54 protein-coding genes and 1 tRNA gene (1 of these 55 only partly in view) are annotated in these 55,287 nt (G+C 61.5%); 34 read left to right on the top strand and 21 right to left on the bottom strand.

Annotated features, from left to right (window positions below; all coding sequences use genetic code 11):
- A protein-coding gene (locus BBJ66_RS13480) for a pyridoxine 5'-phosphate synthase (protein WP_071087641.1) crosses the window boundary here: on the top strand, window positions 1-428 show its 3' portion. It extends 325 nt beyond the left edge of the window; 428 of the gene's 753 nt are visible here — the last part of the coding sequence; its start codon lies beyond the left edge, outside the window; it ends in the stop codon at window positions 426-428.
- A gap of 175 nt (window positions 429-603) precedes the next feature.
- Window positions 604-2,436 (top strand): WG repeat-containing protein, encoded by a 1,833-nt coding sequence (locus BBJ66_RS13475; protein WP_244511671.1) that lies wholly within the window; start codon window positions 604-606, stop codon window positions 2,434-2,436.
- A gap of 94 nt (window positions 2,437-2,530) precedes the next feature.
- On the opposite strand, the gene BBJ66_RS13470 is transcribed toward BBJ66_RS13475, so the two are convergent.
- Window positions 2,531-3,439, bottom strand: a complete 909-nt coding sequence (locus tag BBJ66_RS13470) for an SDR family oxidoreductase (RefSeq protein ID WP_071087639.1) — start codon at window positions 3,437-3,439, stop codon at window positions 2,531-2,533.
- A gap of 134 nt (window positions 3,440-3,573) precedes the next feature.
- Here BBJ66_RS13470 and BBJ66_RS13465 point away from each other — a divergent pair, with 134 nt between their 5' ends.
- Window positions 3,574-3,990 carry a winged helix-turn-helix transcriptional regulator gene (locus tag BBJ66_RS13465; protein ID WP_003593493.1) on the top strand — a complete coding sequence of 139 codons (417 nt, stop codon included), beginning with the start codon at window positions 3,574-3,576 and terminating at the stop codon, window positions 3,988-3,990.
- 17 nt (window positions 3,991-4,007) lie between these two features.
- Here the strand turns inward: BBJ66_RS13465 and BBJ66_RS13460 are convergent, their stop codons facing one another.
- From BBJ66_RS13460 to BBJ66_RS13440, 5 genes are all read right to left on the bottom strand, one after another.
- Window positions 4,008-4,238 (bottom strand): DUF6429 family protein, encoded by a 231-nt coding sequence (locus BBJ66_RS13460; RefSeq protein ID WP_049733566.1) that lies wholly within the window; start codon window positions 4,236-4,238, stop codon window positions 4,008-4,010.
- 107 nt (window positions 4,239-4,345) lie between these two features.
- Window positions 4,346-5,554, bottom strand: a complete 1,209-nt coding sequence (locus BBJ66_RS13455; protein WP_064839422.1) for an MFS transporter — start codon at window positions 5,552-5,554, stop codon at window positions 4,346-4,348.
- 104 nt (window positions 5,555-5,658) lie between these two features.
- Window positions 5,659-6,276, bottom strand: coding sequence for a TetR/AcrR family transcriptional regulator (locus BBJ66_RS13450; protein WP_049733564.1), 618 nt, complete (start codon window positions 6,274-6,276; stop codon window positions 5,659-5,661).
- Between the two features lie 59 nt (window positions 6,277-6,335).
- Window positions 6,336-7,253 (bottom strand): bifunctional helix-turn-helix transcriptional regulator/GNAT family N-acetyltransferase, encoded by a 918-nt coding sequence (locus tag BBJ66_RS13445; protein ID WP_071087638.1) that lies wholly within the window; start codon window positions 7,251-7,253, stop codon window positions 6,336-6,338.
- Window positions 7,254-7,487: 234 nt separating this feature from the next.
- On the bottom strand, window positions 7,488-8,207 hold the full coding sequence (locus BBJ66_RS13440) for an aspartate/glutamate racemase family protein (protein WP_071087636.1): 720 nt from the start codon (window positions 8,205-8,207) through the stop codon (window positions 7,488-7,490).
- A gap of 156 nt (window positions 8,208-8,363) precedes the next feature.
- On the opposite strand from BBJ66_RS13440, the gene BBJ66_RS13435 reads away from it, so the two are divergent.
- From BBJ66_RS13435 to BBJ66_RS13420, 5 genes are all read left to right on the top strand, one after another.
- On the top strand, window positions 8,364-8,828 hold the full coding sequence (locus tag BBJ66_RS13435) for an Lrp/AsnC family transcriptional regulator (protein ID WP_049733561.1): 465 nt from the start codon (window positions 8,364-8,366) through the stop codon (window positions 8,826-8,828).
- Between the two features lie 27 nt (window positions 8,829-8,855).
- The gene (locus tag BBJ66_RS13430; protein WP_071087634.1) at window positions 8,856-9,413 is read left to right on the top strand and encodes a PH domain-containing protein; all 558 of its coding nucleotides are present in this window, start codon (window positions 8,856-8,858) and stop codon (window positions 9,411-9,413) included.
- 127 nt (window positions 9,414-9,540) lie between these two features.
- Window positions 9,541-10,056, top strand: coding sequence for a BA14K family protein (locus BBJ66_RS33095; RefSeq protein WP_083335560.1), 516 nt, complete (start codon window positions 9,541-9,543; stop codon window positions 10,054-10,056).
- Window positions 10,057-10,307: 251 nt separating this feature from the next.
- Window positions 10,308-11,573 carry an NAD(P)/FAD-dependent oxidoreductase gene (locus BBJ66_RS13425; protein WP_071088105.1) on the top strand — a complete coding sequence of 422 codons (1,266 nt, stop codon included), beginning with the start codon at window positions 10,308-10,310 and terminating at the stop codon, window positions 11,571-11,573.
- A gap of 528 nt (window positions 11,574-12,101) precedes the next feature.
- Window positions 12,102-14,060, top strand: a complete 1,959-nt coding sequence (locus BBJ66_RS13420; protein WP_071087632.1) for an elongation factor G — start codon at window positions 12,102-12,104, stop codon at window positions 14,058-14,060.
- A 62-nt stretch (window positions 14,061-14,122) separates the two neighbouring features.
- Here the strand turns inward: BBJ66_RS13420 and BBJ66_RS13415 are convergent, their stop codons facing one another.
- A complete protein-coding gene (locus BBJ66_RS13415) occupies window positions 14,123-15,169 on the bottom strand; it encodes an NAD(P)-dependent alcohol dehydrogenase (protein ID WP_071087629.1) in 1,047 nt (348 codons plus the stop codon).
- Between the two features lie 202 nt (window positions 15,170-15,371).
- Here BBJ66_RS13415 and BBJ66_RS13410 point away from each other — a divergent pair, with 202 nt between their 5' ends.
- The 3 genes from BBJ66_RS13410 to BBJ66_RS13400 all read left to right on the top strand — a co-directional run bounded on the left by BBJ66_RS13410 (window position 15,372) and on the right by BBJ66_RS13400 (window position 19,133).
- Window positions 15,372-16,280, top strand: coding sequence for an AraC family transcriptional regulator (locus tag BBJ66_RS13410; RefSeq protein ID WP_071087627.1), 909 nt, complete (start codon window positions 15,372-15,374; stop codon window positions 16,278-16,280).
- A 97-nt stretch (window positions 16,281-16,377) separates the two neighbouring features.
- Complete coding sequence (locus tag BBJ66_RS13405) at window positions 16,378-17,451, top strand: glycosyltransferase family 2 protein (RefSeq protein ID WP_071087625.1); 1,074 nt, start codon at window positions 16,378-16,380, stop codon at window positions 17,449-17,451.
- Window positions 17,451-19,133 carry a hypothetical protein gene (locus BBJ66_RS13400; protein WP_049733556.1) on the top strand — a complete coding sequence of 561 codons (1,683 nt, stop codon included), beginning with the start codon at window positions 17,451-17,453 and terminating at the stop codon, window positions 19,131-19,133. Before BBJ66_RS13405 ends, BBJ66_RS13400 begins: the two co-directional genes overlap by 1 nt.
- Here the strand turns inward: BBJ66_RS13400 and BBJ66_RS13395 are convergent.
- Both BBJ66_RS13395 and BBJ66_RS13390 read right to left on the bottom strand, forming a co-directional pair.
- Window positions 19,128-20,132 (bottom strand): sugar-binding transcriptional regulator, encoded by a 1,005-nt coding sequence (locus BBJ66_RS13395; protein ID WP_071087623.1) that lies wholly within the window; start codon window positions 20,130-20,132, stop codon window positions 19,128-19,130. The two genes, BBJ66_RS13400 and BBJ66_RS13395, sit on opposite strands and share 6 nt — an antisense overlap.
- A gap of 92 nt (window positions 20,133-20,224) precedes the next feature.
- Window positions 20,225-21,259 (bottom strand): sn-glycerol-3-phosphate import ATP-binding protein UgpC, encoded by a 1,035-nt coding sequence (locus tag BBJ66_RS13390; RefSeq protein WP_049733554.1) that lies wholly within the window; start codon window positions 21,257-21,259, stop codon window positions 20,225-20,227.
- A 151-nt stretch (window positions 21,260-21,410) separates the two neighbouring features.
- Here BBJ66_RS13390 and BBJ66_RS13385 point away from each other — a divergent pair, with 151 nt between their 5' ends.
- From BBJ66_RS13385 to BBJ66_RS13360, 6 genes are all read left to right on the top strand, one after another.
- A complete protein-coding gene (locus BBJ66_RS13385) occupies window positions 21,411-22,769 on the top strand; it encodes an extracellular solute-binding protein (protein ID WP_071087621.1) in 1,359 nt (452 codons plus the stop codon).
- A 13-nt stretch (window positions 22,770-22,782) separates the two neighbouring features.
- On the top strand, window positions 22,783-23,748 hold the full coding sequence (locus tag BBJ66_RS13380) for an ABC transporter permease subunit (protein ID WP_190238006.1): 966 nt from the start codon (window positions 22,783-22,785) through the stop codon (window positions 23,746-23,748).
- Window positions 23,749-23,750: 2 nt separating this feature from the next.
- Entirely contained in the window at window positions 23,751-24,671 is a 921-nt protein-coding gene (locus tag BBJ66_RS13375) for an ABC transporter permease subunit (RefSeq protein WP_049733551.1), read from the top strand.
- 27 nt (window positions 24,672-24,698) lie between these two features.
- Window positions 24,699-25,427 (top strand): glycerophosphodiester phosphodiesterase family protein, encoded by a 729-nt coding sequence (locus BBJ66_RS13370; protein ID WP_071087616.1) that lies wholly within the window; start codon window positions 24,699-24,701, stop codon window positions 25,425-25,427.
- Between the two features lie 3 nt (window positions 25,428-25,430).
- The gene (locus tag BBJ66_RS13365) at window positions 25,431-26,147 is read left to right on the top strand and encodes an HAD family hydrolase (RefSeq protein ID WP_071087614.1); all 717 of its coding nucleotides are present in this window, start codon (window positions 25,431-25,433) and stop codon (window positions 26,145-26,147) included.
- 200 nt (window positions 26,148-26,347) lie between these two features.
- A complete protein-coding gene (locus BBJ66_RS13360; RefSeq protein WP_071087612.1) occupies window positions 26,348-27,979 on the top strand; it encodes an FGGY-family carbohydrate kinase in 1,632 nt (543 codons plus the stop codon).
- 15 nt (window positions 27,980-27,994) lie between these two features.
- Here the strand turns inward: BBJ66_RS13360 and BBJ66_RS13355 are convergent, their stop codons facing one another.
- Window positions 27,995-28,453 (bottom strand): hypothetical protein, encoded by a 459-nt coding sequence (locus BBJ66_RS13355; RefSeq protein WP_071087610.1) that lies wholly within the window; start codon window positions 28,451-28,453, stop codon window positions 27,995-27,997.
- Between the two features lie 170 nt (window positions 28,454-28,623).
- Between BBJ66_RS13355 and BBJ66_RS13350 the strand changes: the two genes are divergently transcribed.
- The 3 genes from BBJ66_RS13350 to BBJ66_RS13340 all read left to right on the top strand — a co-directional run bounded on the left by BBJ66_RS13350 (window position 28,624) and on the right by BBJ66_RS13340 (window position 31,215).
- A complete protein-coding gene (locus tag BBJ66_RS13350) occupies window positions 28,624-29,289 on the top strand; it encodes a TetR/AcrR family transcriptional regulator (RefSeq protein ID WP_012558289.1) in 666 nt (221 codons plus the stop codon).
- 50 nt (window positions 29,290-29,339) lie between these two features.
- Window positions 29,340-30,359, top strand: a complete 1,020-nt coding sequence (ilvC, locus tag BBJ66_RS13345) for a ketol-acid reductoisomerase (RefSeq protein WP_004668557.1) — start codon at window positions 29,340-29,342, stop codon at window positions 30,357-30,359.
- A 94-nt stretch (window positions 30,360-30,453) separates the two neighbouring features.
- A complete protein-coding gene (locus BBJ66_RS13340) occupies window positions 30,454-31,215 on the top strand; it encodes a hypothetical protein (RefSeq protein ID WP_071087609.1) in 762 nt (253 codons plus the stop codon).
- Window positions 31,216-31,308: 93 nt separating this feature from the next.
- On the opposite strand, the gene BBJ66_RS13335 is transcribed toward BBJ66_RS13340, so the two are convergent.
- The 4 genes from BBJ66_RS13335 to BBJ66_RS13320 all read right to left on the bottom strand — a co-directional run bounded on the left by BBJ66_RS13335 (window position 31,309) and on the right by BBJ66_RS13320 (window position 33,895).
- Entirely contained in the window at window positions 31,309-31,896 is a 588-nt protein-coding gene (locus tag BBJ66_RS13335; RefSeq protein WP_049733545.1) for a class I SAM-dependent methyltransferase, read from the bottom strand.
- Complete coding sequence (locus BBJ66_RS13330) at window positions 31,889-32,218, bottom strand: type II toxin-antitoxin system RelE/ParE family toxin (RefSeq protein ID WP_071087607.1); 330 nt, start codon at window positions 32,216-32,218, stop codon at window positions 31,889-31,891. The genes BBJ66_RS13335 and BBJ66_RS13330 overlap by 8 nt, the downstream gene beginning before the upstream one ends.
- Entirely contained in the window at window positions 32,205-32,453 is a 249-nt protein-coding gene (locus tag BBJ66_RS13325) for a ribbon-helix-helix domain-containing protein (protein ID WP_049733543.1), read from the bottom strand. Before BBJ66_RS13325 ends, BBJ66_RS13330 begins: the two co-directional genes overlap by 14 nt.
- Window positions 32,454-32,800: 347 nt before the next feature.
- Entirely contained in the window at window positions 32,801-33,895 is a 1,095-nt protein-coding gene (locus BBJ66_RS13320) for a branched-chain amino acid aminotransferase (protein WP_049733542.1), read from the bottom strand.
- A gap of 317 nt (window positions 33,896-34,212) precedes the next feature.
- On the opposite strand from BBJ66_RS13320, the gene BBJ66_RS13315 reads away from it, so the two are divergent.
- On the top strand, window positions 34,213-35,433 hold the full coding sequence (locus BBJ66_RS13315; protein WP_071087605.1) for an aminotransferase-like domain-containing protein: 1,221 nt from the start codon (window positions 34,213-34,215) through the stop codon (window positions 35,431-35,433).
- 200 nt (window positions 35,434-35,633) lie between these two features.
- Here the strand turns inward: BBJ66_RS13315 and BBJ66_RS13310 are convergent, their stop codons facing one another.
- Together BBJ66_RS13310 and BBJ66_RS13305 are read right to left on the bottom strand one after the other, a co-directional pair.
- Window positions 35,634-36,692 carry an aldo/keto reductase gene (locus tag BBJ66_RS13310; protein ID WP_049733540.1) on the bottom strand — a complete coding sequence of 353 codons (1,059 nt, stop codon included), beginning with the start codon at window positions 36,690-36,692 and terminating at the stop codon, window positions 35,634-35,636.
- Window positions 36,693-36,938: 246 nt separating this feature from the next.
- On the bottom strand, window positions 36,939-37,409 hold the full coding sequence (locus BBJ66_RS13305; protein WP_071087602.1) for a MarR family winged helix-turn-helix transcriptional regulator: 471 nt from the start codon (window positions 37,407-37,409) through the stop codon (window positions 36,939-36,941).
- A 217-nt stretch (window positions 37,410-37,626) separates the two neighbouring features.
- Between BBJ66_RS13305 and BBJ66_RS13300 the strand changes: the two genes are divergently transcribed.
- The 8 genes from BBJ66_RS13300 to BBJ66_RS13265 all read left to right on the top strand — a co-directional run bounded on the left by BBJ66_RS13300 (window position 37,627) and on the right by BBJ66_RS13265 (window position 45,977).
- Complete coding sequence (locus BBJ66_RS13300) at window positions 37,627-38,394, top strand: alpha/beta fold hydrolase (RefSeq protein ID WP_071087600.1); 768 nt, start codon at window positions 37,627-37,629, stop codon at window positions 38,392-38,394.
- A gap of 645 nt (window positions 38,395-39,039) precedes the next feature.
- Window positions 39,040-40,149: an endonuclease/exonuclease/phosphatase family protein gene (locus tag BBJ66_RS13295; RefSeq protein ID WP_071087598.1), complete on the top strand. Its 1,110-nt coding sequence runs from the start codon at window positions 39,040-39,042 to the stop codon at window positions 40,147-40,149.
- Window positions 40,150-40,157: 8 nt separating this feature from the next.
- Window positions 40,158-40,928 carry an NUDIX hydrolase gene (locus BBJ66_RS13290; RefSeq protein ID WP_049733536.1) on the top strand — a complete coding sequence of 257 codons (771 nt, stop codon included), beginning with the start codon at window positions 40,158-40,160 and terminating at the stop codon, window positions 40,926-40,928.
- A 234-nt stretch (window positions 40,929-41,162) separates the two neighbouring features.
- Window positions 41,163-42,074, top strand: a complete 912-nt coding sequence (locus tag BBJ66_RS13285) for a PhzF family phenazine biosynthesis protein (RefSeq protein WP_049733535.1) — start codon at window positions 41,163-41,165, stop codon at window positions 42,072-42,074.
- Window positions 42,075-42,296: 222 nt separating this feature from the next.
- Window positions 42,297-42,372 (top strand) — tRNA-Lys (locus tag BBJ66_RS13280).
- A gap of 341 nt (window positions 42,373-42,713) precedes the next feature.
- Window positions 42,714-43,013, top strand: coding sequence for a hypothetical protein (locus tag BBJ66_RS13275; RefSeq protein WP_071087596.1), 300 nt, complete (start codon window positions 42,714-42,716; stop codon window positions 43,011-43,013).
- A 128-nt stretch (window positions 43,014-43,141) separates the two neighbouring features.
- Window positions 43,142-44,863, top strand: coding sequence for a tetratricopeptide repeat protein (locus BBJ66_RS13270; RefSeq protein WP_049733533.1), 1,722 nt, complete (start codon window positions 43,142-43,144; stop codon window positions 44,861-44,863).
- Between the two features lie 331 nt (window positions 44,864-45,194).
- Window positions 45,195-45,977, top strand: coding sequence for an outer membrane protein (locus tag BBJ66_RS13265; protein ID WP_071087594.1), 783 nt, complete (start codon window positions 45,195-45,197; stop codon window positions 45,975-45,977).
- Window positions 45,978-46,009: 32 nt separating this feature from the next.
- Here BBJ66_RS13265 and BBJ66_RS13260 read toward each other — a convergent pair whose 3' ends face one another.
- From BBJ66_RS13260 to BBJ66_RS34940, 4 genes are all read right to left on the bottom strand, one after another.
- Entirely contained in the window at window positions 46,010-46,966 is a 957-nt protein-coding gene (locus BBJ66_RS13260; RefSeq protein ID WP_071088103.1) for an HAD family hydrolase, read from the bottom strand.
- A gap of 67 nt (window positions 46,967-47,033) precedes the next feature.
- Window positions 47,034-47,999: a formylglycine-generating enzyme family protein gene (locus BBJ66_RS13255; protein ID WP_161492676.1), complete on the bottom strand. Its 966-nt coding sequence runs from the start codon at window positions 47,997-47,999 to the stop codon at window positions 47,034-47,036.
- 323 nt (window positions 48,000-48,322) lie between these two features.
- The gene (locus tag BBJ66_RS13250) at window positions 48,323-49,966 is read right to left on the bottom strand and encodes an arylsulfatase (RefSeq protein WP_049733530.1); all 1,644 of its coding nucleotides are present in this window, start codon (window positions 49,964-49,966) and stop codon (window positions 48,323-48,325) included.
- 418 nt (window positions 49,967-50,384) lie between these two features.
- Window positions 50,385-50,600, bottom strand: coding sequence for a hypothetical protein (locus tag BBJ66_RS34940; RefSeq protein ID WP_190238008.1), 216 nt, complete (start codon window positions 50,598-50,600; stop codon window positions 50,385-50,387).
- Between BBJ66_RS34940 and BBJ66_RS13245 the strand changes: the two genes are divergently transcribed.
- The 3 genes from BBJ66_RS13245 to BBJ66_RS13235 all read left to right on the top strand — a co-directional run bounded on the left by BBJ66_RS13245 (window position 50,554) and on the right by BBJ66_RS13235 (window position 52,132).
- Complete coding sequence (locus BBJ66_RS13245) at window positions 50,554-51,366, top strand: alpha/beta hydrolase (protein ID WP_071087592.1); 813 nt, start codon at window positions 50,554-50,556, stop codon at window positions 51,364-51,366. The two genes, BBJ66_RS34940 and BBJ66_RS13245, sit on opposite strands and share 47 nt — an antisense overlap.
- Window positions 51,367-51,475: 109 nt before the next feature.
- Complete coding sequence (locus BBJ66_RS13240) at window positions 51,476-51,772, top strand: hypothetical protein (protein ID WP_071087590.1); 297 nt, start codon at window positions 51,476-51,478, stop codon at window positions 51,770-51,772.
- A 57-nt stretch (window positions 51,773-51,829) separates the two neighbouring features.
- Window positions 51,830-52,132, top strand: a complete 303-nt coding sequence (locus BBJ66_RS13235) for a hypothetical protein (protein ID WP_071087588.1) — start codon at window positions 51,830-51,832, stop codon at window positions 52,130-52,132.
- Window positions 52,133-52,384: 252 nt separating this feature from the next.
- Here BBJ66_RS13235 and BBJ66_RS13230 read toward each other — a convergent pair whose 3' ends face one another.
- On the bottom strand, window positions 52,385-52,699 hold the full coding sequence (locus BBJ66_RS13230; RefSeq protein ID WP_049733526.1) for a hypothetical protein: 315 nt from the start codon (window positions 52,697-52,699) through the stop codon (window positions 52,385-52,387).
- 258 nt (window positions 52,700-52,957) lie between these two features.
- On the opposite strand from BBJ66_RS13230, the gene BBJ66_RS13225 reads away from it, so the two are divergent.
- Both BBJ66_RS13225 and chrA read left to right on the top strand, forming a co-directional pair.
- Window positions 52,958-53,773 (top strand): chromate resistance protein ChrB domain-containing protein, encoded by an 816-nt coding sequence (locus BBJ66_RS13225; protein WP_071087586.1) that lies wholly within the window; start codon window positions 52,958-52,960, stop codon window positions 53,771-53,773.
- Window position 53,774: 1 nt separating this feature from the next.
- Window positions 53,775-55,196 carry a chromate efflux transporter gene (gene chrA, locus BBJ66_RS13220; RefSeq protein ID WP_071087585.1) on the top strand — a complete coding sequence of 474 codons (1,422 nt, stop codon included), beginning with the start codon at window positions 53,775-53,777 and terminating at the stop codon, window positions 55,194-55,196.
- Window positions 55,197-55,287 lie beyond the last annotated feature (91 nt).

Raw genomic sequence — 55,287 nt, 5'->3', positions numbered from 1 at the left:
ACGGCTGGGATTTCCGCAAACATCGGGCGTTTCTGACCGATGCCGTCGCACGGCTGAAGACGATGGGATGCCGGGTCTCGCTGTTTGCCGACGGAGACGGGGATGCTGAAGCCGTCGAGATCGCCAAGGCCGTCGGCGCCGACCGGATCGAACTTTATACCGGCCCCTATGGCGGCTGCTACGACGCGCCGGAACGGGCGGCCCCGATCCTCGAAGCACTTGGCCGGACGGCGGATGCGGCGCTGGCGATCGGTCTCGCCGTCAATGCCGGGCACGACCTGACGGTCGCAAACCTGCCTGATCTGGTGAAGCGCATTCCAGCGCTTGCCGAGGTTTCGATCGGCCATGGGCTGACCGCCGATGCGCTTGAGTATGGCATGGCCGAGACGGTGCGGCGGTTCTGCCGGGCGTGCGGGCAGGCGGTTTGAGGAAGGGTTGTTTCCTTCTTGCGTGTTAACGGCGAGTAATTTGATATGCTGCAAGGGTTTCCGGTGCGCGCGAGTGAGGGCGCAGGGTTCCTGTGCTTGTGACAGCCGACCTGCGGATCGGCCATACTTCCAACACAGGAGCATCTCCTAGTTCTTTCAACCGTGGGGCGCTAGGATGAGAGTTGTTACACGTCAATTTATGTTTGTTGCGGCGGCATGGGCGTGTTTGCTCTGCTTTGTTGGAACCGGCGTCGCCGATCCCCGGCCGGAAAGATGGGTGGAAAGGTGCGGCGGCGTCTACGCTCTTTGCGGCTATATCGACAGAGCGACGTTCGAACCGCGGATTGATCGCAAGTTCGAAGTTGCGCTTCCTTTCTCGGAGGGGCTGGCCGCTGTGCGCTCCGAGGGCAAATTCGGCTATATCAATTCGAGTGGCGAGATGGTGATCGCGCCTGCGTTCGACCTTGCCCGCGGATTTCGCAAAGGCCACGCCGAAGTGGTGGTCGGTGACAAGGCAGGAATTATCGACAGAACGGGAAAGTTTCTGCTGTCACCGAACTATGCGCGCGCCATTCCATTCGGAGCCGGGGCGGCACTCGTTCGCCCCGGCAAAGCGGTCGCAGGGGATTCTTTTGGCATGCTGCGTTTCACGTTCGGGGAACTGTTGCTTGAGAGGAACGATCCACCTTATCTGCTCGTCGATCTGCCTTCAGGAAAGATCCTGAAGGACGAGCTGGCCATTAAAGAATTCGAATTCGGCACTTTCGTTTGGGCCGCTCAACCGGGAGATAAACGATACGGATTGCTTGCTCCCGACGGAACCTGGAAACTCGAGCCTCGCTTCGAAACAGCCAGTAAACTCGGTGGAGGAAGAGCAATTGTCTGTTACGGCGGTTCGGCAGGACGCAAAGGCCAGTCCAGCCAACGTGACCGGGCCGACGCCACCCAATGCGGCGCGATCGGCCGGGACGGCCAAACTATTCTGGCCCCGCAGCGATTTTGGATCCAGGATTATCGAAACGGGTTTTACCGTGTGGCCAAAGACCAGAAATTGGGCGTCCTTGACGAGGCGGGACGGTTGCTTGGCGGGCGTCTGTTTGACGATGCGAGACTGCCGGATTATCCCGGTGAGGCGGCCAGGATATTGGTCGACGGCCAGTGGATCGGGCTCAACCGCGCTGGGGATCTAGTGCCCAACCCGGAGGACGGGAAGGCGTGGGCGGCATGTCCTTCGGGTATCAAATTCATCCACCGCGGCAACCTTATTCAGGTCGTCGGAGCGGATGGAAAGCCGACGGTTTCGTATCTTTTTGACAACACGTACATGAATTGCGAATTCCCCGTATCGGTTCGGTACAATGGAAAATGGGGATTTCTGAAGCAGGACGGCAACTTGCTTGTCGATCCGCCGTCATTTCAGAGCCAATCTGGCTTCATCGATGGTTATGCCGGCGTCGAGGTTGAGGGCAAATGGGGAATACTGGACAGCAACGGTGTGATGGTCCTCGCTCCCCAGTTCGATGAGATGCAGCCCGATTCCGGCGCCTATTCTGTATCGAAGGATGGGCGGAAGTTTTGGATCGACGCATCAGGACGTGAAGTCTCCGAGCCGCGCCGCCTGGAAGACCGGCGATCAAAGTTGCGTTGCGGACCCGACGGCGGACAGCGCGTCTCGAAGAATTCGAACGGAACCTTGCTTTGGGGCATTGAGGATGCCGCCCGGAACATCGTCGTCGAGCCGAAATATCGGGCCATCACCTGTTTCCGGAATGGTCTCGCATGGGTTCCGTTCGACGAAAGACGAGAATGGTGTGCAATCGATCGGAATGAGCGGAAACGCGAGAGCGTCGCGTGCGTCAAGAACTGGGCTGACAGCAATGTCGCCGACGCTCGAACTGAGACAATGTCCGACGATCCCTATGAAAGCGGCGTGCTCTGGATGCGGGCCGAGCTTGAATACGGGCTTGACCTCAGGGAAAAGCCGCCTGGCTTCGTTTCGCAATTCTGAAGGGCGACCCTACACATCTGCGGTGATAAAGGATTCAGTATCCAGAATCGGAGTCCGCTCATCCCTGCGGCGAGCGCAGGGATGAGCGGAAAGCTCAGTGGCCTCCGGCATTGCCTGAAGCCGTCAAAGCAGCCTTCTGCTCGACAAAGAACTCCTTCAGCGATTGTGGCTGTTTGCCCGTCAGCTTGGTGAAATCCCCCGTGACGATGTCGAACTTGCCGGCGCGGATGTTGGCGTCGGCGGAGACCAGCATGTCGGCGACGAAGCCGGGGAGGCCGGCGCCGCGCATGCCCTGGCCGAGCTGTTCGTCATTGACGTCGACGACCTCGAGCGGCTTGCCGGCGACGTCCGAGATAATGGCGGCGATCTGGCGGTTGTTGAGAGACGCCGCACCGGTCAGCGTGTAGGTGGCGCTTTCCGATGTGCCGGAGGTAAGGGCTGCGGCGATCGCCAGAGCGCAGTCGTCACGCGAGATCGTCGAGACCTTGCCGACGCCCGTGGCGCTGTACCATTTGCCGCCCTGCAGGTTGTGCGGCATGCTATGCATGTAGTTGTCGTGATACCAGGCGTCGCGGATGATCGTGTGAGCGATGCCGCTCGCCTTGATGGCGTTTTCGCTGCCGAGGTGATCCGGCGCGAAGGTGACGAGCGAATCGTCCGGCGATGGCATCGAGGTATAGGCGATGTGCTTGACGCCTGCCTTGACGGCGGCGGCGACGGCCGCCTGGTGCTGGGCAAGACGCTTGCCGGGGGTGTCGAGCGCATCGGTGCTGATGATCAGCAGGCGGTCGACCCCGGCGAAAGCCTTCTCCAGGCCGGCCGCGTCATCGAAATCGGCCTTACGGGTGATGACGCCCTCGCTTGCGAGATCGGCGAGCTTTTCGGGGCTGCGCGTTGCCGCGACGATGTTGCCTGGGGCGACCTTGTAGGTCTCGATCAGGTGATGGATGACACGCTGGCCGAGCTGGCCGGCAGCGCCGGTGACCAGGATTGTTTCGCTCATGGATAGTTCCTTCTGCGTTGGCCTTCTGTGTTGATTGGTGGTCTCAAAAAGAGAGCAGCGCTAGAATAGGAATTGACTTGGTGGTGTAAAGGAGGCAGTTTTTCGGCTCTACGTTACCAAAAGGGAACCAGCTCATGAGCGGCGCGGTCGTCAGTCTGAAGAACAGGATGCCGGGGGCGCGGCGCGAGATCGATCTTGCCGGCCTCGATTTTTCCAATTGCCCGGTCAGGGACATGATGCAGCAGATCGGCGGCAAATGGTCGACGCTGCTGCTCGAAGTGCTGGCGGCCGAGCCCCGTCGCTTCGGCGAGCTGCGGCGGATGCTTCCCGACATTTCCCAACGCATGCTGACGCAGACGCTGCGTGATTTGCAGAGGGACGGTTATATCGCCCGCGAGGTCTTCCCGACCAAGCCGCCGAGCGTCGAATATTCGATGACCGAACTCGGCCGCTCGCTCTACCTGCCGCTGTCGCAGCTGTTGAACTGGGCGGAAGCGAACCACGATGCCGTTCGCGCCGCCCGCTCGCGTTTCGATTCAGCCGACAGCTAGGATGGTGAGAGCCTCTATCACTTCGCGCGGGTAAACAGCGCGCGAAACAGTTCCTCCGAGCGCTGCAACCCTTCGTCGCTCAGAACGACCGACTTGGCCTTGCCCGCCGGATTGGCAATAAAACCCTTCTTGTACAAACGATCCATCACGTCCCAGTCGAAACCTTTCCAGGCGCGATCGCCGTCATGCAGTGTCAGCCAGAGCAAAGCGAGAACGGCATCGTCGATCTTTTCTTCATCCATTTCCATGCCGGAAGCATCCCTGTCACAACCAGAAAATCCTGCGGTTCTCTTATTTTAACCCGCGCATAGTCCCGAAATCGACTCCGATTTTCAGGACTATGCGCGCGACTTTCCTACTTGCTGCGCCCTTCCGTCAGGAACAGCAGGAAGGCGAGCGCCGGGAAGGCGAAGCCGATCCAGGCCGTCATCGTCCAGCCGCCGGTCGCATAGGCCCAGCCGCCGAGCGCCGAGCCGAGGGCGCCGCCGGCAAAGAAGGTCGCCATGAAGAGGCCGTTCAGCCGGCTGCGATGTTCCGGGTTCAGCCCATAGATGGCGCGCTGGCCGCAGACGAGATTGGTGGTCACGCCGAAATCGAGCGTGATCGCCGCCGCGGTCAGAAGGATCAGGGCGGTGAGCGATCCATCGGCGGCGAAATGGCTGATCAGGAAGGAGGCCATGCCGAGCAGCATGGCGATCGTCGAGGCGATCTTGGTCATGCCGCGATCGGCGAGCCGGCCGGCGATCGGCGAGGCGACGGCGCCTGCTGCACCGGCGAGCGCGAAGAGGGCGATGCCGTTCTGCGTCAGGCCGAAGGCCGGGCTCGCGAGCAGCAAGGGCGTCGTCGTCCAGAACAGGCTGAAGGCACCGAACATGCCGGCTTGGTAAAGCGCGCGGCGCTGCAGCACGCGCGAGGTCAGCGCCAGGTGGCCCATGGAAGCGAGCAGCTCGCCGTAGCGCAGCTTCGTCTTCGGCCGGCGGACCGGCAGGTTGGCGCGCAAGACGACGGCGAGCACGATCATCAGCGCTGCGGTGACGTAATAGACCACATGCCAGGAAGAGGCCTCGGCGACGAAGCTGGCGAAGGGGCGCGCCAGCATGATGCCGCAGAGCAGGCCGCTCATGACATTGCCGACGACCTGTCCGCGCGTCGCATCGGGCGCCATGTTGGCGGCGAAGGGAACTAGAACCTGAACGGCGACCGATGACAGGCCGATGCAGAGCGAGGCCGCGAGGAAAGCGGTCGGTGTCGAAGACAGCGCCGCGCCGATCAGCGCAACAGCGGAGACGGCAACCAGCAGCAGCACCAGCCGGCGGTTCTCCGTGAGGTCGCCGAGCGGCACGATCAGCAGCAGGCCGAGGCCGTAGCCGATCTGCGTCAGCGTGACGATCAGGCCGGTTGCGGCCGGCGTGAAGCCGAGCTCGGCGCTGATCGGCCCGGCAAGCGGCTGGCCGTAATAGAGATTGGCGGCCACCAGCCCGCAGGCGGCGGCGAAAAGAAAGGTGAGCCAAGGGGAGAGCGCCCGTGGAATGGCCTTATCAGGCGCGGTGGCTGAAATGCTCATCGGAAACTCCGGTATGATGGAAAGGATTGATCCCAAATCGGTCTGCCGGCGGCCACCCGTTTCCGGGCGCCCAGGGGAATGCCGGCATTCCCCTGGGGGAAATGTCAGGTGACCAGCTTCATCGCGGCTTCGGCAGCGGCGGCCATTTCTTCGCCGCTGCGCTCTGTCTTGCCGATGACGCGCATGCCCTTGGTAAGGCAGAGGAGAGCAAGTGCAGTCGCCGATATATCGAGATCCGCCGAAATCGAGCCGTCGGCCTGGCCGAGGCGGATAAGGTCGGCGAGAAGCGTCTCGTCGGTCGCAAAGGCGGCGGCGACGCGCTCGGCCGCCTCTTCGTCGAAGAGGGCGAGATCGCCGGCGCTGCCGACGACGAGGCAGCCCTGCCTGCCGATCTGCCCGTGCGAGGAGCCGGCAAAGAAGATGACGAGTGCACGCAGCTTGTCGCGGCCGGTTTCGACACGATCGAGTTCGGCTCCGAGCATGCCGCGGCGCACGGCGCGGTAGCGGTCGAAGGCGGCGAGGAAGATGCCGCGCTTGTCGCCGAAGGCCTTGTAGACGCTGCCGGCGGCAAGCCCCATGGCCTCGGTGAGTTCGCTGATCGAGGCGGCATGATAGCCGCGCTCGGAAAAGACGCGCAGCGCCGCATCGAGTGCCGCCTCCGCATCGAATTCCCGCGGGCGTCCGCGACTGCGGGTCTTCTCCTGGAGTGTCGTTGTGTTCATGTCCGCCTAATTAGGAAATGATCGTTTCCAAATCAAGCGAAATTTTGCGACGCAGCAAGTCAGAGGGTGAGGGCCCAGTTTTGGCCGTTGGCCTCCGGACCGAACATTCTATGTCTCTCCTCGGAGACAAGGCGGAAGCCTGATATGACGTAGATGGCGCGGGCGGTCTCCAGCATGTCATTGGTCCAGAGCTGGAGTTCGCTGTAGCCTTTTTGCCTGCAGAAGCGAATGCATTCGTCGACCAGCAACTTGCCGAGCCCGAGCCCGCGGGCTGATTTGTCGACATAGAGCAGCCGCAGTTTGGCGATGCCGTCGCCGCCATTGGTGATGAGGACAGAGCCGACATTGACGCCGCCGCGTTCGGCGATCCAGCAGTATTCCTTTTCGGGATCGAAATTGGCCAGGAATTTGCCGGCGACTTCGGCGACCAACGCCTCGAAACGCAGGTCCCAGCCATATTCCTCGGCATAGAAGCGGCCCTGGCTCTGCACGATCCAGCCGATATCGCCGGCGCGATGGGCGCGGATGACGGCGGGGGCGGGCTTCGCCGCCGGGTCGAGCAGGGCGCGGATCGTGTCCATGGCCGAAACGACGGCTTGCGGCTCGCCGACCGCCAGATTGTCGAAACGGGCGGCGATCTGGGCATTGGCGCGCCGGCCGAGTTCTTCGAACTGCTCGCGTCCCCGATCGGTGACATTGATGACCTGGCTGCGCAGATCGGCCGGATCAGGGCTGGTCTCGATCAACCCTTCCGCGCGAAAGCGCTTGAGGATGCGGCTGAGATAGGCTGGGTCGAGATGCAGGTCGCGGACAAGGGCTGCGGCGCTGATACCGTCATGCGAGCCGATCTCGAAGAGAATGCGGGCATCCGTCAGCGTGAAAGGCGAGTCGAGATAGGCCTTGTTCAGCAGGCCGAGGAAATTCGTGTAGAAGCGGTTGAAATCGCGGGCGGTTTCGATGAGGGCGATATCGCGCATGGTGATCTCCAGATGGAGATCTGGCCAGACCTGATAAGGCTCGCTCCTCGCTCGGCGTCATCCTCGGCCTTGTGCCGAGGATCTGCTGCCCTATCGAACGGAGGCAGATGCTCGGGACAAGCCCGAGCATGACGGAAGAGAGGTTGGCGACTGTCCGCACAGCTGACTAAAATCTCCTGATGGAAACCTTTGTCATGCATTTGGTTGACTGGGTCAACTAAATTAACTGCGCACTCACGCTGCCGCTTCCGTTTCCGCGTCCTCCGCGCCAAGTGCGAACTCGACGGCCGCCCGGGCATGGATCGTGGTCGTGTCGAAGCCCGGCAATGGCAGGCGGTTAGGATCGAGGATCAGGCAGATTTCGGTGCAGCCAAGGATGATGCTGTCGGCGCCGTTATCCATGGCGCGGTCGATGATGTCGATCAGCTTTTCGCGCGAACTGTCGTGCACCCTGCCGGCGCAGAGTTCGTTGAAGATGATGTCGTGCACGGTGGTGCGGTCGGCGGCGTCGGGCACCATGATATCGAGGCCGTGGCTCTTCATGCGGTCTGCGTAGAAGCCGTGCTCCATCGTGTAGCGGGTGGCGAGCAAGAGCGGGCGCTTGCGGCCGGCGGCATGCAGCGATTTCGCCGTCTCGTCGATAATATGGATCAGCGGCACGGATACCTTGGCCGCAACCTCGTCAGCTATCAGGTGCATGGTGTTGGTGCAGATCAGAACGCAGCCGGCGCCTGCCGCCTCCAGGCGTTCCGCCACCTCGCCGAGGCGGCGGGCCCCTCCAGCCCAGTCGCCGGCCTTCTGAAGAGCGACGATCTCCTCGAAATTGACCGAATGCAGGATGAGTTCGGCCGAGGCAAGGCCGCCTTTGCGGGCGCGCACCATCTCGTTGATCAGGCGGTAATAAACCGCCGAACTTTCGAAACTCATGCCGCCGATCAGGCCGATCGTTTCCATCTCTTCATGCTCCTATGCATTGAACCTTCGAAAATGATGCCGCAATGACGGCGCGGGGTGTTTGCGTTGTTTGTCCTCCGTGGAGGATGTATGCTATGATTTTGCGCAATTTCGGCAAATTGCGCAAAATTGGCGCGTAAGGTTCGATTTATACACATGCTGGATGACCGCGACAGACGCATACTCGACATGCTGCAGAGGGATGCAGGCATATCCGTGACCGATCTGGCCGAGCGCGTGGCGCTGTCGGTCTCGGCCTGTTCGCGGCGCATCCAGCGGCTGGAGGAAAGCGGCCATATCCTTCGGCGCATCATCGTGCTCGACCGCGAGCGGATGGGCGTGCCGACGACGGTCTTTGCGCTCGTCAAGACAGCGCATCATTCCGACGAATGGACGGAAACCTTCCGCAGGATCATCGGCGACATCCCGGAGATCGTCGAGGCACACCGGCTGACCGGCAATCACGATTACATCCTGAAGATCGTGCTGCCGCGCGTCGAGCATTACGACGTCATCTATAAGCAGATCGTGCGCAAGCTGGAACTCTTCGACGTTTCGGCGTCGATCTCGATGGAAGAATTGAAACATGGGATGGCGATACCCGTGGGCTACGCGCGGTAAACCTGCATTTTGAGAGGCTGCGATAATATGAGAACCAGCGATATTCATAGCTATTTCCTGCCAGGAGAAAAACTTCTCTGGTCCGGGCATCCCGCACGAGGATTTCGTCTGACAAGGTGGGATTTCGCCCTCGTTCCCTTCTCACTTTTTTGGGGTGGCTTTGCTCTCTTCTGGGAGGCCGGCGTATTGACCACGCCGGGAACGCCGGTTTTCATGCGCCTATGGGGAATCCCGTTCGTTCTGATAGGCCTCTATTTGATCGCGGGACGCTTTGTCGTTGATGCGGCTGTGCGGGCCCGTACGGAATATGCCCTGACCGACCGGCGCGTCATCATTCGCAGAAGCGGTTTCCTTCCGAATTTCTCTGCCACCCAGCTCGAACTGCTGCCGTCGATCAATCTCGAAGAAGGCCGCTTCGGTACAGGGACGATCACATTCGGCGTGTCTTCTTTTCAGCGATACAAAACGGCGGGCGTCTGGACGCCGAGCCTGTCCAAAGACCCTCAGCTTCTGGGGATCGACAGTGTGCGGAAAGTTTATAATCTTCTAGAAAAAGCACGTCTCGATTGTCTGAAGAGCCGATAGTTCTCTGCGCCATCGACAGCGATTAATTTGTCTCCGTATGGAACGTTTTTCGACATACTACGTTCACCTTTGGTTCAGGAGGAGGGGAGGATATTCTCTCCTCTTGGAGGAGTAGAGGAGGACAGTCATGAGAAAGCTAACCGTCGCTGCGTTATGCTTGATCATAGGGATCCCCGGCGTCACGCCGGCTCAGGCATTTCCGGCTATCAATCTACCCAGGATCGAACCTCAGCAGCAGATAGAGCAGGTGCAATGGCGTGGCCGAGGCGGCCACTGGGGTGGCGGCCATCACGGCGGCTATCATCATGGTCATGGATCGGGCTGGGGCTGGGCCTTAGGTGGTCTGGCCGTTGGTACGATCATAGGCGGCGCATTGGCCCAGCCCTATTACGGCTCGTATTACGGCTCGCCATACGGCTATTACGGTCGGCCCTACGGTTACTACGGTCGGCCCTATGGCTATTACGGTGCGCCCTACCGCTATTACGGCCGGCCCTATCGCGCCTATGCATCGTCAGCCTATTATGGAGGCGGCGGGAGCCACGAGGCTTGGTGCTATGCGCGCTATCGTTCGTACAGGGCTTATGACAATACCTTCCAGCCCTATCACGGGCCCCGTCGCCAGTGCGTCGGTTCCTATTGATCGGCGGGTTATGCATCTGCGCTGTGAACTGGTTCCAGGCTGCACCTCAACCGAGGCTCGGCCTGGGCAGCTATAACTCTTTCTGATCTCCGCTCCATAAGCTTCGCCGGACTCGATTACCTGAAAGCCAATAATCCTGAGTGCCCCAACTGCCGTCGGTGGCGCAGGGCAGGCATGCCGAAACGGCGGTTGCAACATTCGCGGCAAAAGCCACATTGGTTTCGAGCGAAATGGCGCAAAAGGGGCAGTGCGTGAGCGATCATCATGTCGTCGTTGTCGGTGGAGGTTTCGGCGGGCTGCAGCTCGTCAACGGGTTGAAGGGGGCGGGTGTGAAGGTCACGCTCGTCGACCGGCGCAATCATCATCTCTTCCAGCCGCTACTCTATCAGGTGGCGACCACCATCCTCTCCACCTCGGAGATCGCCTGGCCGATCCGCCGCCTCTATGCCGACCGGCCCGATGTGACGGTGCTGCTCGGCGAGGTCACCGGTGTCGACAGCGGCGCGAAGACGGTATCTCTCCGCAACGGCATGACTCTGGGTTACGATACGCTGGTGCTGGCGACCGGGGCGACGCATGCGTATTTCGGCCATGACGAATGGGAGCCGGTGGCGCCCGGCCTGAAGACGCTGGAGGATGCGACGACGATCCGCCGGCGCGTGCTGCTCGCCTTCGAAAAGGCCGAGATGGAGAGCGATCCCGCCGTGCGCGAGGCGCTGCTGACCTTCACCATCGTCGGTGCCGGCCCGACCGGCGTCGAGCTTGCCGGCATCATTGCCGAGCTCGCGCATTTCACCCTGCCCAAGGAATTCCGCAACATCGATACGCGCAAGACCCGCGTCGTGCTGGTCGAGGCCGGTTCGCGGGTGCTGCCGACCTTCGCCGAGGAGCTTTCGGCCTATGCTCAGAGGGCGCTGGAGAAGCTCGGGGTCGAGATCCATCTCGGCAGGCCGGTGACAGACTGCAATGCGGACGGGGTGAAGATCGGCGAGACCTTTGTCGCCAGCCGGACGATCGTCTGGGCGGCCGGCGTCACCGCTTCGCCGGCGGCGCGCTGGCTTGACGTGCCGGCCGACCGGGCCGGGCGCGTCGTCGTCGAAAAGGATCTGAGCGCGCCGGGGCTGCCCGACGTTTTCGTCATCGGCGACACGGCCTCGGTCATGCGCGAGGACGGCAAGCCAGTGCCAGGCATTGCACCGGCGGCCAAGCAGCAGGGTGGCTACGTCGCCAAGGTCATTCGCGCCCGCCTGTCCGGCAAGCCCGCACCGGCACCTTTCCGCTACTGGCATCAGGGCAGCCTGGCGACGATCGGCCAGAGTGCGGCGATCATCGATTTCGGCCGGATCAAGCTCAAGGGCTGGATCGCCTGGTGGATTTGGGGCATCGCCCACATCTACTTCCTGATCGGCACCCGCTCCCGCTTCTCGGTCGCCTGGAGCTGGCTGTGGATCTATCTGAGCGGCCAGCACAGCGCCCGGCTGATCACGCAGCGGGAGACGATGCGGGAGGAGGCGTAGGTGTTTAGTCCCGGCATTTGATGGTGCATTATTTTCCTTGGCATGGAGGGACGCACTATGGGCCAGGTTCTACACGGGAGCGCCACGACGACAGAGGGAAGCCGGAGGACAGCAAGAGAGGGCATGCCGTGGTAGCCCCCTCTGGCCTGCCGGCCATCTCCCCCACAGGTGGGGAGATTGGCTGGGCGTAAAGGCTTCCCCAAACAATCAGCGTTCAGCGAAGTGAAACGATAGACGGGCCGGACGGGTTGAGCCGCTTGTAATCTCCCCACCTGTGGGGGAGATGCCCGGCAGGGCAGAGGGGGGCGGCCACGGCACGCCGGTACAGGAAGCCGGCCACGGCGCGTTTGCGCCGTGAAGGCATTACTCCCAACCTTGACACATCTCCCCACACCGCCTTAGCATCCCGCCCGCGTCTCCCCACCACCCGGGAATGCCGCATCCAGCCGTATCAACGGATAGAGGTTCCAATGCGCCGAGTCACTTCTCACGAAAATCACATCCGAATTTCTGAGAAGTTGGTGGTTTATGCGCACTTTGAATCTGGGCATCCTCGCCCATGTGGATGCAGGCAAGACTAGCCTTACCGAAAGACTGCTTTTTGACGCCGGAGTCATCGACAAGCTGGGCAGCGTCGATACCGGCAATACACAGACGGATACGCTCGAACTCGAACGGCAGCGCGGCATCACGATCAGGGCCGCGGTGGTGTCGTTTGCGATCGGAGACAGGACCGTCAATCTGATCGACACGCCCGGCCACCCCGACTTCATCGCCGAAGTGGAGCGGGTGCTCGGGTTGCTGGACGCGGCGGTCGTCGTGGTTTCGGCGGTCGAGGGCGTGCAGGCGCAGACGCGTGTGCTGGTGCGGGCGCTGCGGCGGCTCGGCGTTCCCTTCGTCTTTTTCGTCAACAAGGTCGATCGCCTCGGCGCCCGGTATGCGGAGGTGATGGAGGCGCTTGCCGCGCAGCTCGCCGTCCGACCGATCGCCATGTCTTCGGTCATCGATGCCGGCAGCAAGCTTGCCCGGGTGGAGGCCCTGGACCCGGGACGCGAGCCGCTCTTTTCGGCGCTCTGCGAGGCGCTCGGGGAAAACGACGAAGCGCTGCTCGACGACTATGTGCTCGCCCCGGAAAGCCTGACGCGGGAAAGGCTCAGCCGCGCTCTGGCCGATCAGGCGGCGCGCAGCCTGGTGCATCCCGTCTTCGCCGGCGCGGCCATGACCGGCGCCGGCGTGCCCGCGCTGGCCTCGGCCATTGCGGCGATCTTGCCCGAGCAACATCCCGATCCGGATGGGCCGGTCGCCGGCAAGATCTTCAAGATCGAGCGCGGCTGGGGTGGCGAGAAGCAGTGTTATGTGTATCTGACATCCGGCACGGTGCGGCTGCGGCAATATCTCGATCTGCCGAAAGGCCCGGAAAGAGTAACCGCAATCCAGCTCTTCGGGCGCGGGCGCAGTCATGCCGCCGAGAGCTTTGGCGCCGGACAGATCGCGCGCCTCAGCGGACTTTCCGGGGCCCGGATCGGCGATGCGGTGGGTGGCGATCCGGGTGCGACCGGAAGGGTTCACTTCGCGCCGCCGACGCTCGAAACCCGCGTCCTTGCGCGGCGGCCTTCGGACAGGGCGGCGCTGTGGCTGGCGTTGAGCCGGATGGCCGAACAGGATCCGCTGATCAACCTGCACCGGAACGAAGAGACCGACGAGGTCTTCGTATCGCTCTACGGCGAGGTGCAGAAGGAGGTGATCCAAGCGACGCTGCTGACGGATTTCGGCCTCGAGGCGAGCTTCGAGGAAAGCACGGTCATTCTGGCCGAGAGGCCGGCGGCAACCGGAGCCGGCCTGCAGATCCTCTTCAAGGAGCCCAATCCGTTTCTCGCCACCGTCGGCCTGCGGGTCGAACCGCGTCCTGCCGGGACGGGCAACAGCTTTGCGCTCGAGGTGGATGTCGGCCAGATGCCGGTCGCCTTCTACCGGGCGGTTGAGGCGACCGTGTTCGAAACGCTGAAGCAGGGCATTTTCGGCTGGCAGGTCATCGATTGCCATGTGGCTATGACGGCGGCGCGTCATAGCTCGCCGGCCAGCACCGCCGCCGATTTCCGGCAACTGACCTCCTGGGTGCTGGCATCGGCGCTCTCGGCCGCGCAAACTGTCCTCTGCGAACCTTTCGACCGCTTTCACTTGGAAGCGCCTGCCGAGAGCCTGAGCAGCGTGGTGACTCTGTTGGCGAAATCCGCTGCGGCGACGTCGGGTTCCGTGATCGCCGATGGCGTGGCGCGGCTCGAAGGCACTTTGGCGTCTCAGATGGTTCAAAGCGTCCAGCAGCAATTGCCGGGCCTGACGAGCGGGGCAGGGACGATGGAAACCGCTTTCGATCACTATGCCCCTGTGGCCGGGCCACCGCGCCTGCGCCGGCGCTCCGGGCCTGATCCATTCAACCCGGTCGAATATCTGTTGCGGCTGCGGGGGAGTGCGGCGGGCGTGTCGTGAGGCGATCAAGAAGTCTGCGTAAGTAGAGAGTGGCGGCCCCCGAAGGAGCCGCCTCTCATTCCTCAAGCCGCCAGTGAGGCGATATCGATGACGAAGCGGTAGCGGACGTCGCTCTTCACGACGCGTTCATAAGCCTCGTTGATGTCCTGGATCTTGATCTTCTCGATCTCGGAGACGATGTTGTGCTTGCCGCAGAAGTCGAGCATTTCCTGGGTTTCCTTGATCGAGCCGATCATCGAGCCGGCAAGGCTCTTGCGCCCGCCGATGACCGAGAAGGCGTGGACCGGAACCGGGTGCTCGGGAACGCCGACCAGAACCATTGTGCCGTCAGACTTCAACAGGTTGAGATAGGCGTTCCAGTCGATCGCCGTGCCGACCGTGTTGATGATGAGGTCGAAGCTGCCGGCGAGCTTGGTGAAGGTCTCGGCGTCGCTCGTTGCATAATAGTCCTTGGCGCCGAGCTTGAGGCCGTCTTCCTTCTTCGACAGCGACTGGGAGAGGACGGTGATGTCGGCACCCATGGCAGCACCGATCTTCACGCCCATATGGCCGAGACCGCCCATGCCGACGATCGCGATCTTCTTGCCGGGACCGGCTTTCCAATGCGCGAGCGGCGAATAGAGCGTGATACCGGCGCAAAGCAGCGGGGCACCGGAATCGAGCGGAATATTGTCGGGGAAGCGCAGCACATAACCTTCCTTGACGACGATCGAGTCGGAATAGCCGCCGAAGGTCGGGGTCGTGCCATCGGCTTCGTAGCCATTATAGGTCGGGACGAGGCCCGGCAGGAAGTGCTCGTAGTCCAGATCACGCGCGGCGCAGCCGACGCAGGAATCGACGAAGCAGCCGACGCCGACGCGGTCGCCGACCTTGAATTGCGTGACCTTGGAGCCGACGGCGGAAACGACGCCGGCGACCTCGTGGCCAGGTACCATCGGGAATATGGAATTGCCCCACTCGTTGCGGGCCTGGTGAATGTCGGAGTGGCAGACGCCGCAATATTGAACTGCGATGACGACGTCGTCATCGTTGGGTTCGCGGCGCTCGAAGGTGAAGGGGGTCAGCGGTTGCGACGCGTCGGTTGCGGCATAGCCTTTTGCGATAGCCATCTGAAGCTTCCTTTGGGGTTGGGAGGGGTTGAGCGGGATGGCGGACTATTGCCCGGATGTTGGCAAAGGCGTTAGAGCGATCCTCTCAGCTTCTTGCACGATCCTGCAAAAGTGCGGCGCCCACCTGTTTGCGAAATCGCAAAGGCACTCTAGATAAGGGCGGTAGCGTCGGCATCAGACAGCTGACAGAAAGAGTTGCCGCATGACTTTGCCTTTCAGCCTATACCAGGAAATCGTCGACATCGCGATGCGCTTCGCGCCTGGCGACGGCGAGTTCTCGACTACAATCGGCAATCTTCACGTCAGCCGCCGGTCCAGGCCCAGCGATCCCTCGTACAGTAGCTACCGGCCCTGTTTTGGCTTCGTGCTGCAGGGGGCCAAGAGCCTGCAACTCGGCACTGAGCTTATCAGCTACGGGACGGGGGACTATCTGCTCACCTCGCTCGACCTGCCGGTCGCCTGGCGCGTCACGGAGGCAAGCCCCGAGGTCCCGCATCTCTGCCTGGGGCTGGCGATCGATTCCGAAAAGCTATTGGAACTGCTCAGCCGCATCGATATTCCCCGCCCGGCCGCTCATACCGACGGGCAGCGCGGCCTGGTGGTGAACGTCGCGCCGCCGGAGCTTATGGATGCTGCCGTCCGGCTGCTGCGTTTGCTCGATCGTCCAGGCGATATTCCTGCCATGGCGCCGCTGATCGAGCAGGAAATTCTCTACCGGGTGCTGACCGGGCCGCATGGCGCCCGTCTGATCAACATCGCCACGTCGGACAGCCACAGCAACAGGATCGCGCGCGCCGTCGCCTGGCTGAAGGAGAATTTCGCCCGGCCGCTGCGGATCGAAGATCTTGCCGACCGCGTCAACATGAGCGTCTCGTCCTTCCATCACCACTTCAAATCGGTCACGGCGCTGACGCCGGTGCAGTATCAGAAGCAGCTCCGCCTGCATGAAGCGCGCCGGCTGATGTTCGTCGAGCGTCTCGATGCCGGCACGGCCGGTCATCGCGTCGGCTATCAGAGCCCGTCGCAGTTCAGCCGCGAATACAGCCGCCTCTACGGCGCTTCGCCGGCTCGCGATGTCGACGGCGTGCGCGAGATCATCGCGGCGGAATAGCTCGGGGGCGCTCAGGGGCTGCCATCCAGCCATTAAAGGATGTTTGACGTTTCCCGGCTAGGCTGGCGCCATCAATCAAGCAGGCACCGCCGTCCGCATGACGCAAGCACCGTTTCTTTCCATCGTCGCGCCTTGTCATAACGAGGAAGAAGGCCTGCGCGAATTTTGCCGCCGCGCTAGCGGTGCCGCGCAGAGCATCGCAGGCGACGCCTTCGAACTCATTCTCGTCGACGACGGCTCGTCCGACGGCACCTGGGAGATCATTTCGGAACTGGCCGCAAAAGTGCCGCAGGTCCTCGGCGTGCGTCTGTTGCGCAATCACGGCCACCAACTGGCGTCAACGGCCGGTCTTTCCGCCTCGCGCGGCGAGCGTGTTCTTTTGATCGACGCCGATCTTCAGGATCCGCCCGAGCTGCTTTTGATGATGATGCCGATCATGGAGCGCGGCGCCGACGTCGTCTACGGCCAGCGCACGCGGCGCGAAGGCGAAACCTGGTTCAAGCTCGCCACCGCTTCGCTTTTCTATCGTGCGCTCTCCAGGCTCGCTTCCGTGACGATCCCGCGCGATACCGGCGATTTCCGGCTGATGCACCGGCGCGTCGTCGATATCCTGCTGGCGATGCCGGAGCGCGATCGGTTCATCCGCGGCATGGTCAGCTGGATCGGCGGTAGGCAGGTCGCTTTGCCCTATGAGCGTGACGCCCGCTTTGCCGGCACGACGAAATATCCGCTGCGCAAGATGATCAATTTCGCGCTCGATGCGATCACCAGCTTTTCGACGACGCCACTGCGCATCGCCACATGGCTTGGCATGATCAGCGCCGGCGTCGCGATGGCGCTGCTCGTCTATACTTTCGTGCGCTGGCTGCAAGATGAAACGGTCACCGGCTGGTCGTCGATCATGGCCGCCGTCAGCGCCTTCAGCGCCATCCAGCTGATCTGCATCGGCATCATCGGCGAATATCTCGGCCGCCTCGTGCAGGAGAGCAAGAGGCGGCCGATGTTCATGATCGAGACCATCCTGCGCGGAGGCGAACATGCCGAGCTGCCGACGGCTTTTTCGGAAATGAGCGCCGGCGACAAGCGCGCCGCGCTGGATGCGGCCTTCGTAGCCGGTGAGCCGCCTGCGCAGCAGAAGAGCAGCTTGCAAAAGAACAGTCGGATCGGCTGATGGACCGGATTGCGGAGTCTCGTCTTGCCACGGCCGAGCCTGGGGAATTGATCACCCGACAGGATTCTACCGTTGCGATCCTCGTTTTCGTCGGGTTTGTTGCGATCCTTGTCGTGCTCTTTCCCTTCCCGCCGGTGCTCGACTATGCCAATCATTATGCCCGCATCTGGCTCCTTTCCGGCGGGATCAGCGAGCAGCCGTTTCCGGAGATCTACGCGATCGATTGGAGCCGCACCTTCACCAACGTCGGCATCGATCTTCTCGCCATCTGGCTGGGACCTATTGTCGGCGCCGATAGGCTGGCACGGACGTTGCTTTTCCTGGCGATCGTGCTGCCGTCGCTTGGCGCGATCAGCCTGCACCGGGCGCTTTTCGGCGGCCGCCACTATTGGCAGATCGCCATGCTGTCGCTTGGCTGGTGCGCCACCATGATCGGCGGCTTCATCAATTTCCAGATTGGCCTCGGCATGGCCTTGGTCTTCGGCTGCGTCGACCTGCGGCTGCAGCGCGGAAATCTCGCTCTGCTTTTTGCCTGGCGGCTTGCCGCCGCGCTGATGCTGACGGTGATGCATATCTTCTCGCTCGGCTTCTATATGGCGATCGTTTGCGGCCTGGAATTTTCCTGGCGTTTCGACATCTTGCGATCGAGGGTAGGGCTGCTGAGGCTCGCCGGCCGTTTGACGCTGGCGCTGGGCGCCTGTGTCCTGCCGCCGTTCGCACTCTATCTCCGTGCGCCAGCTTTACCGAATGCCGGTGGCAACGGCCTTGCCCTTGCCTGGAACGACGGCGTCCTCCTGATTGTCATGAATTTGCTCTCCGCCATCACCTCGTATATCCCGGTGGTAGACGTGGTGCTGGTTCTGCCGCTGATCCTCATCTGCACGCGTGCCGTACGCGCGGGCGATATCCGCATCCATGCCGGTCTTGCCGTGGCCGCCGGCGGCCTGCTGCTGCTCTCCTGTGTTTCACCTCGCCACATGCTCGGCACCGGATGGATCAGTTGGCGCTTTCCGATCATGACGGCACTCGTCGCCATGGCGATGGTGTGTCCTTTCGCCAATCTGCCACGCCGACAGGCGCTGTTGCTGGCGCTCGTCGTTAATCTCGCGGTTTTCGGCCGGACCGGCTGGATCGGCTGGAATTGGTGGCTGGGACAAAAGGACGTCGCCGCCGTCGAGACCGTACTCAAAAAGGTGCCGGTCGGCGCGGCCGTTCTGCCTCTGGGGCATGACCCCAAGATGGTGAGCGGCTTTGCCCACTCCAACCGGTATTTTTTCTTCAGAGAGGAGACCTTCTGGCACCTGCCGACGCTTGCCACGCCTTTCGCGCATGCGTTCGTGCCGACGCTCTTCACCGCGAAAGGCAAGCAGCCGCTATCGGTTCTGACACCATGGTCTGAGATCGCGGTTCCCGAAGGCAATCTGTTGTCGATCGGCGTGCTTTTGTGCCCGGCAATGATGCAGGTCTATGAAAATTTCACGCCCTATCTGTCGGACTGGCGCGGACGTTTCGATTTCATCCTCGTCGTCAATGCGGATACGTCCGACCGTTATGTTGGTACCTCGATGCCGGCAGGACTGATGCTGATCGAGGATGCCGGCTTCGCTAAGCTCTATGCGATCGAAAAGGCGGTGCCGACGGAGCCTCCTTCGGTGCCTGCCGGTTGCGCGGCCGCTCTATAAACCGCTGCCTATTTTGAGATCCAGCGCAAGCTGTCGCGCTTGCCGGGCCGTGTCTTCGTCGCAGATCAGCACATTGCCCAGACCCGACAGCAGCACGGCAGCAATAGCCTGCGCCTTGTTCAGGCCCCCTGACGCGAAGATGATGTTCGGGATAGCGCGCAGGGCTTCGAGTTCGGGAGCGATCGCGCATTTGTTGATCGCGTGCTTGATCGGACGCCCGGTATTGTCGATAAACTGGCCGAGCACGTCACCACAGGCGCCAGCCGCGACCAGTTCCTCGATATTGATGTTGCTCGGCAGGCCGTAGCGCATCAGCAGCGAGCGTTCGGTCATGTCGCCGATGCTGAGCACGATGACGTCATTGGCCTCGATCTGCCGAAAGGCCGTCTCGAAAACATCCTGTCTGATAATCGCCATCCGCGACTCCGGACTGCCGGCATAGATCGGTGCAGCAAGATAGGAGCACTCGGCATTGAGCTGGCGGGCAAGATCGCTCGCAATGTCAAAAGTGTTGATTTCGATGCCGTGGGTCAGCCCGCCCATGACCGAGTTGACGCAGATATCAGGGCGTCGGAGTGACGGCATGTGACGCACCATTTCGCGGAGCGTCGCCCCCCAGCCGACGCCGACGCCGCGAATGTTGCCACCGTTCAGCAATTGCACGAGATAATCGGCGGCTGCCTGGCCGAGCAGGACAGGGATGAGTTCCGCATCCTCCGGCGTCGGTACGATGATCGCCCGGTTGAGCGAGAATTCTGCCGCCAACTGCTGTTCCAGGGCGACGCAGGATGTCAGCCGGGAATTGAGGGTGATCGTCACCAGGCCGGACCGGCGCGCCTCGGCGATGATCTTGTTGACGCGAAGCCGGTTGGTCGAAAGCGCTTCTGCAATCTCACCCTGGGTGCGTCCCTCCATGTAATAGAGCCAGACCACGCGCACCTGCATCTGCTCGTCGGGGAGCGCCATCGGCTGGAAAGAAGCACCTCTGTTTTGTGACATGCAATAATCTGCGCCTCCAATTCGATGGCCATGGATCTCAAATCCCTGACGCTTGTCAATCGCAAGGGTCAGCCGTCATCTGCTTCGCTCCCTCAATCGGTTCGCCGCCCTGTCGTCCTGTTGAAGAGATGCAGACCGTCCTTTCGTATATGACACGAAGTGCGATCGCCTTCCTGCAGACGTCGATCGGTGGGTACGCTCGCCACGATGCGCTTGTCGCAGCCATCGATGCGCAGATGGACGTTGTTCTCGTCACCGACGGTTTCGATCAATTCGACATGGGCGTCGAACCGGAGATCATGCGCCGATCCATCACCGAGGTTGATCGCACTTGGCCTGATACCTATGAGATCCGTGTCTCTGGGAAGTGCCAGGTCACAGGGTCCCAGCTCGTCGAGATCGACCAGGTTCATCGGCGGAGAGCCGATGAAGCCGGCAACGAAGACGGTCTCGGGACGGCGATACACCTCGATCGGTGTCCCGATCTGCTCGATCCGGCCGCCGTTCATGACGACCAGCCTGTCGGCGAGCGTCATAGCCTCGAGCTGGTCGTGCGTGACATAGAGGCTCGTTGTCTTGAGCTGCCGCTGCAGCCTGCGGATCTCGACGCGCATTTGCACGCGCAGCTTCGCATCGAGGTTGGACAGAGGTTCGTCGAACAAAAAAGCGGCGGGATCGCGGACGATGGCGCGGCCCATGGCAACGCGTTGGCGCTGTCCGCCCGAGAGCTGGCGGGGGCGCCGCTCGAGGAAGTCGCCGATTTCCAGGATGCCGGCGGCGTTGGCGATCCGCCGGTCGATCTCGTCGCGCGGCACGCGGCGATTCTTGAGGCCGTATTCGAGATTCTGCCGAACGGTCATGTGCGGATAGAGCGCATAGTTCTGGAAGACCATGGCGATGTTGCGGTCGGCCGGATCAACGTGGCCGACGTCGCTGCCTGCTATCCTGAGGTGCCCGGAGCTTATGGCTTCGAGGCCCGCGATCATCCGCAGCAAGGTCGATTTTCCGCATCCTGAGGGCCCGACCAGAACGATCATTTCGCCGTCGGCGACGGTGAGATTGATCCCCTTTACCGCCGGAACAGCCCCGTAATTCTTCTTCAGGTCGATCAGTTCGATAGCTGCCATAGCATCCTCCTCCAATGTCGTCATGCATTTGTAACATGCTATTGACATTTGTAACAAGTGGCCCCAACCTTGTTTTATCGCCACTCTGGGAGGGGTTGACCGGCGCCGGGCGCGCCGGTCGGCGAACAACGGCAATGGAGAGGAAAACGAAATGACGGCAAAGTCTTCGATAGGCGCCCGCATGGGGCGGACGATCCGGTCGTTCGCGGCGGGTGTTGCACTGGTGACGCTCGGCCTGGCCAATGCGGGCGACGCCGGCGCGGCCGATCGCGTCAAGATCGAATGGTGGAATGCGGCAGGCGGCCGCCTTGCCGAGATCACCAACAAGCTGATTGCCGACTTCAACGCCTCGCAGGACAAATACGAGGTCGTCGGCATCGGCAAAGGCAATTACGAGGAAACCATGGCGGCGATGGTGGCCGCCTACCGCGTCCACCAACAGCCGGTGCTGATCCAGGCCGCTGAGCGGGGTTTCCTGACCATGTACAATTCCGGCGCCATCATTCCGGTGCCGGCGCTCATGGAGAAGGAAGGCTACAAGATCGACTGGAACGATTTCCTCGCCCCGGTGGCCGGCTTCTATCTCGTCGACGGCAAGCCGGCGGCGATGCCCTTCAACAGCTCGACGCCGATCTTCTGGTACAATGCCGATCATTTCAAGGCAGCCGGCTTCGACAAGCCGGGCGAGACCTGGCAGGAGCTCGACAAGCAGCTCAGCGCTATCAAGGAGAAGGGAATTTCGAAGTGCCAGATGGCGCTTGCAAACGACTTCTATTGGAGCCTGATCGAAAACTACGCGGCCATCCAGGATCAGCCTTACGGAACCAAGGCGAACGGCTTCGGCGGTCTCGATACCGAGTTCATCTTCAACAAGAGCCCGCTGGTCGTCGCTCAGGTGACGCGCCTCAAAACATGGCTCGATGCCGGCATCCTGCAGATCGCAGGTCAGGGCCTCTCGCCCGACCAGCTGTTTACGTCGGGCACCTGCTCCACCTATGTGGCCTCCACCGCGGCCCATGCTGCCGTCGAGAGCGGCGCAAAATACAATTGGAGCGCAACGTTCCTACCGCATGAGGAGGGTATCGAGCCGAAGAACAGCACCATCGGTGGCGGCGCGCTCTGGGTCCTGAAAGGCAAGTCGGAGGATGAATATGCGGGTGCTGCCGCCTTCCTGAACTTCCTCGCTTCGCCGAAGACGCAGGTCTGGTGGAGCAAGCAGACCGGCTATGTGCCGGTCACGAACGCCGCCTATGAACAAGCCAAGTCCGAGGGCTATTTCAAGGATCACCCGACCCGCGAGATCGCCATTCTCCAGCTGACGCGCGGAACGCCGACCGACAATTCGCGCGGCTTCCGCTTCGGCAATCACAACCAGTCGATGGCGCTTTTGGTGGAAGAGATCCAGGGCGTCTGGACCGGACAAAAGACACCACAGCAGGCGCTGGATGCGGCGGCGGCCCGCGGAAACCAGATCCTTCGCCAATACGAGCAGCTTCATGCAGCAAAGTAGGACTTTGGGAAAGATGGAGGGCGCCGCCAGGCGCCTTCGCATCCCGGATAATCTCTCGACTGGCCGGAGGAGCGCGCAGCCCTTGGAGGCCGGGTTGAAGTCGGCTCATTTCAACAAGCCCTGGCTCGCCTTCGGCCTGGTCGCGCCGCAACTGCTGATCCTGCTGTTCTTCTTTTTCATCCCTTCCTACAAGGCGCTGTCGCTGGCCTTCGTTCAGGTCGATCCCTTCGGCGGCACCGAAATTTTCGTCGGGCTGGAGAATTTCTACAATCTGTTCGCAAGTCCGGAATATCGCGCCAGTGCGCTGTTCACGCTGTGGTTCACCGTCGCGCAGAATGCCGCAACGCTTCTGCTTGCCGGCCTGTTTGCCTTCGCCACCGATTTCGTGATCAGGGGCAGGGGAATTTATAAGAGCATCATCCTGCTTCCCTATGCGATCGCGCCGGTCATATCAGGGGTGATCTGGGCCTTCCTGTTCAATCCGGCTGTTGGGCCGATCGCGCAGTTTCTGCATGGGTTGGGCGTCGAATGGGATCCGAACCGGCGGCCGTTCGATGCGCAGCTTCTGGTGACGATCGCCTCGGTCTGGAAGAATGTCTGCTACGACTACATTTTTCTCGTCGCTGCATTGCTGGCTGTGCCCGCTTCGCTGTTGGAGGCGGCAAAGCTCGACGGCGCAAGACCCGTGCGGCGCTTCTTCACCATCTCGCTGCCGCTGATTTCGCCGACGATCTTCTTCCTCGTGGTGATGAACTTCGTCTACGGACTGTTCGAAACCTTCGGCATCATCGATGCGGTCACCCGCGGCGGCCCGGCGGGAGCAACGAACAGCCTGGTCTACAAGGTCTATCAGGACGGCTTCGTACAACTGGACCTCGGTTCGTCGGCCGCCCAGTCCGTGCTGCTGATGCTGATCGCCATCCTGTTCACCGTCATTCAATTCCGCGCTCTCGAGCGCAAGGTCAATTACCAGGTGTAGTCATGCCCGAACGTCATCTCGGTCTTTCGATCTTCTGCCACGCGGTGCTGCTCATCGGCGCGGTCTTCGTCTGCCTGCCGCTCTACTTCGCCTTCGTCGCCGGTTCGCTCACCTTGCAGGAGGTTCAGCAGACGCCGTTCCCGGTCATGCCGGGCTCGCATTTCTTCGAAAACCTGGCTGCCGCCTGGCAGCAGGGCGAATTCTCCCGGCTGTTCCTGAATTCGATCATCGTCACCGCCGGCATCGTCATCGGCAAGCTGGCGATCTCGCTGATCGCCGCTTTCGGTGTCACCTATTTCCGCTTCCCGTTTCGCATGACGGCGTTCTGGCTCATTTTCGTGTCGCTGATGCTTCCGGTCGAGGTCCGCATCATCCCGACCTATGAAGCGGTCGCCGATGCTGCCGGGCCGCTTCGCTGGCTGGCTGCGACGATCGGTCTGTCCGGTGTCGTCGAACAACTGACGGGATACAGCATGGAAGCCTCGTTGAAATGGAATATGGTCAACAGCTATAGCGGCCTGATCCTGCCGCTGATCGCCTCGGCCTCCGCAACCTTCCTGTTCCGGCAGTTTTTCCTGACCGTTCCCGATGAGCTTTGCGAGGCGGCCAAGCTCGACGGCGCCGGTCCGCTGAAATTTTTCAAGGATATCCTCCTGCCGCTGTCGAGCGCCAACATAGCGGCGTTGTCGATCATCCTGTTTCTCTACGGCTGGAACCAGTATTTGTGGCCGTTGCTGTTCACCACCGACAAGGAGATGGGAACGGCGGTGCTCGGGCTGAAGCAACTCGTTCCGGTCTCGGACTCGGCACCGGCCTGGAACATTGCCATGAGCGCGGCGCTGCTCGTCATGCTTCCGCCTGCGGCGGTCATTCTCTTCATGCAACGCTGGTTCACCAAGGGGCTGGTGGACTCCGGAAAATAACACGAAGATCTCAAGGATATTTAGACGATGGTGCATATCATCGGCCACCGCGGTGGCCGTAATCTCTGGCCTGAAAACAGTCTTTCGGGCTTCCGAAAACTTGCGCAAATGCCGGTCGACGGCGTGGAGTTCGACATCCACCTGACACGATCGGGAGAAATGCTGGTCATTCACGACCCGACGCTCGAGCGCACCACGGATGCGCGCGGGCCGGTCGCCGACCTCAGCCTCGGAAAACACCGTGAAATCAGCCTCACGCAGAGCGACGGGGAGACGATGCCGACGCTGGAAGAGGTGCTTGCCGTTTTCAAGGATACAGCGCTCGAACTTCACATCGAACTGAAGATCCATGCCGATGGAACGCCGTATGAGGGGCTTGCCGCCAAGGCATTCGCCGCCGTCGAGCGGTTTGGTCTGGCCGAGCGATCGGTTCTCACCAGCTTCCATCCCGACGTGCTCGCCGACATTCGCAAGGTTGCTCCCGGCATCCGGACTTTGTCGTCCTTTGATGCCAAGTCGGCCGAGCGTCTTGGTCTGACGAGCGGCCTCAGCCTGATGACGCAATGCTCGGATATCATCGCCGTCGAAAAGTCGCTGCTTCAGGCGCACTGGGATGAGATAACCCAGCTCGTGCCGCTCGACCGTCTCGGCGCCTGGGTTCCGAACGAAATCAGCGATCTCGAATACTGGCTTGCCAAACCGATCCGGCAGATCACCACCGACCGGCCGGATCTCGCCTTGCGGGCGCGGGGGTGACGCATGCTCGATAACCGCATCGATCATCCCGGTATGACGGGCACCATGGGCAGCATCGACCTCGTGATCTTCGATTGCGACGGCGTGCTCATAGACAGCGAGCCGATCGCCAGCCGCACTTTGGCGGAAACGCTGCAAGGCGCCGGCATCGCGATCAGCGCAGCGGAGGCACATGTCAAATTCACCGGCAATTCGGAAAGCATCATCGCCGAAATGTGTCGGCGCGATTACGGGATAGTCGATATCGCCGCGCTGTTCGAGACCTGGCATCTCAATCTGTTCGAGGAGTTCGCGCGCTCGCTGACGCCCATTCCTGGCATTTCCGCCATCGTCCATAATCTCAACCGGCCGAAATGCGTCGCGTCGAACAGTACGATGCAACGGCTTCGCAACAGCCTGGGGAAACTCGATCTGTGGAGCGCGTTCGGCGAGGACGTCTTCAGCGCCGAAGTCGTGCCGCGGCCGAAGCCGGCGCCCGATCTCCTGCTACATTGCGCTGAACGCTTTCGAGCCTGTCCCGCCAAATGCGTCATGATCGACGACAGCGCTCATGGCATCGCGGCAGCCGTAGCCGCAGGCATGACGGCGGTCGGATTCGTCGACCCGGCCGATCCGAGACCTGGCCGCCGTGCGGTGCTCGACGCTGCCGGAGCGGTCGCCGTTGCGACAGGGGCGGTGGAGCTCGCCGCCATTCTGGAAAATGTCGGAGAGAGGCTATGACGGCGATCGTCTCGCATGCGGCTTTGGCTCTCAATGCCGTCGGGCGTCGCTTGGCTCGCGCCTCGCTGTCCTTGCCATGCTGTCGCGACCGCGTAATGTCAGCGTCCCTGGATGGGCGATCTCTCCGGATATAGTGAACCTTTGAAATCGGCCGCAGCTGCCAATCAACCCCGATCCCTGGCGATCTGAAACGAGAGACCATGAGCGACACATCTCATACCCCGGAAGCCGGCGCCAATTATGTCATCGGCGTCGATGTCGGCACCGGCAGCGCCCGGGCCGGCTTGTTCGATATGGCCGGCAGCATGCTTGCCTCCGCCAAGCGGAATATCAGCCTGTTTCATGAAGCCGGCTCCATCGTCGAGCAGTCGAGCCGCGAAATCTGGAGCGCCGTTTGCGCGGCCGTGCGAGAGGCGGTTTCCGCAGCCGGCGTCGATCCGGCCTCCGTGGTGGGGCTGGGATTCGACGCCACCTGTTCGCTCGTCGTCCTCGGCGAAGGCGGCAAGCCGCTGCCCGTCGGGCCCTCGGAAGATCCGGACCGGAATATCATCGTGTGGATGGACCACCGCGCTGTCCGACAGGCGGAGCGCATCAATGCGTTTGGGCATGACGTGCTGCGTTACGTCGGCGGCCGTATCTCTCCCGAAATGGAAACGCCGAAGCTTCTCTGGCTCAGAGAAAACCGTCCCGAGGTGTTCGACGCCGCCTGGCAATTCTTCGATCTCGCGGATTTCCTGACCTGGCGGGCGACCGGCGACCTGTCGCGCTCGACCTGCACGGTCACCTGCAAGTGGACCTATCTCGCCCATGAAAAGCGCTGGGACAGCAGCTATTTCCATCAGGTCGGCCTCGGTGCGCTGGCAGACGAAGGTTTTGCCCGCATCGGCACGTCCATCGTCGAGCCGGGGTCGGCGCTTGGCCAGGGACTGACCGCTGCGGCAGCTGATGAACTTGGCCTGGTCCCGGGCACGGCCGTCGCGGCCGGGCTGATCGACGCCCATGCCGGCGGCGTCGGAACCGTCGGCGCCGATCCGCAGGTCAATCTTGCCTATGTCTTCGGGACCTCCTCCTGCACGATGACCTCGACGGCGGAACCGTCTTTCGTTTCCGGCGTCTGGGGTCCTTACTATTCGGCGATGGTGCCGGGCCTCTGGCTGAACGAGGGCGGCCAGAGTGCCGCCGGCGCGGCGATCGACCAGCTCCTCTCCTTCCATCCGGCGGCCGGCGAGGCGAGGGAGCTTGCGACGAGCTCGGGCACTGCGCTGCCGGTCCTGCTTGCCGACATGGCCGCCGGCAAGGCGGGCCGTGCTTCCGATGCGGTCAAGCTGGCGGCCGGGCTGCACGTCGTTCCCGAGTTCCTCGGCAACCGCGCGCCCTTTGCCGATCCGCACGCCCGGGCTGTTATCGCCGGCCTCGGCATGGAGCGGGATCTCGACAGCCTGGTTGCGCTATACATCGCAGGGCTTTGCGGCATCGGCTACGGCCTCAGGCAGATCATCGAAACGCAGGCCGAGGCGGGCGTCAACGTCGGAACCATCGTCATCAGCGGCGGCGCCGGCCAGCACGATTTCGTCCGCCAGGTGCTCGCCGATGCGAGCGGCAAGCCGGTGGTCGCCACGAAAGCCGAGGAGCCGGTGCTGCTCGGGGCGGCCATCCTCGGCGCCGTCGCCGGCCGCCAATTTGCCGATGTGCGCGCGGCGATGAGCGAACTCACCAGGGTGCAAACACGCTTTCAGCCGTCCGAGGGTGAGATTTCCGATCTCCACCGCAAGCGTTACGAAGCCTTCAAGGAACTTCAGACGCTGGCGCGCAAGCTTCGCGGCGATGGCTGACATTGCTGCGCGACGCTAATTATTGATGGCGATGATCGCCCAGTGGCTCTCTTGGCAGGCGTTGTCGTCGCAGACCGCGCCCATCCAGACGGCGCCGTTGGCGAGCATGACGCCGTCGCTGTTGACGAAGAGATCCTCATATTGCTGATGCCCGACGGCGCGGCGGGTCTCCGGCGTCACCAGATCGTCGAAATTCTCGACGAAATCCTCGGCGTTCTCGACATCATAGGTCTCGCCGTTGGCCTTGACGGTCAGCGGATATTCGGCAAGGCCGGCGATGGTCTCGGCGTCGCCGGAGCGCATCGCCACAACGAGCTGGCGCAGCGGCCGGTCGAAGCCCGCGGCATCGCCGTGTAATTCCTCGATGCGATTATAGACCTCGTTTTCCGACTGCGCGAAGGCGCCGGCGCTTAGGAGCGGTGCTCCCAGGACTATTGCTCCAGCAAAGAGAAGGGCGGCAGGCAGGCGCGACATGGAAAGCTCCCGGCAATGGCATGGGGTGACATTATGCGGTGCTGACGGATGCGCGCCTATCCCATTCTGGCGTCTGCCGGCGCTTTCCCGTATAAAAATCTGCCGGGCCTGCTTGACGGCTCGATTGGTTTGTCGCATAAACCTCAAGAACCGTACCGTACGGTACGTATATGGGAGCCGTGACCGTGTCCGTCGATACTGCAGAGCCGAGCGAATTTTCGCCGCGCCAGAACGCCGTTCTGGAGCAGGCGCTGCGGCTGCTCGTCGATGGCGGCGAGAAGGCGCTGACGACCTCGGGGGTGGCGCGCGCCGCCAATTGCTCCAAGGAAAGCCTCTACAAGTGGTTCGGCGATCGCGACGGTCTGCTCTCGGCGATGATTGCCTATCAGGCAAGCAAGGTGCGCACCTTCGAGCGCAACGGCGAGCGGCTGACGGCGGCGAGCCTGCATGACCATGTGGTCATTTTCGCGCGCGACCTGCTGGAGGTTCTGGCCGGCGACGTCTCGCTGGCGCTGAACCGGCTGGCGATCGGCCAATCGAACCGCGACGGTTCGAAGCTCGGCAAGCTGCTGCTGGAGCGCGGCCGCCGGCAGATCGACCGCCGCGCCATGGCGCTGATCGATGCCGGCAAGAGGGCGGGGCTGCTGCGTTTTTCCGATGCCGATGAGGCTTATCACACGCTTTACGGCCTTGTTGTTTCCGACCTGCATGTGCGCATGCTGCTCGGGGAACCCGGCCTCAAGGATACCGCGCGTCAAGCGGAGAGGGCGGTGACCGCCTTCCTCCGGCTTTACGGCACGGACAAGGTTCTGGCGGAGATGCCGGTTCTCGGCTGATTTCGCCTTAATGACAGTCAACAAGACAAGCACAAGGGAAGGAACTTCAAATGCGCGTCTATTACGATCGTGATGCCGATCTCAACCTCATCAAGGCCAAGAAGGTCGCCGTCATCGGCTACGGTTCGCAGGGCCGTGCCCATGCGCTGAACCTGAAGGACAGCGGCGCCCAGAACCTCGTCATCGCCCTCAAGGCCGGTTCGCCCACAGTCAAGAAGGCCGAAGCCGATGGCTTCAAGGTCATGACGGTTGCCGAAGCTGCCGGCTGGGCCGACCTGATGATGATGGCGACGCCTGACGAACTGCAGGCCGACATCTACAAGGCCGACATCGCGCCGAACATCCGCGACGGCGCTGCCATCGCCTTCGCTCACGGCCTCAACGTTCACTTCGGCCTGATCGAGCCGAAGGCTTCGGTCGACGTCGTCATGATCGCGCCGAAGGGCCCGGGCCACACGGTTCGCGGCGAATATCAGAAGGGCGGCGGCGTTCCCTGCCTCGTTGCCGTTCACCAGAACGCTTCCGGCAATGCGCTTGAACTCGCGCTCTCCTACGCCTGCGGCGTCGGCGGCGGCCGCTCCGGCATCATCGAAACCAACTTCCGCGAAGAGTGCGAAACCGATCTCTTCGGCGAACAGGTCGTTCTTTGCGGCGGTCTCGTCGAGCTCATCCGCGCCGGTTTCGAAACGCTCACCGAAGCCGGCTATGCGCCTGAAATGGCCTATTTCGAGTGCCTGCACGAAGTGAAGCTGATCGTCGACCTGATCTATGAAGGCGGCATCGCCAACATGAACTACTCGATCTCCAACACAGCCGAATGGGGCGAATACGTCACCGGTCCGCGCATCATCACCGAAGAAACCAAGGCTGAGATGAAGCGTGTCCTCAAGGACATCCAGACCGGCAAGTTCACCTCCGAGTGGATGCAGGAATACCGGTCGGGTGCGGCCCGCTTCAAGGGCATCCGCCGCAACAACGACAGCCACCAGATCGAGGAAGTCGGCGCCAAGCTGCGCGGCATGATGCCCTGGATCGGCAAGAACAAGCTGGTCGACAAGAGCGTGAACTAAGCGGTTCCGATGAAATAAACAAAAGAGGCCGGAGTGAAAGCTCCGGCCTCTTTTGCTATTGGTCCGTTGTCGAAGCTGCCATAGGGGATCTGACATGCTTGAAACGATTGTGCTGACGGCAAAGCAGGACCTGGAAGATAGCCTTAAGACCCTCTATCCCACATTCTTCGAATATCCGTTTCCATCTTCGCTGGACGCTTCACCGCTCCGTGATGCCGAGAAAATTCTGGCGGCCCTTAGGTCGGCGCCTTTGCGAGAGATCGATGCAGCGGCACTCGGCCCGTATGCGGCAAGTGCGATAACGACCGTCGGCTCGGTCGATGATTTCAGGCACTTTCTGCCGCGTATTCTCCACTGCGCCGTCTTGCGCGCGTCAGCATATGGTTTCGAGCCGCCCATCATCGCTTCCAAGCTTTTATTGTGCGACTGGCAGCAATGGCCGATAGCCGAGCGGACAGCAATCGCGAATTTCTTCTACTCGGCCTGGGCCTATAAGAGGTTGCAGGATCCCGATTTTGATGCATCGGCTTGGGATTGGATAGTCGCAATGGCGAAGCTCGATCTTCAGTTCCGGGCATGCCTTGATCTGTGGCTGAAGCAGCCGACGCCGAACGCCCTTCTGCAACTCGCCGGCGCTGATCTCAAAAGCCTCTACAGGGGCACGGGGTTCTGGCAGGACATCGCATCGGCAGATCGTCATCTTGTCCTCGAATGGATCAAGAGCGATATCGTTGAAAATGCATTTATCGGTCTGGTTGATGCGATGCCGCCGCAGCGGCATTGGATCGTCGATCGCCTCCTCGACGAAATCGGAGAGTTGCGGCGTTTGCCTTTTCGCGTTGAAACGCTGGAGTGATAATCTCGGGAGGCCTCCGATCCTTGCACAGCGAGCGTTTTTCGGTTCAAGGTCGTGAAACAGTTCCGATCAAATGGTTTCGGACCTCTGCCTCTACCGCTCCGCACTGATTGTCAGCCAGCGGGTCGGCTTGCCGTCGTAGCCGCCGCCGTCGTGTTCGGCGATGGCGAGGTTGCGCCAGCCGTCCTTCGTCAGAAGCTCCGACAGCCACTCGGCGGAGGGGTAGTTGTAGTAGCGCCCGAAGCCGTCATGGCCTTCCGCGTCTCCCGCCTTGAAACTTGCGTGAAGGAGGCCGCCGATTTTCAGCGCCCGGCGGATGCGGGCGAAGACATCGGGCAGCTCAAGCCTCGGGACATGGAGAAGGCTTGCATGCGCCCAGACGCCGTCGAAGGCGCTGTCGGCGTCGAGCTCCTGGAACAGCATGACCTTCACAGGCCTGCCGATCAGCGCTTCCGCCTGTCTGGCAAGCTCGGCTGAGCCATCCGTCGGTGTCACGTCGAAACCCTGCGACAGCATGTAGGCGCTGTCCTGGCCGCCACCGCAGCCGAGTTCGAGGATTGCGCCACCCGATGCAATACCGGCGAGGAAGGCATCGAGCTGCTGCTTCGGCAGGCTGCGCGCCCGGTTGGCGTATGTCTCGGCGTTTTCTTCGTAAAAGGCGGAGGTGCTGTCACTAGGCATGCGGGTCGGCCGTCGGGGAGCGTCGTTTGGATTGAAGATGTCTTTCGGGAAGCCGGTCGGCGCCGATGATGTCGATGACGAGGATGCCGTCCGGTATTTCGCGGTAGAAGGCGACGTGGCGCATGTGGAGGAGGCGGCGGAGGCCGGCGCCGAGTTCGTCGCACTCGTCTCCCATGGAGGGCACGCGCGAAAGAAGCAGGAAAATCCTGTCCCAATCGAGAAGATAGGCATCCGCCTGCGCCTCGCCGAAATGCAGGCTGGCATATTCGTCGATGCCCGACAGCACGGCGTCTGCGGTTCGGGTCAGCCTATAGGTGGTCACGCAGCTTCGCCTTTGTTTCCATCAGAATATCGGCAATGCGCCGGTCGCTGATGCCGCTTTCCTCAGCCAGCCTCAGAATCTCGCGCACTTCTTCGTCATCGAGCTTGCGGTGGTTCTGATCCTTCAGGACGAGTTCCGCCAGATAGGCGCTGGCGCTGCTATATCTGCCGCTTGCAACACGGCGTGCGACGTAGTCCGTCAGATTATCCGGAAGGGAGATCGTCATTTTCGCCATTGAATTCAGTGCCGTCCGTCCATGCCGGTTTCGGCGTCCCCGATGCCAGATTACCATTTCCCACTTTATGATAGAAGCGTTATGCGCCGCCGTCGAACACTTGGGTCACATCGAGGTCAGTCTTTTTTATCGATATAGACGCCGCGTTCGAAATCCTTGAAATCGGCGTCGCAGGTCAGAATATCCGCATCATGGTGGTAAGCTCGAGCTGCACGATCGTCGGTACGATACATTGATCGCTCCGGCGAGAACGGACCATATCTCCTAGCCCGACGGCTTTGCGGGCGACGGAGAGCGGCGCCCACCTGTCGGTGTTGACGCCGCCGGTCGCGTGGAACGTCCGAAGTTCAGCTCGGGATGAGGCGCGTCCAGTCATGCTCATCGTTCGTTACGCCCTTCTGCAGACTGACGAGTTGCTGGCGCAGTTCGCTGGTCAACTTGCCGGTCTGTCCGTCTCCGACCAGAAACTCACCGCCGGCATGTCGAACCAGGCCGATGCCCGCCAGGACTGCGGCAGTGCCGCAAGCGAAAGCTTCGACGAGCCTGCCGCTGGCAGCGTCGTCTTGCCATTCCGCGAACGAGTAGGGGCGCTGCTCGACGCGCAAGCCCCTTTCTTCGGCGAGCACGATCACGGAAGCCCGGGTGATGCCCGGCAGGATCGTGCCGCCAAGGGGCGGGGTCACCACCGATCCATCGTTCATCACGAAGAAGACGTTCATGCCGCCGAGTTCTTCGACCCAGCGATGCTCTGCGGCATCAAGGAAGACCACCTGATCGCAACCCTTTTTGGTCGCCTCGGCTTGCGCCACGAGGCTGGCTGCGTAGTTTCCGCCGCATTTTGCGGCGCCTGTGCCGCCGGCCGCCGCACGGGTATATTCGGTCTCGACCCATAGGGAAACCGCCTTCGCGCCGCCCTTGAAGTAAGCGCCGACCGGAGAGGCGATGATGCAGAAGACATATTCCTGAGCCGGACGAACGCCGAGAAACGCCTCGTTGGCGAACATGAAGGGGCGAAGGTAGAGGCTGGCGTCGCCTGTGGGTATCCAGGCCTTGTCGACACGGACCAGTTCTTCGACCGCCTTCAGGAAGAGTTCTTCGGGCACGGGAGGCATCGCCATGCGGGTCGCCGATTGCGCGAAGCGGCGTGCGTTCTCTTCAGGCCGAAAGAGCAGAATCCGGCCATCATCCGCCTTGTAGGCTTTCATGCCTTCGAAGATTTCCTGAGCGTAGTGCAGCACGGCGCTCGCAGGATCGAGCTCCAGGGGTCGCCTCGGCGTAACCTTCGCGTCGTGCCAGCCCTTGTCGGCAGTCCATCGTGCCAGGACCATGTGATCCGTGAAGAGCTTGCCGAAGCCGGGCGCTTCGAGTGCCTGAATGCGATCGGCGTCCGGGACGGGAGACTTGTGGAGTTCGATTTTGATTTCAGGAGAGGCTGACGTCATTTCTGGCACCTTGATAGTAAATTGAATAGTGGCGGCGACACTACCGCCGCCGAGCTGGTCTTGGAAGGGTCTGAATCAGCCGGTTTCGACTTTGATCAGAGGAATAATCGCTTGATGTGGCTGACGTCGAGCAGCAAATTCGCAACCGGGCGCCTTCGATATCGGATGGCGGTTGCATCAACTGAAATCCCGATCATCCAAAGGCTTTTGAATATACGATTCCAACATGTCACCATGACAAGAAAATAGGTCAGTATTGTTGACATAAATTTCCTGGCGTGGTCATCTGTCAGGAATAGAAAATACGAGGAAACCCCATGCTGAACTGGGACACCATGTTTGCGTCGCGCTCGTCGCGCATGCGCGCATCCGAGATCCGCGAGCTCCTGAAACTTCTCGACCGGCCCGATATCATTTCCTTTGCCGGCGGCATTCCTGATCCGGCGCTGTTTCCCGATCGGGAGTTCAAGCAGGCCTATGCCGATATCTTCGACGGCGCTGCCGTCAATTCTGCGCTGCAATATTCGGTCAGCGAAGGCTACAAGCCGCTGCGCGAATGGCTGATCGGGCAGATGACCGATCTCGGTATCCCCTGCGAACTCGACAATGTCTTCATCGTCTCCGGCTCGCAGCAGGGGCTCGATTATCTCGGCAAGCTGTTCCTGTCGCCTGGTGATACCGCGCTGGTCACATGGCCGACCTATCTCGGTGCGCTGCAGGCCTTCAACGCCTATGAACCGGCCTACGACCAGCTGACGCCGAACGGCAACCGGACACCGGAGTCCTACCGTGCGGCTGCAGCGGCAGCCGGCGGCAAGGTGAAATTCGCCTATCTCTCCGCCGACTTCTCCAATCCGACCGGCGAAACGGTCGATCTTGAGGGCCGCCGGAAGGTTTTGGCACTGGCCGAAGACCTCGACGTCGCCGTCATCGAAGACGCGGCCTATCAGTCGCTGCGTTACGACGGCGATCCGATCCCGCCGATCCTGGCGTTGGAGATCGCCGGAAAGGGCCATATCAACGATACGCGCACGATCTATTGCGGCAGCTTTTCCAAGACGCTGGCGCCCGGCCTTCGTGTCGGCTTCATCGTCGCCAATGCCCCCGTCATCCGTAAGCTGGTGCTGATGAAGCAGGCCGCCGACCTGCATTCCTCGACGATCAACCAGATGGCGATATCGGATGTCGCCGAGTGCGGCTTCGACGCGCAGGTCGCGAAGATCAAGGCCGCCTACAGCAAGCGCCGCGACTGCATGCTGGCCGCGCTCGAGAAATACATGCCCGAAGGCACGAGCTGGACCAAGCCGGAAGGCGGCATGTTCATCTGGATCACGCTGCCGGAGGGCATGGACGGCGCCAAGCTTCTGGCGAAATCGCTCGAAACCGCCAAGGTCGCCTTCGTGCCCGGCAAGGCCTTCTTCGCCGACGGTTCCGGCGCCAACACTTTCCGCGTCAGCTTCTCCTGCGCCAACGAGCAGATGATCGAGGACGGTATCGGCCGCCTGGGCGCGCTGATCTCGGCCGAGATCGGCGGCTGATTGTTGTAGGTTGGGCGATACGCTGCCACGAGTCCCTTCTCCCCAGCGGGGGTCCGAAGGACGGGTCTCGACCCGTCCTTCGGACCCCCGCTGGGGAGAAGAGGGAGCCAGCCAGCGCCAATCAGAAGATCGTCGCCCACCGTTCGCCGTTTCGCTCTCGCCGTAGCCGACGCGGTCGGCCACGGTGCCGTGGTGACCGTCTATCGCTGGAGATGCGGGCCGAACAGCTCGAGATCGGCTTCACCAAGCCTGTCGCTCGCCGTGTTCAGCTGGTGCCAGTAGGGATAGATCACCGGCGGCAGGCTGACGGCATCGAGGCGTTTGCGCTCCTCGTCCGTGAGCTTCAGTTCGGCGGCGGCGATGTTGTCGCGGAACTGGGCTTCGGTGCGGCCGCCGATGATGACCGAGGTCACCGCCTTGCGGCCGATCAGCCAGGCGAGCGCCACTTGAGCGGCCGAGACGCCGCGTTCTTCACCGATCGCCACCAGCGTCTCGACGATGTTCCAGAGGCGGTTCTCGTCGCGGATCGGCGGTTCGGTCCAGCCGGCGAACTGGCGCGTGCCTTCGGGTGCGGCCTGGTTGCGGCGGTGTTTGCCGGAAAGCAGGCCGCCGGCAAGCGGGCTCCAGACCAGCACGCCGAGGCCCTGGTCGATCGAGATCGGCAGCAGCTCATATTCGGCGTCGCGGGCTTCCAGCGTATAATGGATCTGCTGGCTGACGAAGCGCTGGTAGCGGTGCTCGTTGGCGATGCCGAGCGCCTTCATGATGTGCCAGCCGGAATAGTTCGAGCAGCCGACGTAACGCACCTTGCCCTGCCTGATCAGCGTGTTCAAGGCTTCCATCGTCTCTTCGAGCGGGGTCTGGCCGTCCCATTCATGCACCTGATAGAGATCGATGACATCGGTCTTCAAGCGTTTCAGGCTGGCTTCGCATTCGCGGATCAGGTGGTAGCGCGACAGGCCCTGGTCGTTCGGGCCGTCACCCATGCCGAAGCGGGCCTTGGTTGCAAGCAGCACGCCTTGCGGCCGCTTGCCGGAGAGTACATCGCCGATGATGTTTTCGCATTCGCCGTTGGAATAGGCATTGGCGGTGTCGATAAGGTTGATGCCGGCATCGATGCACATATCGATCATCTTGCGCGCCTCGGAGACGCCGAGGTCCCCGACGGTCTTCGCCCATCCGACGCCGCCGAAGGTCATCGTGCCCATGGTCAAAGTCGAAATCTTGAGGCCTGAACGGCCGAGCAGACGATATTCCATTGAAATTCCTCCTCCATCGAAAACACGATTGACGTACCTCAGCGCGGCGGAATGGCAATGGCGGCGCGTTCACGCCTGCGTGAGGCTTAGGCAAAATTGTGAGCGCCGGCATCTTCCGGCCGTACGGCGGCCGCGGTCGACGCGCGTCCGGCGGCGGGGCGCCGGCAGACGGATCGTACAATATGCCATCGGCTTGTCGACGGAAATCGTTCGGGCTTGGCGATGACGCGCGGGCGCCGCGCCGCGTCAGGTCTCTTCCTTGTTCTTCTTCTGAATGTTGTCGCGGATGGACGCGATCGTTTCCCGAATCGTGTTGACGGTCGTGGCGTCGAGACCGACGGCTTTTCCGATGCAGTCGAACACATGGGCGGCACGGCTCTTCAAGGCGTGCCCCTCCTTCGTCAGGCGCAGCAGGACCTGGCGCTCATCGGCGGGATTTCGGTTGCGGGTGACGAGGCCGGCATTTTCCAGCCGCTTCAACAGCGGGGTGAGGGTGCTCGAGTCAAGAAACAGCGTCTCGCCCAGATCTTTCACCGTGCGGTCGTCATGCACCCATAAAGTGGTCATCACCAGGAATTGTGGATAGGTGAGATCCAACTCGTCGAGCAGCGGGCGGTAAAGCTGGTTAAAGGCATGGCCTGCCGAATAGATTGAAAAGCAGAGCATTTCATCCACCTTCGGCAGGTCGGCGAGATCAGCTGGTGTGGCGTCGTTCATCACCTTACTCCTCAGGCATCAATATAATTTGTGCGCGATCTATTTGCAAGCTATTGACGTCTCGGCCTCGCCGGCCTATTTAGATCGTGTACAAATAAATCTCTCACAAAATATATATGTTGAGAATATGGGCAGCTTTCCGCGTCAGGAGATGCGGAAACGAGTGATCGCCTTCCCCGAATCTAAGTCAAACCCAACCGACGAAAGGAAATGACCAATGTTCAAGTTTGCTGCTGTCGTCGCCCTGGCGGGCGCGCTTCTTTCCGGAACCGCCGTTGCCGAGCTGGCCAAGCCGACCGTCGTCCTCGTCCACGGCGCCTTTGCCGATTCCTCCAGCTGGAACGGCGTGGTCGAAATCCTGCGCAAGGACGGATTCCAGGTCGTGGCTGCCGCCAACCCGCTGCGCGGCGTTTCCAATGACGCCGCCTATGTTTCCGACGTGGTCGCCAGCATCGCCGGTCCGGTCGTCCTCGTCGGCCATTCCTATGGCGGGCAGGTGATCTCGACTGCCGCAAACGGCCACGACAACGTCAAGTCCCTGGTCTATGTCGCGGCCTTCGCACCTGATACAGGGGAATCGGTTGCCGATCTCGCCGGCAAGTTTCCCGGCGGCACGCTGGGTGCCGCGCTTGCGGCGCCGGTGAAGCTGAGCGGGGGCGGCGTTGATCTTTATATCGACCAGGCGAAATTCCATGACCAGTTCGCCAGCGACGTGCCGGCTGAACAGGCTGCCCTGATGGCGGCGGCGCAACGGCCGGTCACCGACGCGGCTCTCAACGAAAAGTCGGGCGAGCCCGCCTGGAAGAAGCTGCCGTCGTGGTTTGTCTACGGCACCGACGACAAGAACATTCCGGCGGCAGCCCTCGGCTTCATGGCCGAGCGGGCGGGGTCCAAGCGGACTGTCGTGGTCGAGGGCGCTTCCCACGTCGTGATGGTTTCGCAGCCGCAGAAGGTGGCAGACCTCATCGAGGAGGCCGCAAAATAACGTTCGATCAGGACCACGGCGCGCAAGTGCCGTGGCTCGATTTTTGGCAGGCATGAGCCTGCATGCGAGGCCGCGATCGACTGGGTTTGCAAGGATGGCTTGTCGGCGGCAGCGGCCGCAGTGAAACTTGACAATATAAGATTGAAAATTGCGGCTATCTTCTTTCGAATCGTCCAAAAGTTGAATATCCCTTCTGACTTCGATCTAGCCGTCCACGATGTAAGGCAAACGGCTAAGTTATTGCGAGCGCAGTGGATCAAGCAAAAACTGCGCGATAATCAGTCTATTAAGGGACCATATTTGCATGCCAATTCAAGTAAGGCGTCGATCCGTGTTCGCGCTTTCGGGAGTTCTTTTGATTGCCGCGAGCGTGCTTCAGGGATGCCCATCTTTAGAGCGGCAGAAACAGGACGGCGAATGGAAAACTCGAACGTTTAAGCCAAGCGAATTACATGGCAGTTCGAGCAACGGGAGTTCGTCGAGCAGTCCTGATGGCGGGCACAGCCAACCTCACGACGGCGCCACCTCAAGTCCGCCCAGCCATATTTAGGGCGTAGAGGGCATTTGTCCGCATATTTCTTCGCCCCGCCGTCTTTTACTCGTGCGATTGCCGGATAAGGTACTGCCCGCAACCGGACTCTCGCCATGTCGCTTCGCCTCGCCACCTTCAACGTCGAAAATCTGCTGACCCGATTCGATTTCACCGGCTTCCGCAACCAGCTGCGCCAGGATCGCGTCATCAAGCTTTTCGATGTGTCGAGCGAGGGCGTCTATCAGCAGCTCGAGCAGGCGCGGGTGATCGCCGCCACCGACGACACGAGACAGATGACGGCGCTGGCGATCGCCGATGCGGATGCCGATATCCTCTGTCTGCAGGAAATCGACAACATGGCCGCGCTGCAGGCCTTCGAATACGGCTATCTCTTCCGCATGGTCGGAAACGGCTACCGGCAGAAATATCTGGTCGAGGGCAATGACAGCCGCGGTATCGATGTCGCGGTGCTGATGCGCGAGGAAACGCGCGACGGCCAGAAGATCGAGGTCAGGGATATAAGAAGCCATGCGATGACGACTTATCGCGATCTCGATCTCTTCGACGAAGAGCTGGCGCTCACCAACCGCATCGACGACAAGATCTTCAAGCGCGACTGCCTGGAACTCGATCTCCTGATCGGCGGCCGGCCGTTCTCGCTCTATGTCGTGCATTTCAAATCGATGGGCAATCCGCGCGACGGGCTCGACGGGCGGCAATCGACAATGCCGATCCGCCGCGCCGAGGCGCGCGCCGTGCGCCGCATCATCGAGGACCGCTTCGGCGCCGGGCACACCGCCAAGAACAGTTTCGCCATCTGTGGCGACATGAACGATTACCAGGAGCGCGTCGATGTCATCGGCCGACGCGGTACCGATTACCGCTTCGAGCATCACGACGAAGCCGAAAGCGCCCTCGACGTCTTCAGTCATGACGGCTTTGCCGAAAACGTCGTGCGCCGCCGTGATCCCCTCGACCGCTGGACGCTCTACCACGCCCGCGGGCCGCAGGAGCAGTGGCTCTGCCAGCTCGATTATCTCTGGCTTTCGCCGGAGCTCGCCGCCCACAATGCCGGCCGGCTACCGGAAATCATCCGCAGCGGCCAGCCCTATCGCACTATCTTCCCGCCGGGGCAGGAGGTGGAGCGTTATCCGCGCACAGGCTGGGACCGGCCGAAGGCGTCCGATCACTGCCCCGTCGTCATGACACTGGATCTCCCCTGAAAGCGAACATGAAAACCAATTTGAACCTGAATATCGCAAACAGCGATTTTTCCGATGATTTCGCCGGCTGGCCGCCTGAAGCCACCGTCTTCCCGATCGCCGGGGTCGATCTGCGCGTCCTGCCCGGCATTCATCCCTTCGTCCTCGCCGAGGAGGCGGCGATCCGCGAAAACTGGGCGAAGGAAACCGCCGCCAACCCGGCGCTGTTCGACGGCCGCCTGGTGTTCCAGCAGCAACTGTCGTTCAGCGAAGAGGGGATTGCGGGCGAGGGCTACGTCACTCCCTTTTCTGCCTTCATGTGGTGGCGCCGGCAGCCGCAGCGTCAGGGCGGCCTGCATATCTTTGCCTATCCGGTGCTGGAAAGCGCCGACGGCGCGCTGGTGGCGATCCGCATGGGCGCCCATACGGCCAATCCCGGCCAGGTCTATTTCGCCGCCGGCTCGCTGGAACAGGAGGATATCGTCGACGGGCGCTGCGACATCGAGGCCAATATGCGCCGCGAAGTCCACGAGGAGACAGGCCTGGACCTCGCCGACGCGGCGGCGGGGCAGGGGCTCTACGCCAGCTATTCCAGACGCACGGTAGCGCTCATGCGGCTCTTCCGCTTCGACATGACGGCGGCCGAGATGGTGAAGCGGATCGAGGCCCACATGCTGGTCGCCGAGGACAAGGAGATCGCCGGTGCGGTGGCGATCCGCTCGGCCGATCCCTCGGCCCATCCGTATAACATCGCCATGCTGCCGGTGATTAGCTGGTATTTCGGCAAGGCGGGCGCATAAGAGGCACGAGGGCGGAAGGTCAACCTCGTCCTTCGAGGCCACTTCGGGGACGGATGAGGTTGGAGAGAGGTGCGGTATTCTCCAACGTCCCATACTGAGGCTTGCAGGCCGAAGGCCGGAGCCTCGAAGGACAGGCTCCAGTTTGGCTCCTTGCATCCATCTGACTTAGCGCCTTGCACTCGGCCGTTTGGTCGGGCAGGTTGGCGGCGCGATGACCGATTCAAGGAGGCCGATGTGGCGCGAAGCTACAGCGTCTATGACGTGTTCACCGATCGAAAGCTTGCGGGCAACCCGCTGGCGGTGATCTTCGACGGAGACGATCTCAGCGACGAGGCGATGCAGGCGATCACCCGGGAGATCAATCTCTCCGAGACGGTGTTCGTGCAGCCTTCGAGCAATCCCGCCTATGCGGCGAAGCTCAGGATCTTCACGCCCGGGCGCGAGCTGCCGTTTGCCGGCCATCCGACGGTCGGCACGGCGGTAGCGCTGGCCGAGCGGGCGCATGGCGCGTCGACGCTCGATCTCGTGACGGTGCTTGAGGAAAATGTCGGGCCGGTGCGCTGCGCGGTGCGGCTGAGGGAGGGCGAGGCGAGTTTTGCCGAATTCGACCTGCCGCGGAAATCACAGCCGGCGATCATGCCGCTCGACAAGCTCGGCATGGCCGATGCGCTGTCGCTGAAGGTGACCGAGATCGGCTTCGAAAATCACGTGCCGTCGGTCTGGAGCGCCGGCGTACCCTTCCTGCTCATTCCGGTGCACGATGTCGGAGCCGCACAGCGGGTGGAATTCGATCCGCAGCTTTGGGAAAAGATCGTGCCCTTCGTCGAGGGTGCGCTTGCTTCGGCCTATGTCTATTGCCGCGGCGGCGTCAATCACGTGGCGAAGTTCCATGCGCGAATGTTTGCAAGCGGCATGGGGATCGTCGAAGATCCGGCCACCGGCTCGGCGGCGGCCGCACTCTCCGGCGCGATCCATCATTTCGACCGACTGACGGACGGGCATCACCCGATCATGATCGAGCAGGGTGTCGAGATGGGGCGGCCCTCCTTCATCCATCTGCATATCGATGTCGACGGCGGGGCGATCTCCAATGCCCGGATCGGCGGCCAGGCGGTGCGGCTGGCGAGCGGCACGCTCGACCTTTAATTTCATCAGAGGGCCGCGCGCCCGACAGGCGGGTGGCCCTCTATCGCTTTGAATCTGCGCTTAATCCTTGCCGAAAACCGCTTCCGGTTTGCGGGCTTATGCCCTGCATTTCAGCCATGCCGAAAAATCTTCGCGATTAACCAAAGAAAATTCGCCGATGCGCTGGACAAGCCTGCCGATCCTGTTTATACGCCCCGTCACACCGCGCAGCCAAGCGCGGACGGGTGATTAGCTCAGTTGGTAGAGCAGCTGACTCTTAATCAGCGGGTCGTAGGTTCGAGCCCTACATCACCCACCATTTTTTCTTGTAAATCAAAGTGTTGAGCTGATTGTTTCAATCGGCGTCTGGAACACGGACACCTCGCCAGATCACCATTGGATCACGTGGGGTAAGCGTGATCGCCATGGTGGAAAGCCGCACCGAGCGGGCTGGCAAGGGTCGAGACTTATCCGTCGTCAGCGAAACCCCATCCGAATACCTTCGCCGCCGCCGTCGTGCGGGAGTCCGTTGCTGTATGTCCAGACGTAAAGGCCCGGACGCCGACGTAAACCGGCAGGGATTTACGGTAACGTACTTCCTTGGCTGTCAGGCGCGGGCATAATCCATCGACCAACTTTGGGCCGGGGGCCGACAGTCCGATGGATAAACAAAGCGATGCCGATAGGAACTGTTCTGGAGACGCCCGGAGAGGGTTATGGCGGCTCATGCTGAGGCTGCCGGCCATGCGCGGCCGACTCCAGCTTCTGGCGGCAAAATCGTCGTCATTGAATGATCTCTTCGAGGCCTATGACGAAGCAATAGCAACCGTGGAACGCATGTCCAGGGACCGCTCCGGAGAGCAATGTCCGCTTCTTGAAGAATACGAAACCGTTTGCGCCGAGATCGAATCCGACGTCATTCATTACGTTCTCAAGCACCCTTCAAACGTGCCGGACTGAAGCGGAGCTCGTGCTGCAAATGATCAAGTTTTGGTTTTATTAGCGTTTTATATTGCAACTTATTGTCATTTGGGCGATAAATCGCTCCGTTCTACTTTGGCTTAGACACGGTGTGCGGGGGGGCAGCCATGAATGCTGAAGTGCACGACTTGAAGGCTTGTGAAGTTTCTGCGGATGAAGCCAGGGCCGAACTTGAACGGCTGTTTTCCGACACCCGCTTCCGTGTCACCGAGCGCCAGAAGGACATCCTCAGATATCTGGCGGAGCGCCGCTTCAACGGGTGCGACGACGGTGCGAAAGCCTATTCCGTAGCGCTTGACGTGCTCGGTCGGCCGAGCGATTTCGACGCATCGACCGATCCGATCGTCCGTATCGAGATCAGCCGTCTGCGGTCGGCTCTCGATGCCTACTACCAAGCATTCGGCGCGGCCGGCAGCGTTACCATTCACATCCCGAAGGGTATGTACATCGCTCTCTTCTCCGGGATGCCGATCCCGCACGAGTTCCACGGCGGACTGGAGGCAGCGGTCGAAAGCCGGCAGTTTCCTCCTGTATCTGACGCTGCCCCGGTTCCGGTACGCCCGCGACACGGATATCGCATTGCGGCCGCAGCGACGGCGGTTGCCCTGATCCTGGCGGCTGTCGCCGGCTTTGAGCTGTTTTCCCGTTCGCCTGCGATGACGACGAAGCCCACGGTCTACATTATGATGGAAGCTGCCGAGGGCCGATTGCAGGGTGAAGCCAGCCAGACACGTGACGCGCTGACGACGGCGCTCACACAATTCACGACGCTGACGGTCGCCAAGGCTGGTTATGCCAATGTCCGCTCCGGGGCGCCTATCGGCAGAAGCTACGAGATCGACATCAAGTATTATGGCGATGCCGATGACCGGAGCGTCTGGTGGCAGATCGCCGACAGCAACACGGGTGACGTGCTGAAATCCGGTCTTGAAAAGGTGGACATCAGCGGAAAAAGCCCGGCCTTCGTGCGGGAAGAGATGGCCGGAGAACTGGCGCAGCGCTTTGCGGCCACACGCGGCGTTATCAACAATATCGAGATCCACGACGGTCCCGATGACGCGCTCGGCAATGCTTGCGTTTTGCGGGCGGAATATGCGCTCGATGAAGGCGGGTTGGATCGCGTGCTTGGCAGCCGGGATTGTTTGGAGCGGGGGCTTGCGATCGCTCCGGGCGATCCGGATACCAATGCGCTTCTCTCCCGGGTGCTTCTTGTCGGCAAGAATGTCTCGATCGATCCGGCTGTCCAGTTGCGTGCACTCGCGCTCGCTAAGGGGGCCGTGTCGGCGGCTCCAATGTCGGACAGGGCTCAGGTCGCGCTGATGGTAGCGCAATTTGCCGCCGGCCGGGTAGAGGCGGCGGTTCAGGCCGGAAATCGCGCAGTGGAGCTAAATCCCAACAACGGCGACGCCGCAGCCAAGCTCGCATTGGTGCTTTATCTGGCAGGCTACAAGGACGCCGGCGTGGCGATGGTCCATGACGCGGGCCGCGCCGTCGATGTTGCGCCGCGGGATGCGATACTGGTGCTTGCGCTCGATGCCTATAGCAGCGGCCGCTATTCCGAAGCGTCGCTGCTTTCGGAACAAATCAGTTGCACGGATTTCATGGTCGCGACGCTGAGGGTGGCTGCGTTTGGCCAGCTTGGCTCGCCGGAAGCACATGAACGGCTCTCGGAAATCACAGCCAAGGATCCGGACTTCGAGCGGACCTTTCGCGACAGGGTGGCAGCCTGGCGCCTGCAGCCGGATATTGCCACGCAGCTGGAAGTCGGCCTGATCAAGGCTGGAGCGCAGGTCGATAAAAATGCTGTTGCCAGTGTAACTACGCCGTAAACGGCCGATTTGTTGCAACGTACTCGTGCGCAGACGACGTTCCGCCAAGACCAAACCATGAATACAGGTTCGCGAGCCCCCGGATCACTTCGTCATCCATCGTGCTGGGCGGCAGGCCCGCAATATGCGTGAACCCGGCCCGCGACTTCGAGCGCCGGATACTGGGCAGTTCGGCTGGTTGATGGTGGCGCAACGCGACTGCGCCGGCGGTAAAGGCTTGTCGGAACAGCGTAATTTACGTGCCGTTTACTGTAACGTACTTCCGGTGGGCTACCGGCGATGTTCCTATGCCAGCGCGAGACCCGAGACTGAAGAGGAAGGAACATCTGCGATGAGATCGACTGCGGTCTACCTGTCACTGCTGCTGTTTGCGGTTCCCTCGGCTGTCAGGGCCGCCGATATCGCGCCGGTTATCGCTCCCCAGCCGAAAGTCGAGGATCCGGACCGCTGGACCTTTTCGTTCTCGCCATATTTCTGGGCTGCGGGGATCACAGGCGACACTGCGGTCTTCGGCTTACCCGAGGTTCATACCGACCAGAGCTTCGGCGACATTCTGCAGGATATCGACTTTGGCTTCATGATGGCCGGCGAGGCGCGGTACGGGCCTTACAGTATCGTGGGCGACATGACCTATGCGAGGATCACGACGGACTCGGCGACGCCACGGGGCGTACTGGCCGACGAGGTCGATCTCAAGAGCGAAACCTTCACCGCCATGCTCGGCATCGGCTACACTGTTCTCGAAGACGAGAAGGGCAGGCTCGACGTCATCGGGGGTATCAAACTCTGGTCGGTGGAGACGACGATCTCCTTTGGCGGCGGGCCTCTGGGCGGTGTCTCCAATCGTGATGATGCGACCTGGGTTGATGCCATGGCCGGCATACGCGGCGTCTACTCGATCACGCCGACCATCTATCTCACCGGATGGGGGCTGATCGGCGCCGGTGGAGCAGATCTCGACTGGGATGTCATGGGAGGCGTCGGCTATAAGTGGAACGACACCGTATCGGCTTTCCTCGGATATCGCGCGCTCGGGGTGAACTATAGCAATGACACGCTGACCAACGACATCGTCGAGCACGGTCCCATCATGGGCGTCGTTCTGCATTTCTAAACCGCTCGCTCCCGCAGCCGCGTCATGCGGCCTCACCGCTCGAAGGCAAAAACCTTTCTCCAGTCGTTCTTCATATCGACGACCAGCCAGTTGCGGCGTTCGGCCTCGTCGAGCGCCTTATCCAGCTTGCCGACGGGTGACTGCCGGTCGTAGGCATATTCGCGGTCGCCATCGGTGTGGTGGACGATCATGGCAAAACCCGGTTTCGTGGCGGCGGTCGTCCAGCGCAGCATCTCGTAATCGCCATCGGAATTGCCCGCGACGAAGATCGGCTTGCGGCCGATGAACTTGTTGATGCCCACAGGCTTGCCAGGCCCATCGTCGACGAAATCGACCTTCGGCAGACGGTTGAGAACCGGGACGTCGCCGACAATCGCATATTGCGTGGCGATCGTGCTCCCGACCACTTGCTGCGGTGGGATGCCGTAAAGCTTTTCCGTAACCGGCCGCATGAACTCGACGCCGCCGCCGGAGACGATGTATGTGGCAAAGCCGTTGGCTCGCAGATAGTCCAGCAGTTCGCGCATCGGCAGGTAGGTCATATCGGTATAGAGCTTGCCGGTCTTCGGATGCCTGGCCGCAGCAAACCAGTCACTGGCGATCTGGTTGAACTGATCGGTCGTCATGCCGGCATGCGTCGCCATGCCGAGCTCGACGAAACCCATCTCGCCGCCCTTTGCGATTGCCTTGAGGTCACCGTCGAGGATGCTTTTGAAGGGCTCCTTCGTCTTCCATTCGGGATGCTGAGGCGCAAGCGTCTTGACGCGATCCAGCATGAAGGCGAGCTGGGTATAGTAAGGTTGCCCGCACCAGAGCGTGCCGTCATTGTCAAAGACGGCGATCCGGTCCACCGGCGCAAGATAAGCTTCGCCCCCCTCCGTCACCGTCGCCTTGACGAAATCCATAATTCGGCTCTTTGCGCCCGTTTCGTTCCAGGAAGGAAGGGCTTGCTGGGCCGAAGCAGGCAGCACGCTGACGACGATGAGCATGAAGGCGGCGGCCAACGACGCCGGCAGCGCGTCAGCAGCGCGAAGCACTCTGTTGATCGGCGTCTCCTCAGGCGTGAGCTCTCTTGATGCAGCGAAAGCCGACATGGCTGGTGGATGTGTCTTCGGGTTCGGCGTGGCGTGCCGCCGGCAGGTAGCGGCGGCAATAGTTGGGTGCGCAAAGATGTGAACCGCCCTTCAGGACACGTCTCGCGACACGTATCTGCGGCTGGCGGGGGATCGTAGCTCGCCTCGGCATCGCCGCCCCGCGGGTTGTTCGGAATACAGCAGGCCTTGGCAGCAGGTTCGGGATGCCGCGTGCTCCAGTAATCGCCGGTCCATTCCCAGCATTGCCGATCATGTCGTAAAGGCCGTAGCCGTTCGGCGGGAAGGAGCGTACCGGCGATGTGCGTTCGTGGCCCTTGGGCTTGGTCGAATGTGTCGGGAAGGTTCCCTGCCAGGTGTTGGCCATTGCCTTGCCGCCGGGCATCAGTTCCTCGCCCCAGGCGAATTCCGTGTCTTCAAGCCCGCCGCGTGCTGAGAATTCCCATTCGGCCTCGGTTGGAATATCCAGGCCGGCCCAATCGGCATAGGCCTTGGCGTCGGACCAGGCGACGTGCACGACGGGATGGTCGAGCTTACCGCGCAGGTCGCTCAAACCGCCGAGCGGCTTGCGCCAGGTCGCGCCGAACTTGAATGTCCACCATTGGAAAATCTCAGCTCCGCCGACGCTCTTCGGCTGAACGAACAGCAGTGAGCCGGCTCTCAGCATTTCCGGGCGCGCGCCGGGATAGTCCCGGGGGACGGGGGCTTTTTCCGCCATCGTGACATGGCCGGTCTCAGTGACGAACGCCATGAACTTGCGATTTGTCACCGGCGTCTCGTCGATCCAGAAGCCATCGACCTTCACGCGATGAGCGGGCGCTTCCTCCGGATAGTGATGGTCTGAGCCCATGGTGAAGGTTCCGCCCGGAATCCAGATCATGCCGGCGGGTGCCGCGCCAGCTGTTGAAGCGTGGTCGAATGCCAAAGCCATCGTCGCCTCCGGTTTCATGCGCGGGCATATTCGCGCGCGGCTGATCGCGGGGTAAGTACGCAACGGTAAATGCCGCCGGAATTTACGCTAGAACGGGATGATCTCAAGTTGGCCTAAAATCTAAATCCTGTTCTACATTAAAGAGTTAGAGCATGATGTCATGAGAAACCCGCTCACACTTTTCGGCATCATCTCTAGGTGTCCTGACCGATGATGGATCGGCCGATACGCTGGCCGAGGGCGAGGATACCGTCACGTGCGCTCCGGGATTTCAAGGGCCAAGCGCGACTGTCAATCGCGCCCGGCTGTCTCACAGCGGGAGGTTATTGCGCGCCCTGCGGGTTCTGACTTAGCGAGCGCATCAGCGCCTCGATCATCTGATCGACGCTGAAGCTCGCCACCCGCTGACTTGGCGGGAAATCGCGGAAGGTCTGCAGGAAGGGGGCCACGCGCCAGACGCCGTACTGGACGATGTAGGCGTTCTTGGCAAACCAGTCATAATACTGATCTGACACCACGTCTGCACGTTCAAACGGATCCATTCGAAGATTGAAGAACTTCGGGGCTCGCAAGCAGGTGAATGGGTTCGCCCAGACCTGCATTCCGCCGGGTTCTCTCTGCTCGCAGAAGACCAGCTTCCAATCCCTGTACCGGTAGGCAACCAAGTTGCCGTCGTCGTCGAAATAATAGAAATCCTCCCGGGCAGATTTCGGCTCTTTGCCCGTCAAGTAGTCGAGCTGATTGTAGCCATCGAGATGGACCTTGAACTGGTTGCCGTCGATCGTCGTGCCCTTGAGCAGTTGGTCCTTGATGTCCGGATTGCCTGCCGCAGCAAGCAGTGTCGGGAACCAGTCCAGTCCGGACACCATCTGGTTCGAGATATCGCCAGGCTTGATGCGTCCCGGCCAGCGAACCAGTGCCGGCACTCGGAACGCGCCTTCCCAGTTCGTGTCTTTCTCGCTGCGGAACGGCGTGGTCGCCGCATCCGGCCAGGACCATTGGTTCGGCCCGTTGTCGGTCGTATAGACCACGATCGTATTGTCGGCGATCTTCAGGTCGTCGAGCGCCTTCAGCAGTTTGCCGACATCTCCGTCATGCTCGATCATGCCATCGGCATAATCATTGCCCGGCATGCCGCTCTGGCCCTGCATGGATTCGCGGATATGCGTGAAGGCATGCATGCGGGTTGTGTTCATCCAGGTGAAGAAGGGTTTGCCCGCCTTGGCCTGGCGGCTGATGAAATCGACGGCGGCTTCCGTGGTTTCATCATCAATGGTTTCCATGCGCTTGCGGTTCAGCGCGCCGGTGTCCTCGATCTTTCCGTCCGCCGAAGCCTTGAGCACGCCGCGCGGCGAATTCGTCCGAACGAATTCTTGATCGTCCTTCGGATAGTAGGGCCGCTCCGGCTCTTCCTCGGCGTTTAGATGATAGAGGTTGCCATAGAATTCGTCGAAGCCGTGCTTGGTCGGAAGGAATTCGTCACGATCGCCGAGATGGTTCTTGCCGAATTGGCCGGTCGTGTAGCCGAGCGGTTTGAGCGCCTGGGCAATGGTGATGTCGCGCGACTGCAGACCGACGGTGGCGCCGGGGATGCCCACCTTGCAGAGGCCGGTGCGCAGGCAGACCTGGCCGGTGATGAAGGTCGAGCGGCCGGCAGTGCAACTGTTCTCCGCATAATAATCGGTGAACATCAGGCCTTCCTTGGCGATCCGGTCGATGTTCGGCGTCTTGTAGCCGAGCACCCCGAATGAGTAGGCGCTGATATTGGTCTGGCCGACGTCGTCGCCGAAGATCACCAGGATGTTGGGTTTTGACGTGTCTTGAGGTGTGGAAGCTTCTGTGGCCGGCGCCGGCGCAGCGGGTGCGGCTTGCTGCGCCTTGGCCGCGGTGAGAAAGGTTGTTGCTGTGAGCGTGAGGACGGCTGCGGCCGTCACCGTCAGCAGTCGCCCGGAGAGTTTCGTGCCCATCACGCCCTCCAGCTTTTCAGGTCGTTCAACATTGCGCTCTCCCTTGTGTCGGCAGGCAAAGCCATGCCGGACTGGATCGTGGTTAGTCGACTGGAAGACACTTCTCTCTAACGTGCGCTTGCGGAAGTACGTTACGGTAAACGCCCGTGTTGCGGCCCGTAAATGCCGTCGTAAAAGCGTCCGCTCATTGTGCAAGCGGCTTAGAATCCGGATGTTGGGAGGGGGGTCGCCGACATTGGCCGGCCGCTTCGGCGGCACCGGCTGCTCGATCACGGTCAACAGTGCGGCAACGGCCGTGCCTGCGACGGTGCCAACGGCGCGCACCGTGCCGCCGACCACTGCGGCAACACCTTCACCCAGCGTGATATTCGAATCGGTGCGTGGCCCCTGGACATGCTGGCGAACACGGCATCAGCTTTTATGGCAGGGACGTCGGGATTTCGTTGAGGACGATCGTCGGGCCGACCCTCTTCTCTCTGGCAACGCTTTGTGCATATATTTGCTGCTCGGCTGAGCGCACCGCGCCGAACGGGTCGCGGTCGCTGCAAAGATTCCGGGCATTGCCAAACCGGCGGGTACATTCTGTCGTGAGCGCTACAAGGTATTTGCTGATCTTGCCGCTGATGGCGGTCATCGCCTACATGGCGCTCGTAAGCCTCGTCTATCTTTCTCAGCGAGCCCTGCTTTATCCCGGCGCCGGCGCCACACCTACCCCGGAGCGCGCGAGTTGGGGCGAGACGGTCCACGTCAAGACGCCCGACGGAGAGATGCTTCAGGGACTGTACAGCCAGGGCGACAGCGACAAGCCCTGCGTGCTGCTCTTTTTCGGAAACGGTGACCGCGTCGACAATTACGCGTTTCTCGCACAGGCGCTGGCCACGCGGAGCATTGGATTGCTGGCGATTTCCTATCGCGGCTATCCGGGATCGACCGGTTCACCCAGTGAGCAGGGGTTGCTGACAGACGGCATCGCGGCGTTCGACTGGCTTTCGGCACGCGCCAGAAGCGGGATCGTTGTGCTGGGCCGGTCGCTTGGCACTGGCGTCGCTGTCAGCACGGCTGGGAAGAGGCCCGCCGTTGGCGTCATTCTTGTGTCTCCGTACCTGTCGGTTCTGTCGGTTGCGCAGACGCGTTATCCGTTCCTCCCGGTCGAGCTTCTTCTCAAGGATCCCTTTCGCTCGGACCTCAACATAGGCAAAGTAAAACAACCGAAGTTGTTCCTCCACGGCCGGCTTGATGACAGCATCCCGCTTTCTTCAGGTCAGGCGTTGTACCGCATCGCGCCCGAGCCCAAGCGGATGTTGATTTATGATGGCGTGGGTCACAACGATATCTTGAGCGATAGCATGGTCGGGGACGTGATCGGTTTTGTGGAAGCTCTGAAAGGAAACGGGTCCTAAAACCCATCATGGACGGGAGCGGTTTCCAGGGCGGCGTCGTTCGTATCGTCAGCAAGGCTCGTCGCATCGACCACCACGCCCTATCTCCCTCTCATAAACCGGGGGTTCCATGAGAAGCATCATTCTAATTGTCGCCTTGTCTCTGCCGTTGCCGGCCTTTGCCGCCGGGGTGAAGGAAGTCAAGGCAAGCGAGTATAGCTGCAGCGAGCTTGCGGAGATTATCCGCCAGAACAAGAAGGTCTTCGTCCGCGTCGGTTTCGGCGGCCGTAGTTTTCGCTATCCGCCGGCGCAATGCAGCATGGGCGACAAGCGCACCGGCACGAGTTTCCGCGATGCTCAGGGGAAGCAGTGCATTCTCGACTATGCCTGCGTCTTCGACCCCGCATCGCCCTATAATTTTCCATAGAGCGGGATGATCTTGGGCCGTCCAGCCAAAAGCGTCCTCCCATATTCAGGAGTTTTCATGAAAAGCATTATTCTGGCAGTTGCGCTGCTGTTTCCGTCCGCAGCCCTTGCCGTCGAGGCGGTGGAGGTCAACGCCAGGAATCATAGTTGCGAGGAGCTTGCGCAGATCATCCGCAAAGACAAAGCGGTGTTCGTGCGCATGGGTTTTGGCGGCCGCAGCTTTCGCTATCCGCCGGCCAGGTGCAATCTCGGCGACAAGTACGACACGGCGAGGATCAGGGATGCCAACGGCAAGATTTGCCTTCTCGACTACGAATGCGTGTACGACCCCCAATCCTTCTATAACCGGATCCCGAAATAATAACCCATCAAAGGGCGCGCAGGATTCCAAACGCCGACTTCGGTTCATCGATGATGAGATCAAGAAAAAAGGCCGGGCGAAACTCGCACCGACCCTTCCTCAATCTGTCTCGATAACGTCTGCCAGTACCTCCGTGGTCAGCCGTCAGAGACAAATTCGATATCTCTAATATAATTGCTATTTGACGATGTTCAAGAGCTTACGGCAGAAAAGGAAGCCGGCATTGACCGGCTTCCTCTCGCGGAGCCGCGCTTACTGCTGGGCAGGGGCAGCCGGCGGAGTGGCCGGTGCTGGTGCCGGTGCGGGCGTTGCGCTGTTGTCGGTCGGGGCGATCGGCTTGACCGGTGCCGGAGCCGGTTCTGATTGGGTCGTGGAGGCTGTCGTATCCGGGGATGTGCCGGGGGTGCTCCACTGCGAATAGGCGAATGCAGCGACAGCGATCACGGCCAATGCAGCGACCCAGACAACCCACGTATTATTGCTGCGCGCGCTCGGCGTGGTGCGCAGATCCAGATTTGGGTTCAGCGGGCGGTTCGGATCGTTGGCATTATTGGGGTCGTACGTCATGGTACTTTCTCCTCTTTCGGTGAAGGAAGAATGCCGAAGTGCGCATTTTGTTCCGTGGGCGCGCCGGGAAGCGGTTGAGATCAGGGGTTTCCGGGCCGCACCGGCCTGAATCGGCTGTGCGTCTCTGTTCCATCCAAGCGCCGTCTTGACACGATGGGGTCTGTTTGCGCATGGTTTTGCCTTGGGGTTGCGATCACCCCACGAGGCGCCATGCTGAAGAATCGCGTCCAATATTGCCGATCAACGGAGGGACGCGTTATGCCGTCATTTCTTGAAATTTCCGCCGACAAATTCAGCCGCCTCATCGGGACCCCCGGGGCGCCTCTCATTATCGATGTCCGGACCGAAGAGGACTTCGCACTCGATCCGCGCCTGGTTCCGGGCTCGATCCGGCGCGACCATGCCGAGGTCGCGTCCTGGATGGGCAGCGTCGATGCCGATGCCGTCGTGGTGGTCTGCCAGAAGGGCAGCAAGCTCAGCCACGGTGTGGCGGCCTATCTGCGCCATAGCGGCATCAACGCCGAAAGCCTCGAAGGCGGCTTCGAAGCCTGGATCGCCGGGGGAGCGGCGGTGCCATCGGAAAAGCTGCCGCGTCGTGACGCGGAGGGACGCACCGTCTGGGTGACGCGGGCCCGGCCGAAGATCGACCGCATCGCCTGCCCCTGGCTGATCCGGCGCTTCGTCGATCCGAACGCCGTCTTCCTGTTCGTGCCGGCGCCGGAGGTTTTAGCCGTCGGCGAGCGTTTCGGGGCGGTTCCCTTCGATATCGAAGGGGTGTTCTGGAGCCATCGCGGCGAACTCTGCACCTTCGACGTAATGATCGCGGAGTTCGGCCTGACGTTGGAACCGCTTCAGCGTTTGGCGCGGATCGTCAGGGCGGCGGATACCGCCAGGCTCGATCTCGCGCCTGAGGCGTCGGGCTTGCTTGCCGCTTCGCTCGGCCTGTCGCGGATGTATTCCGACGATTTGAAGCAACTCGAGGCCGGAATGCTTCTCTATGATGCCTTCTTCCGCTGGTGCCGGGACGCGACCGAGGAAACCCACAACTGGCCCGCGCCGAAGAAGAGGGCATGAGATGGCCGAGATGATGGACGACGGCCCGGCGGGTAAAATGATGGAGAGACATGCGGGCGAGGGTCATCACCACGGCGTCTCCTTCGGCGAAGCCCTCAAGGTGTGGCTGCGCGTCGCCGCCTTGAGCTTCGGTGGCCCGGCCGGCCAGATCGCGGTCATGCACCGCATCGTCGTCGATGAGAAGCGATGGATCGGCGAGCACCGTTTTCTGCATGCGCTGAACTATTGCATGCTGCTCCCTGGACCCGAGGCGCAGCAGCTCGCCGTCTATATCGGCTGGCTGATGCACCGCACGCTGGGCGGTCTGGTCGCCGGCATATTGTTCGTGCTGCCGGGATTCCTGTCGATCCTCTGCCTCAGCTATATCTACGCAGCCTATGGCAGCGTCGGCATCGTCGCCGGTCTGTTTTTCGGGCTGAAGGCGGCAGTGCTTGCCGTCGTCGTGCAGGCCGTTATCCGCATCGGCAGCCGCGCGCTCAGAAATAACGTGATGCTTGCCATCGCGGCGGCCGCCTTCGTCGCCATCTTCTTCTTCCATATGCCTTTCCCGCTGATCGTGCTTGCCGCCGCCATCGCCGGCTTCCTCGGCGGCAGGTTCGGGTTGGCCGCCTTTCAAACCGGTGGTGGGCACAAGGCCGGAAGCGGTTCGGTGCTGTCGGATGCCGAGTCTGCGCTGGGCGAAGGCATCCCTGATCATGCGCGCCCCAATCTCGGCTGGTCGCTGCGCATATCGGCGGTGCTGCTTGCGCTCTGGCTCGTGCCCGTCGCCGTCCTCTATGCAGCTTTCGGGGCACACGACGTTTTCACCGAGATCGGTCTGTTCTTCAGCAAGATGGCGGTCGTCACCTTCGGCGGTGCCTATGCCGCGCTCGCCTATGTCGCGCAGGAGGCCGTACAGCGGTTCGGCTGGCTGAAACCCGGCGAGATGCTCGATGGTCTGGGGATGGCCGAGACGACGCCGGGACCGCTGATCATGGTCCTTCAGTTCGTCGGCTTCATGGGCGCCTATCGCAATCCCGGATCGCTCGATCCGATGCTGGCCGCCACGCTTGCCGCAATCCTGACGACCTGGGTGACTTTCGTGCCCTGTTTCCTCTGGATCTTTCTCGGCGCGCCCTTCATCGAAAAACTGCGCGGCAATGTGGCGCTCGCCGGCGCGATGTCGGCGATCACGGCGGCGGTTGTCGGGGTCATTCTCAATCTTGCCATCTGGTTTGGCCTGCACACGCTGTTTGCCGAGGTCGCGATCGTCCATCTTGGCGGCTTGCGGCTCGATATCCCCGTGCTGCAATCGGCCGTGCCGGCGGCAATGGCGCTGTCGGCCGCCGCCGCCATCGCGATCTTCCGGTTCAGGACATCGGTGATCACGACGCTGCTTGCCTGTGCGATATCAGGAATGCTCTGGACGCTGGCGGTAGGCTAGGAGTCGTGGACTCTTGGGATTCCCAAAGGTGAGCAAATCAGATTCAAGACTGTCTTTTGGAGGCAGTCATGGGTGTTTTAGATCGTCTCAT

Source organism: Rhizobium sp. RSm-3 (assembly GCF_001854685.1).
Taxonomy (GTDB): Bacteria; Pseudomonadota; Alphaproteobacteria; order Rhizobiales; family Rhizobiaceae; genus Rhizobium; species Rhizobium ecuadorense.
The sequence above is the reverse complement of the archived record's forward strand: the minus strand, read 5'-3'. Positions and strand labels throughout refer to the sequence as shown.

Excerpts from the sequence above, each read along its gene's own strand:
- BBJ66_RS13430 (WP_071087634.1), top strand. The coding sequence starts at position 8,856 with ATGAGAACCAGCGATATTCATAGCTATTTCCTGCCAGGAGAAAAACTT.
- BBJ66_RS13420 (WP_071087632.1), top strand. The coding sequence starts at position 12,102 with ATGCGCACTTTGAATCTGGGCATCCTCGCCCATGTGGATGCAGGCAAG.
- BBJ66_RS13235 (WP_071087588.1), top strand. The coding sequence starts at position 51,830 with ATGAAAAGCATTATTCTGGCAGTTGCGCTGCTGTTTCCGTCCGCAGCC.
- BBJ66_RS13400 (WP_049733556.1), top strand. The coding sequence starts at position 17,451 with ATGGACCGGATTGCGGAGTCTCGTCTTGCCACGGCCGAGCCTGGGGAA.
- BBJ66_RS13365 (WP_071087614.1), top strand. The coding sequence starts at position 25,431 with ATGCTCGATAACCGCATCGATCATCCCGGTATGACGGGCACCATGGGC.
- BBJ66_RS13290 (WP_049733536.1), top strand. The coding sequence starts at position 40,158 with ATGAAAACCAATTTGAACCTGAATATCGCAAACAGCGATTTTTCCGAT.
- BBJ66_RS13300 (WP_071087600.1), top strand. The coding sequence starts at position 37,627 with ATGTTCAAGTTTGCTGCTGTCGTCGCCCTGGCGGGCGCGCTTCTTTCC.
- BBJ66_RS13410 (WP_071087627.1), top strand. The coding sequence starts at position 15,372 with ATGACTTTGCCTTTCAGCCTATACCAGGAAATCGTCGACATCGCGATG.
- BBJ66_RS13465 (WP_003593493.1), top strand. The coding sequence starts at position 3,574 with ATGAGCGGCGCGGTCGTCAGTCTGAAGAACAGGATGCCGGGGGCGCGG.
- BBJ66_RS13275 (WP_071087596.1), top strand. The coding sequence starts at position 42,714 with ATGGATAAACAAAGCGATGCCGATAGGAACTGTTCTGGAGACGCCCGG.
- BBJ66_RS13320 (WP_049733542.1), bottom strand. The coding sequence starts at position 33,895 with ATGACGTCAGCCTCTCCTGAAATCAAAATCGAACTCCACAAGTCTCCC.
- BBJ66_RS13310 (WP_049733540.1), bottom strand. The coding sequence starts at position 36,692 with ATGGAATATCGTCTGCTCGGCCGTTCAGGCCTCAAGATTTCGACTTTG.
- BBJ66_RS13305 (WP_071087602.1), bottom strand. The coding sequence starts at position 37,409 with ATGAACGACGCCACACCAGCTGATCTCGCCGACCTGCCGAAGGTGGAT.
- BBJ66_RS13475 (WP_244511671.1), top strand. The coding sequence starts at position 604 with ATGAGAGTTGTTACACGTCAATTTATGTTTGTTGCGGCGGCATGGGCG.
- BBJ66_RS13460 (WP_049733566.1), bottom strand. The coding sequence starts at position 4,238 with ATGGAAATGGATGAAGAAAAGATCGACGATGCCGTTCTCGCTTTGCTC.
- BBJ66_RS13390 (WP_049733554.1), bottom strand. The coding sequence starts at position 21,259 with ATGGCAGCTATCGAACTGATCGACCTGAAGAAGAATTACGGGGCTGTT.
- BBJ66_RS13470 (WP_071087639.1), bottom strand. The coding sequence starts at position 3,439 with ATGAGCGAAACAATCCTGGTCACCGGCGCTGCCGGCCAGCTCGGCCAG.
- BBJ66_RS13340 (WP_071087609.1), top strand. The coding sequence starts at position 30,454 with ATGCTTGAAACGATTGTGCTGACGGCAAAGCAGGACCTGGAAGATAGC.
- ilvC (WP_004668557.1), top strand. The coding sequence starts at position 29,340 with ATGCGCGTCTATTACGATCGTGATGCCGATCTCAACCTCATCAAGGCC.
- BBJ66_RS33095 (WP_083335560.1), top strand. The coding sequence starts at position 9,541 with ATGAGAAAGCTAACCGTCGCTGCGTTATGCTTGATCATAGGGATCCCC.
- BBJ66_RS13435 (WP_049733561.1), top strand. The coding sequence starts at position 8,364 with ATGCTGGATGACCGCGACAGACGCATACTCGACATGCTGCAGAGGGAT.
- BBJ66_RS13315 (WP_071087605.1), top strand. The coding sequence starts at position 34,213 with ATGCTGAACTGGGACACCATGTTTGCGTCGCGCTCGTCGCGCATGCGC.
- BBJ66_RS13270 (WP_049733533.1), top strand. The coding sequence starts at position 43,142 with ATGAATGCTGAAGTGCACGACTTGAAGGCTTGTGAAGTTTCTGCGGAT.
- BBJ66_RS13260 (WP_071088103.1), bottom strand. The coding sequence starts at position 46,966 with ATGCTCATCGTCGTCAGCGTGCTGCCTGCTTCGGCCCAGCAAGCCCTT.
- BBJ66_RS13225 (WP_071087586.1), top strand. The coding sequence starts at position 52,958 with ATGCCGTCATTTCTTGAAATTTCCGCCGACAAATTCAGCCGCCTCATC.
- BBJ66_RS13370 (WP_071087616.1), top strand. The coding sequence starts at position 24,699 with ATGGTGCATATCATCGGCCACCGCGGTGGCCGTAATCTCTGGCCTGAA.
- BBJ66_RS13360 (WP_071087612.1), top strand. The coding sequence starts at position 26,348 with ATGAGCGACACATCTCATACCCCGGAAGCCGGCGCCAATTATGTCATC.
- BBJ66_RS13325 (WP_049733543.1), bottom strand. The coding sequence starts at position 32,453 with ATGGCGAAAATGACGATCTCCCTTCCGGATAATCTGACGGACTACGTC.
- BBJ66_RS13240 (WP_071087590.1), top strand. The coding sequence starts at position 51,476 with ATGAGAAGCATCATTCTAATTGTCGCCTTGTCTCTGCCGTTGCCGGCC.
- BBJ66_RS13395 (WP_071087623.1), bottom strand. The coding sequence starts at position 20,132 with ATGTCACAAAACAGAGGTGCTTCTTTCCAGCCGATGGCGCTCCCCGAC.
- BBJ66_RS13385 (WP_071087621.1), top strand. The coding sequence starts at position 21,411 with ATGACGGCAAAGTCTTCGATAGGCGCCCGCATGGGGCGGACGATCCGG.
- BBJ66_RS13415 (WP_071087629.1), bottom strand. The coding sequence starts at position 15,169 with ATGGCTATCGCAAAAGGCTATGCCGCAACCGACGCGTCGCAACCGCTG.
- BBJ66_RS13440 (WP_071087636.1), bottom strand. The coding sequence starts at position 8,207 with ATGGAAACGATCGGCCTGATCGGCGGCATGAGTTTCGAAAGTTCGGCG.
- BBJ66_RS13450 (WP_049733564.1), bottom strand. The coding sequence starts at position 6,276 with ATGAACACAACGACACTCCAGGAGAAGACCCGCAGTCGCGGACGCCCG.
- BBJ66_RS13265 (WP_071087594.1), top strand. The coding sequence starts at position 45,195 with ATGAGATCGACTGCGGTCTACCTGTCACTGCTGCTGTTTGCGGTTCCC.
- BBJ66_RS13445 (WP_071087638.1), bottom strand. The coding sequence starts at position 7,253 with ATGCGCGATATCGCCCTCATCGAAACCGCCCGCGATTTCAACCGCTTC.
- BBJ66_RS13250 (WP_049733530.1), bottom strand. The coding sequence starts at position 49,966 with ATGGGCACGAAACTCTCCGGGCGACTGCTGACGGTGACGGCCGCAGCC.
- BBJ66_RS13295 (WP_071087598.1), top strand. The coding sequence starts at position 39,040 with ATGTCGCTTCGCCTCGCCACCTTCAACGTCGAAAATCTGCTGACCCGA.
- BBJ66_RS13355 (WP_071087610.1), bottom strand. The coding sequence starts at position 28,453 with ATGTCGCGCCTGCCTGCCGCCCTTCTCTTTGCTGGAGCAATAGTCCTG.
- BBJ66_RS13375 (WP_049733551.1), top strand. The coding sequence starts at position 23,751 with ATGCCCGAACGTCATCTCGGTCTTTCGATCTTCTGCCACGCGGTGCTG.
- BBJ66_RS34940 (WP_190238008.1), bottom strand. The coding sequence starts at position 50,600 with ATGACCGCCATCAGCGGCAAGATCAGCAAATACCTTGTAGCGCTCACG.
- BBJ66_RS13230 (WP_049733526.1), bottom strand. The coding sequence starts at position 52,699 with ATGACGTACGACCCCAATAATGCCAACGATCCGAACCGCCCGCTGAAC.
- BBJ66_RS13350 (WP_012558289.1), top strand. The coding sequence starts at position 28,624 with ATGGGAGCCGTGACCGTGTCCGTCGATACTGCAGAGCCGAGCGAATTT.
- chrA (WP_071087585.1), top strand. The coding sequence starts at position 53,775 with ATGGCCGAGATGATGGACGACGGCCCGGCGGGTAAAATGATGGAGAGA.
- BBJ66_RS13405 (WP_071087625.1), top strand. The coding sequence starts at position 16,378 with ATGACGCAAGCACCGTTTCTTTCCATCGTCGCGCCTTGTCATAACGAG.
- BBJ66_RS13335 (WP_049733545.1), bottom strand. The coding sequence starts at position 31,896 with ATGCCTAGTGACAGCACCTCCGCCTTTTACGAAGAAAACGCCGAGACA.
- BBJ66_RS13255 (WP_161492676.1), bottom strand. The coding sequence starts at position 47,999 with ATGGCTTTGGCATTCGACCACGCTTCAACAGCTGGCGCGGCACCCGCC.
- BBJ66_RS13455 (WP_064839422.1), bottom strand. The coding sequence starts at position 5,554 with ATGAGCATTTCAGCCACCGCGCCTGATAAGGCCATTCCACGGGCGCTC.
- BBJ66_RS13380 (WP_190238006.1), top strand. The coding sequence starts at position 22,783 with ATGGAGGGCGCCGCCAGGCGCCTTCGCATCCCGGATAATCTCTCGACT.